This window comes from Roseomonas sp. BN140053, from assembly GCF_047690175.1.
Taxonomy (GTDB): domain Bacteria; phylum Pseudomonadota; class Alphaproteobacteria; order Acetobacterales; family Acetobacteraceae; genus Roseomonas.
The window spans coordinates 1-52,492 of the sequence record NZ_JBLLEB010000032.1; the positions used below are offsets into that span (position 1 = coordinate 1).

51 protein-coding genes and 1 pseudogene are annotated in these 52,492 nt (G+C 72.3%); 35 read left to right on the plus strand and 17 right to left on the minus strand.

The features are described 5' to 3' along the window. Window positions 1-482: 482 nt before the first annotated feature. The 4 genes and pseudogenes from ACLIBK_RS20330 to ACLIBK_RS20345 all read right to left on the minus strand — a co-directional run. Window positions 483-818 (minus strand): hypothetical protein, encoded by a 336-nt coding sequence (locus tag ACLIBK_RS20330; protein ID WP_415389130.1) that lies wholly within the window; start codon window positions 816-818, stop codon window positions 483-485. A 145-nt stretch (window positions 819-963) separates the two neighbouring features. After that, the gene (locus ACLIBK_RS20335; RefSeq protein WP_415389131.1) at window positions 964-1,605 is read right to left on the minus strand and encodes a polymorphic toxin type 4 domain-containing protein; all 642 of its coding nucleotides are present in this window, start codon (window positions 1,603-1,605) and stop codon (window positions 964-966) included. A 251-nt stretch (window positions 1,606-1,856) separates the two neighbouring features. Next, entirely contained in the window at window positions 1,857-2,786 is a 930-nt protein-coding gene (locus ACLIBK_RS20340; RefSeq protein ID WP_415389132.1) for a histone deacetylase family protein, read from the minus strand. Between the two features lie 185 nt (window positions 2,787-2,971). Continuing rightward, window positions 2,972-3,217, minus strand: a pseudogene (locus tag ACLIBK_RS20345) (sulfurtransferase TusA family protein); the annotation flags it as partial. 228 nt (window positions 3,218-3,445) lie between these two features. On the opposite strand from ACLIBK_RS20345, the gene ACLIBK_RS20350 reads away from it, so the two are divergent. The 6 genes from ACLIBK_RS20350 (at window position 3,446) to ACLIBK_RS20375 (ending at window position 9,645) form a co-directional block, all read left to right on the plus strand. Then, complete coding sequence (locus ACLIBK_RS20350) at window positions 3,446-4,342, plus strand: ROK family protein (RefSeq protein WP_415389133.1); 897 nt, start codon at window positions 3,446-3,448, stop codon at window positions 4,340-4,342. Window positions 4,343-4,501: 159 nt separating this feature from the next. Further along, window positions 4,502-6,406, plus strand: a complete 1,905-nt coding sequence (locus tag ACLIBK_RS20355; RefSeq protein WP_415389134.1) for an AI-2E family transporter — start codon at window positions 4,502-4,504, stop codon at window positions 6,404-6,406. Between the two features lie 125 nt (window positions 6,407-6,531). Beyond that, window positions 6,532-6,945: a PRC-barrel domain-containing protein gene (locus tag ACLIBK_RS20360; protein WP_415389135.1), complete on the plus strand. Its 414-nt coding sequence runs from the start codon at window positions 6,532-6,534 to the stop codon at window positions 6,943-6,945. Between the two features lie 447 nt (window positions 6,946-7,392). Continuing rightward, on the plus strand, window positions 7,393-8,166 hold the full coding sequence (dapB, locus tag ACLIBK_RS20365) for a 4-hydroxy-tetrahydrodipicolinate reductase (protein ID WP_415389136.1): 774 nt from the start codon (window positions 7,393-7,395) through the stop codon (window positions 8,164-8,166). A gap of 49 nt (window positions 8,167-8,215) precedes the next feature. After that, entirely contained in the window at window positions 8,216-8,896 is a 681-nt protein-coding gene (locus ACLIBK_RS20370) for a DUF7002 family protein (RefSeq protein WP_415389137.1), read from the plus strand. A 155-nt stretch (window positions 8,897-9,051) separates the two neighbouring features. Then, a complete protein-coding gene (locus ACLIBK_RS20375) occupies window positions 9,052-9,645 on the plus strand; it encodes a nitroreductase (RefSeq protein WP_415389138.1) in 594 nt (197 codons plus the stop codon). A 59-nt stretch (window positions 9,646-9,704) separates the two neighbouring features. On the opposite strand, the gene ACLIBK_RS20380 is transcribed toward ACLIBK_RS20375, so the two are convergent. The 8 genes from ACLIBK_RS20380 to ACLIBK_RS20415 all read right to left on the minus strand — a co-directional run bounded on the left by ACLIBK_RS20380 (window position 9,705) and on the right by ACLIBK_RS20415 (window position 18,791). Continuing rightward, window positions 9,705-10,427 carry a haloacid dehalogenase type II gene (locus tag ACLIBK_RS20380; RefSeq protein WP_415389139.1) on the minus strand — a complete coding sequence of 241 codons (723 nt, stop codon included), beginning with the start codon at window positions 10,425-10,427 and terminating at the stop codon, window positions 9,705-9,707. Window positions 10,428-10,520: 93 nt separating this feature from the next. After that, window positions 10,521-11,255 (minus strand): endonuclease/exonuclease/phosphatase family protein, encoded by a 735-nt coding sequence (locus ACLIBK_RS20385; protein WP_415389140.1) that lies wholly within the window; start codon window positions 11,253-11,255, stop codon window positions 10,521-10,523. A 93-nt stretch (window positions 11,256-11,348) separates the two neighbouring features. Beyond that, window positions 11,349-12,047, minus strand: a complete 699-nt coding sequence (locus tag ACLIBK_RS20390) for a hypothetical protein (RefSeq protein ID WP_415389141.1) — start codon at window positions 12,045-12,047, stop codon at window positions 11,349-11,351. Between the two features lie 125 nt (window positions 12,048-12,172). Then, window positions 12,173-12,793: a hypothetical protein gene (locus ACLIBK_RS20395; protein ID WP_415389142.1), complete on the minus strand. Its 621-nt coding sequence runs from the start codon at window positions 12,791-12,793 to the stop codon at window positions 12,173-12,175. Window positions 12,794-12,827: 34 nt separating this feature from the next. Further along, window positions 12,828-13,958, minus strand: a complete 1,131-nt coding sequence (gene prfB / locus ACLIBK_RS20400; RefSeq protein WP_415389143.1) for a peptide chain release factor 2 — start codon at window positions 13,956-13,958, stop codon at window positions 12,828-12,830. A gap of 10 nt (window positions 13,959-13,968) precedes the next feature. After that, window positions 13,969-16,512, minus strand: a complete 2,544-nt coding sequence (locus ACLIBK_RS20405) for a penicillin-binding protein 1A (RefSeq protein WP_415389144.1) — start codon at window positions 16,510-16,512, stop codon at window positions 13,969-13,971. 114 nt (window positions 16,513-16,626) lie between these two features. Next, complete coding sequence (locus ACLIBK_RS20410) at window positions 16,627-17,748, minus strand: N-acetylmuramoyl-L-alanine amidase family protein (RefSeq protein ID WP_415389145.1); 1,122 nt, start codon at window positions 17,746-17,748, stop codon at window positions 16,627-16,629. Window positions 17,749-17,927: 179 nt separating this feature from the next. After that, window positions 17,928-18,791: a hypothetical protein gene (locus ACLIBK_RS20415; protein WP_415389146.1), complete on the minus strand. Its 864-nt coding sequence runs from the start codon at window positions 18,789-18,791 to the stop codon at window positions 17,928-17,930. 175 nt (window positions 18,792-18,966) lie between these two features. Between ACLIBK_RS20415 and ACLIBK_RS20420 the strand changes: the two genes are divergently transcribed. The 11 genes from ACLIBK_RS20420 (at window position 18,967) to ACLIBK_RS20470 (ending at window position 29,393) form a co-directional block, all read left to right on the plus strand. Next, the gene (locus ACLIBK_RS20420) at window positions 18,967-20,256 is read left to right on the plus strand and encodes a 3-phosphoshikimate 1-carboxyvinyltransferase (RefSeq protein ID WP_415389147.1); all 1,290 of its coding nucleotides are present in this window, start codon (window positions 18,967-18,969) and stop codon (window positions 20,254-20,256) included. Then, window positions 20,253-20,909, plus strand: a complete 657-nt coding sequence (locus tag ACLIBK_RS20425; RefSeq protein ID WP_415389148.1) for a Fe2+-dependent dioxygenase — start codon at window positions 20,253-20,255, stop codon at window positions 20,907-20,909. Before ACLIBK_RS20420 ends, ACLIBK_RS20425 begins: the two co-directional genes overlap by 4 nt. A gap of 442 nt (window positions 20,910-21,351) precedes the next feature. Then, on the plus strand, window positions 21,352-21,822 hold the full coding sequence (rpsF, locus tag ACLIBK_RS20430) for a 30S ribosomal protein S6 (protein WP_415389149.1): 471 nt from the start codon (window positions 21,352-21,354) through the stop codon (window positions 21,820-21,822). Window positions 21,823-21,828: 6 nt separating this feature from the next. Continuing rightward, complete coding sequence (gene rpsR / locus ACLIBK_RS20435) at window positions 21,829-22,110, plus strand: 30S ribosomal protein S18 (protein WP_415389150.1); 282 nt, start codon at window positions 21,829-21,831, stop codon at window positions 22,108-22,110. A 26-nt stretch (window positions 22,111-22,136) separates the two neighbouring features. Continuing rightward, a complete protein-coding gene (locus ACLIBK_RS20440) occupies window positions 22,137-23,042 on the plus strand; it encodes a hypothetical protein (protein WP_415389151.1) in 906 nt (301 codons plus the stop codon). Continuing rightward, complete coding sequence (gene rplI / locus ACLIBK_RS20445) at window positions 23,039-23,605, plus strand: 50S ribosomal protein L9 (protein ID WP_415389152.1); 567 nt, start codon at window positions 23,039-23,041, stop codon at window positions 23,603-23,605. Before ACLIBK_RS20440 ends, rplI begins: the two co-directional genes overlap by 4 nt. Window positions 23,606-23,913: 308 nt before the next feature. Then, window positions 23,914-25,170, plus strand: a complete 1,257-nt coding sequence (locus ACLIBK_RS20450) for a class I SAM-dependent methyltransferase (protein ID WP_415389153.1) — start codon at window positions 23,914-23,916, stop codon at window positions 25,168-25,170. Between the two features lie 75 nt (window positions 25,171-25,245). Beyond that, complete coding sequence (locus tag ACLIBK_RS20455) at window positions 25,246-26,760, plus strand: replicative DNA helicase (RefSeq protein ID WP_415389154.1); 1,515 nt, start codon at window positions 25,246-25,248, stop codon at window positions 26,758-26,760. Next, window positions 26,738-27,838 carry an alanine racemase gene (gene alr / locus ACLIBK_RS20460; RefSeq protein ID WP_415389155.1) on the plus strand — a complete coding sequence of 367 codons (1,101 nt, stop codon included), beginning with the start codon at window positions 26,738-26,740 and terminating at the stop codon, window positions 27,836-27,838. The genes ACLIBK_RS20455 and alr overlap by 23 nt, the downstream gene beginning before the upstream one ends. Further along, window positions 27,835-28,620 (plus strand): MlaE family ABC transporter permease, encoded by a 786-nt coding sequence (locus ACLIBK_RS20465; RefSeq protein WP_415389156.1) that lies wholly within the window; start codon window positions 27,835-27,837, stop codon window positions 28,618-28,620. Before alr ends, ACLIBK_RS20465 begins: the two co-directional genes overlap by 4 nt. Further along, the gene (locus ACLIBK_RS20470) at window positions 28,617-29,393 is read left to right on the plus strand and encodes an ABC transporter ATP-binding protein (protein ID WP_415389157.1); all 777 of its coding nucleotides are present in this window, start codon (window positions 28,617-28,619) and stop codon (window positions 29,391-29,393) included. The genes ACLIBK_RS20465 and ACLIBK_RS20470 overlap by 4 nt, the downstream gene beginning before the upstream one ends. 292 nt (window positions 29,394-29,685) lie before the next feature. On the opposite strand, the gene ACLIBK_RS20475 is transcribed toward ACLIBK_RS20470, so the two are convergent. From ACLIBK_RS20475 to ACLIBK_RS20485, 3 genes are read right to left on the minus strand one after another with little or no spacing between them, the layout of a single operon-like run. Further along, entirely contained in the window at window positions 29,686-30,564 is an 879-nt protein-coding gene (locus ACLIBK_RS20475; protein ID WP_415389158.1) for an amidohydrolase family protein, read from the minus strand. Continuing rightward, window positions 30,561-31,583 carry a Bug family tripartite tricarboxylate transporter substrate binding protein gene (locus ACLIBK_RS20480; RefSeq protein WP_415389159.1) on the minus strand — a complete coding sequence of 341 codons (1,023 nt, stop codon included), beginning with the start codon at window positions 31,581-31,583 and terminating at the stop codon, window positions 30,561-30,563. Before ACLIBK_RS20480 ends, ACLIBK_RS20475 begins: the two co-directional genes overlap by 4 nt. Beyond that, complete coding sequence (locus tag ACLIBK_RS20485) at window positions 31,583-32,383, minus strand: TetR/AcrR family transcriptional regulator (RefSeq protein WP_415389160.1); 801 nt, start codon at window positions 32,381-32,383, stop codon at window positions 31,583-31,585. The genes ACLIBK_RS20480 and ACLIBK_RS20485 overlap by 1 nt, the downstream gene beginning before the upstream one ends. A gap of 147 nt (window positions 32,384-32,530) precedes the next feature. Between ACLIBK_RS20485 and ACLIBK_RS20490 the strand changes: the two genes are divergently transcribed. The 11 genes from ACLIBK_RS20490 (at window position 32,531) to ACLIBK_RS20540 (ending at window position 41,246) form a co-directional block, all read left to right on the plus strand. Continuing rightward, on the plus strand, window positions 32,531-33,460 hold the full coding sequence (locus tag ACLIBK_RS20490; protein ID WP_415389161.1) for a LysR substrate-binding domain-containing protein: 930 nt from the start codon (window positions 32,531-32,533) through the stop codon (window positions 33,458-33,460). Window positions 33,461-33,762: 302 nt separating this feature from the next. Beyond that, window positions 33,763-34,131 (plus strand): hypothetical protein, encoded by a 369-nt coding sequence (locus ACLIBK_RS20495; protein ID WP_415389162.1) that lies wholly within the window; start codon window positions 33,763-33,765, stop codon window positions 34,129-34,131. Continuing rightward, window positions 34,131-34,991, plus strand: a complete 861-nt coding sequence (locus ACLIBK_RS20500) for a class III extradiol dioxygenase family protein (protein ID WP_415389163.1) — start codon at window positions 34,131-34,133, stop codon at window positions 34,989-34,991. The genes ACLIBK_RS20495 and ACLIBK_RS20500 overlap by 1 nt, the downstream gene beginning before the upstream one ends. Beyond that, the gene (locus ACLIBK_RS20505; protein ID WP_415389164.1) at window positions 34,984-35,700 is read left to right on the plus strand and encodes an alpha/beta fold hydrolase; all 717 of its coding nucleotides are present in this window, start codon (window positions 34,984-34,986) and stop codon (window positions 35,698-35,700) included. Before ACLIBK_RS20500 ends, ACLIBK_RS20505 begins: the two co-directional genes overlap by 8 nt. After that, window positions 35,697-36,674, plus strand: a complete 978-nt coding sequence (locus ACLIBK_RS20510; protein ID WP_415389165.1) for a catechol 2,3-dioxygenase — start codon at window positions 35,697-35,699, stop codon at window positions 36,672-36,674. The genes ACLIBK_RS20505 and ACLIBK_RS20510 overlap by 4 nt, the downstream gene beginning before the upstream one ends. Beyond that, on the plus strand, window positions 36,674-37,393 hold the full coding sequence (locus tag ACLIBK_RS20515) for a PIG-L deacetylase family protein (protein WP_415389166.1): 720 nt from the start codon (window positions 36,674-36,676) through the stop codon (window positions 37,391-37,393). The genes ACLIBK_RS20510 and ACLIBK_RS20515 overlap by 1 nt, the downstream gene beginning before the upstream one ends. Beyond that, entirely contained in the window at window positions 37,390-38,079 is a 690-nt protein-coding gene (locus ACLIBK_RS20520; protein ID WP_415389167.1) for a 4-carboxy-4-hydroxy-2-oxoadipate aldolase/oxaloacetate decarboxylase, read from the plus strand. The genes ACLIBK_RS20515 and ACLIBK_RS20520 overlap by 4 nt, the downstream gene beginning before the upstream one ends. 2 nt (window positions 38,080-38,081) lie before the next feature. Beyond that, the gene (locus tag ACLIBK_RS20525) at window positions 38,082-39,170 is read left to right on the plus strand and encodes a 4-oxalomesaconate tautomerase (RefSeq protein WP_415389168.1); all 1,089 of its coding nucleotides are present in this window, start codon (window positions 38,082-38,084) and stop codon (window positions 39,168-39,170) included. After that, window positions 39,167-39,604: a nuclear transport factor 2 family protein gene (locus ACLIBK_RS20530; protein WP_415389169.1), complete on the plus strand. Its 438-nt coding sequence runs from the start codon at window positions 39,167-39,169 to the stop codon at window positions 39,602-39,604. The genes ACLIBK_RS20525 and ACLIBK_RS20530 overlap by 4 nt, the downstream gene beginning before the upstream one ends. A 56-nt stretch (window positions 39,605-39,660) precedes the next feature. Next, window positions 39,661-40,842 (plus strand): ABC transporter substrate-binding protein, encoded by a 1,182-nt coding sequence (locus tag ACLIBK_RS20535; RefSeq protein WP_415389170.1) that lies wholly within the window; start codon window positions 39,661-39,663, stop codon window positions 40,840-40,842. A 167-nt stretch (window positions 40,843-41,009) separates the two neighbouring features. Continuing rightward, a complete protein-coding gene (locus ACLIBK_RS20540; RefSeq protein ID WP_415389171.1) occupies window positions 41,010-41,246 on the plus strand; it encodes a CsbD family protein in 237 nt (78 codons plus the stop codon). A gap of 58 nt (window positions 41,247-41,304) precedes the next feature. Here the strand turns inward: ACLIBK_RS20540 and ACLIBK_RS20545 are convergent, their stop codons facing one another. Beyond that, window positions 41,305-42,393, minus strand: a complete 1,089-nt coding sequence (locus ACLIBK_RS20545; protein WP_415389172.1) for an SPL family radical SAM protein — start codon at window positions 42,391-42,393, stop codon at window positions 41,305-41,307. 183 nt (window positions 42,394-42,576) lie between these two features. Here ACLIBK_RS20545 and ACLIBK_RS20550 point away from each other — a divergent pair, with 183 nt between their 5' ends. Then, window positions 42,577-44,283 carry an HAD-IIB family hydrolase gene (locus ACLIBK_RS20550; protein ID WP_415389173.1) on the plus strand — a complete coding sequence of 569 codons (1,707 nt, stop codon included), beginning with the start codon at window positions 42,577-42,579 and terminating at the stop codon, window positions 44,281-44,283. Window positions 44,284-44,488: 205 nt separating this feature from the next. On the opposite strand, the gene ACLIBK_RS20555 is transcribed toward ACLIBK_RS20550, so the two are convergent. Further along, window positions 44,489-45,112, minus strand: coding sequence for a DUF6134 family protein (locus ACLIBK_RS20555; RefSeq protein WP_415389174.1), 624 nt, complete (start codon window positions 45,110-45,112; stop codon window positions 44,489-44,491). 310 nt (window positions 45,113-45,422) lie between these two features. On the opposite strand from ACLIBK_RS20555, the gene ACLIBK_RS20560 reads away from it, so the two are divergent. The 6 genes from ACLIBK_RS20560 to ACLIBK_RS20585 all read left to right on the plus strand — a co-directional run bounded on the left by ACLIBK_RS20560 (window position 45,423) and on the right by ACLIBK_RS20585 (window position 51,996). Beyond that, the gene (locus ACLIBK_RS20560; protein WP_415389175.1) at window positions 45,423-45,944 is read left to right on the plus strand and encodes a SixA phosphatase family protein; all 522 of its coding nucleotides are present in this window, start codon (window positions 45,423-45,425) and stop codon (window positions 45,942-45,944) included. 244 nt (window positions 45,945-46,188) lie between these two features. After that, the gene (locus ACLIBK_RS20565; RefSeq protein WP_415389176.1) at window positions 46,189-46,743 is read left to right on the plus strand and encodes a thermonuclease family protein; all 555 of its coding nucleotides are present in this window, start codon (window positions 46,189-46,191) and stop codon (window positions 46,741-46,743) included. Window positions 46,744-46,928: 185 nt separating this feature from the next. After that, window positions 46,929-48,236 (plus strand): citrate synthase, encoded by a 1,308-nt coding sequence (gene gltA, locus ACLIBK_RS20570; protein WP_415389177.1) that lies wholly within the window; start codon window positions 46,929-46,931, stop codon window positions 48,234-48,236. A 292-nt stretch (window positions 48,237-48,528) separates the two neighbouring features. Beyond that, entirely contained in the window at window positions 48,529-49,188 is a 660-nt protein-coding gene (locus tag ACLIBK_RS20575) for a hypothetical protein (RefSeq protein WP_415389178.1), read from the plus strand. A 116-nt stretch (window positions 49,189-49,304) separates the two neighbouring features. Then, on the plus strand, window positions 49,305-50,351 hold the full coding sequence (locus ACLIBK_RS20580; protein ID WP_415389179.1) for an ABC transporter substrate-binding protein: 1,047 nt from the start codon (window positions 49,305-49,307) through the stop codon (window positions 50,349-50,351). A gap of 109 nt (window positions 50,352-50,460) precedes the next feature. Continuing rightward, window positions 50,461-51,996, plus strand: coding sequence for an ABC transporter permease (locus ACLIBK_RS20585; protein WP_415389180.1), 1,536 nt, complete (start codon window positions 50,461-50,463; stop codon window positions 51,994-51,996). Window positions 51,997-52,492 lie beyond the last annotated feature (496 nt).

The window sequence follows — 52,492 nt, forward strand, 5'->3', positions numbered from 1 at the left end:
GACCCCATTCCTCATCGGATACGTCGGACGGATAAGCCTTGCGGGTCATCCCGCAAATCTGGACCTCCCCTCAGTCCACAACAGCCTCTAGGGTGTTCTGGCCTGGGCCAGAGGGGCTCTGCCTCTCTGGACACCCCAGGGCAAAGGCGAAGCCTTTGTCCCGCGCGAGGAGCCCGGGGCACCTCGTGTCTCATGAGTGCCTCCGGCGGGGGCGGGACCGGACACACCTGTCCAACTGGACAACCCCGGCCATCCCGCCCCCGCCGGAGGCACTCAACGCAGGGTCCGGGGAAGTTCAGTAACTCCCCGGCTCGGGACAAAGGCTTCGCTTTACCCAGGGGTCCAGGGGCAGAGCCCCTGGTCTAGGCCAGCACACCAAGAGACCAACCGACACCACCCGAACCTGAAACACGCTTCGGGTGGAGCGGGCCTGGCAGGTCCGCACCTCGGCGGGGCGGGCCCCCTGGGCCAGGACCGGTCCCTTACTCCTCGTCGTCGTCCAGGATGGGAACCAGGAACACGATCACGGCGACCTCGTCGTCCTCGTCCTCGGCATCCTCGTCCTCGGTATCTTCGTCCTCGTCGTCGAACTCGTCCTCGTCATCCTCGTCATCCTCGCTCGCCTCGAAGGCGGCGGTTTCGTCCTCGTTGGCGGGGCGGATGGTCAGGGGGGCGGCGCCGTCCCAGAGCGGGCCTTCGGCGGTGGCCAGCCGGCGGAGGTCGGCGCGGAACGGCTCGCTGGCCACCAGTTCCTTGGCCTCGTCCTCGGCGGCGTCGGTCACGGCGACCGGCTTGCCCGCGATCTCGATGGTGAACATGCTGCCGTTTCTCCATGGCGGCCGACGGGCCGCGCTCCGCATGGGGAGCGACCTGGAAGGGAGAGGGTTTCCTGCCACTGCCGCCCTTGCGGCAAACAGGGCCTCACCGCATGGACATGGGCAGCCTGCGTCGCTGCCGACGCGGTCAGGCAATCTGCTCCACATGGAAGCTCTTCACGCCGGGATTGCCGGGCGGCAGTACCTCGATGGTGATGCGGACCTTCTCGTAGTCGCCCCCGGGGGTCGTGCTGGTCAGCTCGTATTCCGCATGGCGGAGGAAATCCGTCACGTTGGGTGGGTCGTCCCAGGCCACTGCCGTGGCGCGCAGTCGCAGCTGCGCGCCGCTGCTTCGGGAGTCCACGAAGCGTTCGCGGATGAAGCGCTCGATGCCCATGTTCTGGAATTCCAGGTTCATGGCGATAGGCGCCCACATCATGCCGGCCGCTGCCTCGTCGCCGAAACCAGGGCCCCAGAGATGGGACATCTGGTACCGATCGATGGAAGGATACTGGGCGCGGAGGTGGCCGGCCCCTTGCTTGGCCAGGATCAGCTTGTTGAAGTTGCTGGCGCGAATGCGGCCGGGCGGCACCGGGCCATCCTCGCGGTACAAGGGCGGCAGCAAGGTGCCCTCGATGATGACGCCGAAGCGGCCATCGGGCGCCCACCCCTTGGCGATCCGCCGAATGCCGCCGGTTCCGGCCGTGCGCCGTTCGAAGTGGTTCAGCATCCGCAATGGGTCATGGAACACGACCCCTGGGGTGGGGCTGGGTGCGGCGGTATGCGACATGCGGCATTTTCCTGGGCGGCGCGGAGCCGGAACCGATAAGTTCCGATGTGGTATCTAAATAGGGATCCGTGCCGACGCCAGTTCGTGAAAACCGCTCCGTCGAACCCGACCGACGCTGACCTCGGTACCCGTATTCCGGCTGCGGCCGGCAGCAAGGCTCTTCCCCGCCGCGGGAACCGGAGCGTTGTGGATGCCTCAGACCCTGCTTGAGGGGTGGCGCTCGATCGGGCGCGCCAGTCCGAACTGCTGCTTCAGCTGTCCATCAGCGCGCGGACGTGTACCGCGGTGGAGCGGGCCAGGGCTTCCAGGTCGTAGCCGCCTTCCAGCAGGGACACCACGCGGCCCTCGCAGACCCGCCCGGCAACCTCGCAGATCGCGCCGGTGATGGCGGCGAAGTCGTCCTCGTGCAGGCGCAGCTGGGCCAGGGGGTCGCGGGCATGGGCGTCGAAGCCGGCCGAGATGATGACCAGCCCCGGGGCGAAGTCTTCCAGCGCCGGCAGCAGGGTGTCGTCCCAGGCGGCCCGGAAGGCGGCGCCATCCGCGCCGGGGCGCAGCGGGGCGTTGTGGATGTTGCCCACCCCGCGCTCGCTGGCAGCGCCCGTGCCGGGATAAAGCGGCATCTGGTGCGAAGAGGCGAAGAACAGGCTGCCGTCTCGCTCAAAGGCGGCCTGGGTGCCGTTGCCGTGGTGGACGTCGAAATCCACCACCGCCACCCGCGCGATCCCGTGCACCGCCTGCGCGTGGCGGGCGGCCACGGCGGCGTTGGAGAAGAAGCAGAAGCCCATGGCCTGGCTGGGCTCGGCATGGTGGCCGGGCGGACGGGTGGCGCAGAAGGCGCGGCGGTATTCGCCCCCCGCCACGGCATCCACCGCGGCCACGGCGGCACCGGCGGCGCGCAGCGCGGCCTCGGCGCTGCCGCTGTTCATGATCGTGTCGGCGTCCAGGGCCACGCGCGCCTCGCCCTCCGGGCGGACGGACAGGATGGCGGACACGTAGTCGGCGGGGTGGACGCGCTCGAGCTGTTCGGCGGTGGCGCGCGGCGCTTCCTCGCGCGGCAGGGAGGAGAAGGACTGGGCTTCCAGCGCCTGCATCACCGCCCGCAGCCGATCCGGGCATTCCGGATGGCCGAGCCCCATGTCGTGGCCGAGGCAGGCCCGATGGGTGAGGATCAGGGGGCTCAAGAAGGCTCGCGGTCGCGGTGGCCGGCGCTGCCCTTGCCGGCGCCGCGGGAGGACGGCTTCGCGGGTTCCGGCGGGGCGCTGCGGGCCGCGCCCGATGCCGCGGCGGTGCCGCCGCCCGGCGCGGCAGCGGTGCCGGCCGTGCCGGGATCGGCAGCGGGTTCGGTGGTGCTGGCCGCTTCCTCGGCGGCGGCCGGCTTGGCGGGGTCGTCGCGCTTGCGCAGGGTGAAGCGGAACAGGCCGGCGCCCTCGCTGAAGCCCACCAGCACATGGCCGGTTTCCCGCGAATAGGCCTGGAAATCCTTCACGCTGGCCGGGTCGGTGGCCAGCACGGTCAGTCGGGCGCCGGGCGGCAGCCCGCGCAGCGCCTTGTTGGCCTTCAGCACCGGCAAGGGGCAGGTCAGCCCCTGCACGTCGAGAACCGTCTCGCTCATTTCCCGGACTCCACCATCCGTCGGCCTTTCTGTCCACTGGCACGGGACACGCGCGCCTGGCACGCCGCGTGCCGCGGCGGCGAGGACAGCGAGGGCGGCGGCAGGGGCCACTGCGGCCGGCGGCGGGGGCTGCGGCCGGCGCGACCCGTGGCCCTGGCGCGCGTTGCAGCGGGTGGCAGCGGATGCCGGGCCGGGCCGGCCGGCGGGGAACAGGAACAGGGGCGGAGCATGCAGGTCAGGCTGGGCGTCGATCTGGGCGGAACCAAGACGGAGATCGTGGCGCTGGACGCCGCGGGCGAGGTGCTGCTGCGCCAGCGCCGCCCGACCCCGCGCGACTACGCCGCCATCCTGGACACGGTGGCCACCCTGGTGCGGGAAGTGGAGGGCGAGCTGAACAGCCGCGGAACGGTGGGCGTGGGCATCCCCGGCAGCATCAGCCCCGCCACCGGGCTGGTGCGCAACGCCAACACCCAGGCGCTGAACGGCCGTCCCTTCGATGCCGACCTGCGCGCCGCCCTGGGCCGCGAGGTACGAGTGACCAACGACGCCAACTGCCTGGTGGCCAGCGAGGCCGCGGACGGCGCCGGCGCGGGGTACGGGGTGGTGTTCGCGGTGATCCTGGGCACCGGGGTGGGCTCGGGGATCGCCGTGGGCGGGCGGCCGCTGGACGGGCCCAACCGGGTGGCGGGGGAATGGGGCCATTCCCCCCTGCCCTGGATGAAGGCGGCGGAATATCCCGGCCCGAAATGCTGGTGCGGCCGGCATGGCTGCCTGGAGACTTTCCTGTGCGGCCCGGCCCTGGCCGCCGACACGGACGGGCCGGGCCACCGCGACGCCGGCCGCCTGCCCGAACGCGCCGCGGCCGGCGATGCGGCCGCCCAGGCCGGGCTGGACCGCCATGCCGAGCGGCTGGCCCGGGCGCTGGCCAACCTGACCAACATCCTGGATCCCGACGTGATCGTGCTGGGCGGCGGGGTGTCCAACATGGCGCACCTGTACCAGCGCGTGCCGGCGCTGATGGCGCCCTGGATCTTCGGGGATTCCACGCGGGTGAACCTGGTGCGGGCGCGGCACGGGGACAGTTCGGGCGTGTTCGGCGCCGCGCGGCTCTGGGACCACGGCTGAAGGGCTGCGCGCACTGCCGGGCGGGGCGGAGGTCGCGGCGGGGACGCGGATTCTTCGCCGCGGGGCCGCCAACTCCGCCTCCCCGGCACCGTTGCGTCCCAGCAGCCTGCCGGCCACATGGCGGAGAACGGGTGCGGCCGCAGGAATGGACTCAACGACATGCCCATAACCTCCCTGGACAGGCGCCGCCCGGTCATGGCGACGGGCGGCAATCCGCCGGGGTTCACCACCTTGTTCGGGGCCGCGCTGGTGGTGGCCGCGATCTATTTCGGCCGCGACCTCTTCGTGCCGGTGGTGCTGGCGGTGCTGCTGGCCTTCGTGCTGGCCCCGGTGGTGCGGCTGCTGCGGATGCTGCGGCTGGGGCGGGCGCTGGCGGTGCTGATCGCGGTGGTGCTGGCCTTTGCCGTGCTGCTGGGCATTGGCCTGGCGGTGACCAAGCAAGCGGTGCAGCTGGTGGGCAACCTGTCGGCCTACCAGGCGGCGATCCAGCAGAAGATCGTGTCGCTGCACCTCGACGCCACGCTGGCGCAGGTGAACATGATGCTGCGCGGCATGGGCAACATGGGCAGCGGCGCCACCGAGGCCGTGCCGGTGGCGGTGGTGGTGCCCGCGCCGGCCTATGGCCCGGCCGATCCTTCCGCGCTGGACATCCTGCGCAGCGTGGCGGAGCCGCTGCTGAAGCCGCTGGCCACCACCGGCATCGTGATCGTGTTCGTGATTTTCGTGCTGCTGTACCGCGAGGACCTGCGCGACCGGCTGATCCGCTTGGCCGGCGCCCGCGACCTCCATCGCACCATGGCGGCGATGAACGACGCGGCCTACCGGCTGTCGCGCTTCTTCCTGACGCAGGTGGCGCTGAACGCCTCCTACGGGCTGGTGATCGGCGGCGGGCTGACGCTGATCGGCCTGCCCAACCCCGTGCTCTGGGGCATCGTGGCGGGGGTGATGCGCTTCGTGCCCTTCGTGGGCAACTTCTTCGCCGTGGTGCCGCCGCTGCTGCTGGCCCTGGCCGTGGACCCCGGCTGGACCACCGCCATCTCCGTGCTGCTGCTGTTCGTGCTGACCTGGCCGCTGATGGGGCAGGTGCTGGAACCGCTGCTCTACGGCCACAGCACCGGGTTGTCGCCGATCTCCGTGATCGTGGCCGCCACCTTCTGGGCCTGGATCTGGGGGCCGGTGGGGCTGCTGCTCTCCACGCCGCTGACCGTGTGCCTGGTGGTGCTGGGCCGGCACGTGGACCGGCTGGAATTCCTGGAGGTGATGCTGGGCGACCGGCCGCCGCTGCTGCCGGCGGAAACCTTCTACCAGCGCGCCCTGGAAGGCGACACGGACGGGCTGGTGGCGCAGGCCAAGCAGCACCTGCGGGAAGGCTCGCTCTCCGCCTATTACGACGAGGTGGCGATGGGCGGCCTGGCCCTGGCGCAGGGCGACCGGTCGCGCGACGTGCTGGAAGCGGACCGCCTGCAGGGGCTGCGGCAGCAGGTGCAGACGCTGATGGAGGACCTCAAGGCCGAGGACGAGCTGCTGCCGGAAGGGTCGGCCACCCCGCGCATCGCCGCCGCCACGGCCGTGGCGCTGCCGGTGCCGCCTTCCTGGGCGCGGGACGGGGCGGTGCTCTGCATCGCCGGCCGCGGCGAGTTCGACGACCTGGGCGCGGAAATGGCGGCGCAGGTGTTCCAGCGCCACGGCTTCGGCGCCCGCGCCGAGCCCGGCACGGTGCTGGAAACCGCCGGCCCCGGGGTGCTCGACCCCGAGCGCATCCGCCTGTGCTGCCTGTCGGTGCTGGAGGACGGCAACAGCGCCGCGGCGGTGCGCCACTTCCTGCGCCGGCTGCGGCGCCGCATCCCCGGCGTGAAGATCATCATCGGCCTGTGGCACGCCTCCCCCGACAGCCCGGTGCTGACGGCGCTGCGGGCGGAAGGGCCGGGCGAGACCATCATGACCTCGCTGCGCGAGGCGGTGACGCTGTGCGAGGCGCTGATGGCACTGGCGGAGCGGCAGGGCACCGACGGGCCGCTGCCGCCGCCCCCCGCCACCGGCGAGATCCGCGAAGTCACCGCCTGAGCCCTGCCCGCGGTTCCGGCCGCGGCAGCCCGGGCAACCTCCACCATCGCCCGGGCGTTGGTTTCGCAGGGGTGGCACGGCATCGCTGCCCGGCGACGGCACATCCCAGCGAGGGAGACGGCAGCATGAGCGGCACAGTGGCAGGCACCTTCGAGGCCGCGCGCGAAGGCGTCGAAACCGGCGAGAGCCGGCGGCTGATCTCGGCCGACAAGGTCGAGGGCACGGCGGTGTTCAACCGGGAGGGCGAGCGGCTCGGCACGGTGGAGGACGTCATGCTGGACAAGATCAGCGGCCGCGTCGCCTTTGCCGTGATGAGCTTCGGCGGCTTCCTGGGCATCGGCGAGCAGTACCACCCGCTGCCCTGGTCCACACTGAACTACGACGTGCAGCTGGGCGGCTACGTGGTGGACATGACGCGCGAGCAGCTCTCCGGCGCGCCTTCCTATGCCGCCGGGTCGGACGTGGACCTCAACGACGACACCTATGGCAAGCGGGTCTACGACTACTACAAGGCGCCCTACTGGAACGCCGGGATCTGAGCTTCCGGCACAGGCCGGGCAGGCAGAGGACGGGAGCGATCCCGCCCTTTTCTTTCCCTTTTCTTTGGCCGCCCCGCAGTCGTCTGTCATGCACATGATACAAAGCTTTCCCGCTGTCATGCATTCCCAGCGCGCCTGTCCCCGTGCCGCAGACCCCATCTTCCGGCTGGGCCGAATGGCCCGGTTTGAAGGAAGCACTGCGATGATCACCACCCTGTTCGCCGTTACCCTCGCCGCCCTGGTGGCGGCCAATGTCTCCGCCCGCGTCGCCCTGGACCGCGCTGCCCTGCGCCTGCCCACCGCCCCGCACGGCGCCTGACGCCTCCCCCGCCGAACCCCCTTTCCAGGGGGCCCGGCGGGTCCGTTTTCCGGCGGCGTTGCCGCCCGCCCCGGTTTCGGGGCAAGAGCCCTGGCGAAGCCCGTTTGCAGCCAGGAACACCGCCCAGCATGGCCACCCGCATCGGCATTCCCGGCATCGCCGGCCGCATGGGCCGCCTGCTGGCCGAGGAAGCCCTGGCCGCGGGTGCGGCCGTGTCCGGCGGCACGCTGCGCGACGGCAGCGCCGCCAGCACACCCTATCCCGTGCTGCCCGATGCCGCCGCGCTGATGGCGTGCAGCGACGTGGCCATCGACTTCACCCACGCCTCCACCGCCCCGCTGCATGCCGAAGCCGCCGCGGCGGCCGGCACGCCGCTGGTGCTCGGCACCTCCGGGCTGGATGCAGCGCAGGAAGCCGCCGTGGCCGCGGCGGCGAAGCGGGTGCCGATCGTCTACGCCGCCAACTTCGCCCCCGGGGTAAACCTGCTCTTCGCCCTGGCCGAGCGCATGGCCGCCGCCCTGCCGGCCGAGCAGTACGACGCCGAGATCGTGGAGATGCACCACCGCCAGAAGGTGGACGCGCCCTCCGGCACCGCCATCGCCCTGGGTCGCGCCGTGGCGCGCGGCCGCGGCACCACGCTGGAAGCCGCCGGACGGGAAAGCGGGCGCGACGGCCATACCGGCCCGCGCAGCACCGGCACGATCGGCTTCGCCGCCCTGCGCGGCGGGCAGGTGGTGGGCGACCACACGCTGCTCTTCGCCGCGGGATCGGAGCAGATCGCCCTGACCCACCGGTCCTTCGACCGCCGCGTCTACGCCACCGGAGCGGTGCGCGCCGCCCTGTGGCTGCTGGGGCGTGAGCCCGGCCTCTACGACATGGGCGACGTGCTGGGCCTGGGATGAGCGCCGCCCTTCGTCCCGCCAGCCGGGGCGCGCTTCGCCCGGATGTCCCGTGCGGGACGGCGTTGCCCCTGGCCGGCGCGACGGTGGCGTGCCCGGCATGATGGCGGCGGAGGGCGTCGCCGCCTTCGCCCGGCGCTTTCCCGTGCTGTTCCACGTCACCGATCCCGCGGCCCTGCCGGGCATCGAGCGGAACGGGCTGCTCTCGGCCGCGGCGCTGGTGGAGCTCTACGGCGTGCCGGAAGCGGAACGGGCCGCGCTGCTGGAGGAGAACCGCGGCAAGGGCCGCTTCCACCCCCTGCAACGCCCCGGCCTTCCCGGGGCCGTGCTGCGCGACCAGTGGCTGCCGGAAAAGGGGCTGCTGGCCTGCCTGGGCGGTCGCTATGCCGGCCAGCCGCGGGAATGGCGGCGGCTGATCAATGACCACGCGTATTTCTGGCTCTCGGCCGCGGATGCCACCCGCTTGGCGGGGGTGAACGCGGCGCGGGCGCAGGTGGTGCTGCGCTTCGATGCCGCCGCGCTGCTGGCCGTGCACGGCGCTGCGGCCTGGACCACGCCGATCAACGCCGGGTCGGTGATGACGCGGCGCTGGCCGCCCTCGCCGCGCGACGAGAGCACCCTGCGCCCGGTGTCGGAGTTCCCGCGCGCCGATCGCCGCAAGCCGCGCGAGCTGGCCATCCGCGGCGGCGTGCCGGATGCCTGGCGCTTCCGCCTGCCCGATCCGCCGGGCTGAAACCCGGCGGCGCGGCCCTGGCGTTCCGGCCGGGCCGCTTCCACATCCCCGGCCAGGTCGCGGGTGGCCCGCGGCAGGTTTTGCGAATGGTTCGCATCTCCACTAGGCTGCGGCCCTCGCCAGCGCCTTTCCGCTTCGCCACAGGAACTGCCTCCATGGACCTGCCCACCCAGCGCCACGATCTGTTCCCGTCCACCCTGGACGCGCTGCTGTCCCGCCGCTCCGTGGGCGCCCTGCGCGAGCCCGGTCCGAGCGGGCCGGAGCTGGAGCGCATGCTGGAAACCGCACTGCGTGCCCCCGACCACGGCTGGCTGCGGCCCTGGCGCTTCGTGCTGATCCGCGGCGAGGCGCGCGCCCGCTGGGCCGACACGGTGGAAGCGGCGATGCGCGCCCGCGACCCCGAGGTGACGCCGCCGATGATCGAGAAGCAGCGCCGCCGCATCCTGGGCGCCCCCGTCATCATCGCCCTGGGGGCGCAGATCCGCGAGGGCAAGATCCCGGAGCTGGAGCAGCTGCTGACCGTGGGCGCGGGGGCGATGAACCTGCTCAACGCCCTGCACGCCGCGGGCTATGGCGGCATCTGGCTGACGGGGGCCAATGCCTATGACCCCCGCCTGGCGGAAGCCCTGGGCCTGGCGCCGCCGAACCGCCTGCTGGGTTTCCTGTTCGCCGGCACCCCGGCCGAGGAGCTGCCCCCTGCCCCGCGCCGCCCGGCGCTGGAGGGCTTCGTGTCCGACTGGACGGGCTGACACCCGACCCATCCGGGCACCCAGATCCCGTGGGGGTTCGGAGCGGCCGCCAGGGCGCGTCAGGTGGCCAGGAGCTGGTCGGCGAGGTCGGTGAAGTCGCGCGCCACCAGGGTGAAGTCGCCGTCCGGGTGCAGGTCGCTGCGCTGCTGCGGCCCGTGCTCAGTGGGGCGCGGCACGAAGGCGGTGCGCAGGCCCAGGGCGGCGGCAGCGCGCAGGTCGCCGTTGTGCGCGGCCACCATGACCACCGCGGCCGGGTCCAGTTCCAGCGCCGCCACGCTGCGGAGATAGACCTGCGGCTGCGGCTTGAAGCCCTGGCCGATCTCGGCGCCCAGGATGGTGTCCCAGGGCAGGCCGGCATGCCGGGCCAGCCGCACGCCGGAGGCGATGTCGGCGTTGGAGTTCGGCGCCAGGATGAAGCGGCGCTTCAGCCGCCCCAGCGCCGGCACCACGTCGGGCCAGGGAGTCAGGCGGGTCCAGACGTGGTTGAAGGCGTCGCGCTCGGCGAGGGGCAGCGCGTCCAGGCCGAATGCCGGCAGCACCTCGTCCAGGGCTTCGCGGTTCAGCACGGGCAGCTTGGTCCAGGGGCGCCGGCCGCTGCGCACCGTTTCCATCTGCGGCTGGTAGCGGGCGCGCCAGGCATCGGCGAAGGCGAACCAGTCCACCGCGCCCAGCCCCAGCCGAGCGCCCAGGCGCTCGCCCTCGGCGGCGATGCTGCTGCGCCAGTCCACGCAGGTGCCGAACACGTCGAAGAGCAGGGCCTCGGGGGCGGGGTGCAGGGTCACGGGTGGGGGTGCTCCGGGCGATGGGGGTTTCGCGCTGTGGGCGCAACGCGCGAACCCGGGATGGGTCGGCGGTGCAGAATCCCCTGCGCCCGGTCAAGCCGGCGCTGCGGCCCGTGACGCAGCCGCCAGGACACGCGTGTCCAGCTGCGCCACCAGCGGCAGGTGGTCGGAGGCGCGCCGGGCCAGGGGCGTGTCGTGCACCGTCACGCCGGGCACCAGTCCCCGGGGATGGCCGAGGATGCGGTCCAGCGACAGCATCGGCAGCATGGCCGGAAAGGTGGCGGCGCGCGGCGGTTCGCCGAAGACGGGCCGCAGCACCTCCAGGGCGGAGCCGTGCGGCTTGCGCTCGTTGAGGTCGCCCAGCAGCAGGGTGGGCAGGCGTGCGCCGGCCCCGCTCTCCATGGCCCGGAGCAGCAGCTCCGCCTGCCGGCGCCGTCGCGCCGCGCCCAGGCTCAGATGCGTCGCCAGCAGCCGGAAGGGTCCCCAGCCCAGGTCCAGCTCTGCCAGTACCGCGCCGCGCGGCTCCAGCCCGCCCAGGCGCAGCCCCTCGGGGGGGCGCAGGATGCGCGCGTCCTGCCGGAGCAGCACGAGGTTGCTGCGCCAGCCCTGTTCGCCCGGCCGTTCCGTCACGAGGAGGAGGCGCAGCCCGGTTTCCCGCTCGATGCCGCGGGCGTCCAGCATGCCGGTGCCGCGGCGGAAATAGTGCTGCGCTTCCTGCAGCGCGATCAGGTCCGGGCCAATCTCGGCGATCACGGCCGCGATGCGGTCGGGACGGAACAACCCGGCCGTGCCGCGGCCGTGGTGGATGTTGTAGGTAGCGACGAGCATCGGCGGGAAAGAGCCCCGGAGGCCCGGGAAGTTGCGTGCCGCTGCGGGGCGGGGATCACGTACCCCGCCGATGCCGCTGTTCCGTGCGGCGGCTTAGCGCCAGGATTCCAGCAGCTCCATCACCGCGGCCCGGATCTCCTCCCGTTCCGGCCAGTAGTTGGCGGCGTAGACCAGCGTCACCTGCAGGCCCGGGGTCCCGTCCAGTGTGGTTCTCACCGTGCAGCCCAGCACGTCCTCGGGCGAGGTGTTGCGGGTGGTGCAGCGCACGAACTCGCTCGGCACGCCCTGGGCGTCAGTGCGGATGAAGATGCGGGAGTCGGCCGGGAAGTGCGGCGTGGTAGGCGGGTCGCGAGTGACCTCCTCCCAGGCTTCCGTGTAGTCCGGCGGCGGCGTGATCGGCTTGCGGTCGTATCGCGGGTCCGGCTGCGCCAGGGCACGCCGGAACCGCCATACCTCCCGGTTCATCCCGGAAGCCTGGCCGCTGATGAGTTCGAGCATCACGACGCCGTTGCACCAGTTGCCGCAGGGCGTACCAGCCGGCCAGGGTGTGGTGACGGGATAGCGCAATCGCGTACCCCAGGGGAGGCCGGGCTGGTAAGGGCCGGGCAGCAGGGTCAGTTCGCGCGGGGGATTCAGCGGCACGGTCGTGAGGTCATCCGGCCAGGGCGGCCGGAAGCTCGGCTGCGCGGAGGGCGGATCGGCAGCGGGCAACTGGGCCAGGGCGGGAGCGCTGCCCAGCGCGGCCAGCACGGCCATGGCGAACAGGGCAGCGCGGCGTTCCGGGGCAGCCATGGGCGTTCCTGAGAAGAGCGCCCGATTTGTTACGTTGCCGCACTACTTCCGGCAAGTGCCGCTTGCCCTTCCCGGTTCGCCCTCGGGCAGGCGATCTTCGGCCGGAAGCGGCCCGTCAGGCGCCGCTACTGCGCCGGGGCTTCCGCCTCCTCGGCAGGATCGGGCGCGATGGCGGAGCGCTCCGGGCGAGGGTGGCGCACCCCGGCCCAGGCGGCGGCCAGCGTGGCGCCACCGGCCGTCAGGGCCACGTCGGTCCAGGTGTCCGTCCAGTCGCCGATCAGCCCGGTGGCCCATTCGAAGACTTCCCAGCCGGAACCCAGCAGCAGTCCCAGCCCGGCGGTGGTGGCGGCCAGCCGCAGGGCGCCGCGCGGCGTGCCGTCGGCCTGCAGCAGCGCGGCGAAGACCAGCCCGGCCAGCAGCCCGTTCAGCAGGTGCACGGCCTCGTCATAGGGGTTGGCACCGTAGAACCAGTTCAGCCCGTAGCCGGGGCTGACCACCAGCGTGGCCAGCACCGGCACCGCGTCCAGCCCGCGCGGCAGCGCCCGGACGCGCCAAGGCAGCACCTCCATGCGTTCGCGCGGCGGCAGGATCAGCCCGAGGCAGCCGGCCAGGGAGGCCAGGGTGCCCTGGGCGGCGGCGTGCTTTTCCAGGCCCCAGAACCAGCCGGCCATGGCCAGCAGGGCCAGGATCGCCACCCAGGCGAAGGTCGATTGCCGGCCGATGTCGCTTCGCGTCAGCGGGGCCATGCGGCGGCGCGTTTCCCGGGTCCGACGGACCGCGCTACTGCGCGGAGGCGCTGGCTTCGGAGCGCGTGGCGCCGACGCGCTGGGCCAGGGCGGCGGCCATGAACTCGTCCAGCCCGCCATCCAGCACGGCGGCGGGATTGCCCTTTTCCAGCCCGGTGCGGAGGTCCTTCACCATCTGGTAGGGCTGCAGCACGTAGGACCGGATCTGGTGGCCCCAGCCGATATCGGTCTTGCCGGCCTCGATGCCGGCGGAGATCGCCTCGCGCTTGGAAAGCTCCAGCTCGTAGAGGCGGGCGCGCAGCATATCCATGGCTATGGCGCGGTTGCGGTGCTGCGAGCGGTCCTGGGTGGAGGCCACCACGATCCCGGTGGGGAGGTGGGTGAAGCGCACACCGGATTCCGTCTTGTTGACGTGCTGCCCGCCGGCGCCGGAGGCGCGGAAGGTGTCGGTCTTCAGGTCGGCCGGGTTGATCTCGATCTCGATGCGGTCGTCGATCACCGGGTACACGTAGACCGAGGCGAAGGAGGTCTGGCGCCGCGCCGCCGCGTCGAAGGGCGAGATGCGGACGAGGCGGTGCACGCCGCTCTCGGTTTTCAGCCAGCCATAGGCGTTGGGGCCGGTGATCTGCAGGGTGGCGGACTTGATGCCGGCCTGCTCGCCCTCGCTTTCTTCCGTCACCACCACCTTGTAGCCGCGCTGTTCCGCCCAGCGCGTGTACATGCGGCGCAGCATCTCGGCCCAGTCCTGGGCTTCCGTGCCGCCGGCACCGGCATTCACTTCCAGGAAGGCGTCGTTGCTGTCGGCCTCGCCGCTCAGCAGGCTCTCGATCTCGCGCCGCTTGGCCTCGGCGGCCAGGGCCTGGAGGTCGGCCACCGCGGCGTCGGCGGTGGCGGCGTCGCCCTCCTCCTCGGCCATCTCGATCAGCTCCAGCGAGTCCGTCACGGACTGCTGCAGCTTGGCCACGCCGTCGATCTGGTCGCTGAGGCGACCGCGCTCGCGCATGACGCGGCCGGCCTCGGCGGCGTCGTTCCACAGGGTCGGGTCCTCGGCGCGGCTGTCCAGCTCGGCCAGGCGGGCCACGGCCGCGTCCCAGTCCAGGTGGCGCCGCAGCAGGGCCACGGAGTCTTCGATCTGCCCTTTCAGGGCTTCGGCATCGGCGCGCATGAGGTGGGGGCTAGTAGAGCCCGCCCAGGCTGCTGTCCACGGCCGAGGCAGTGGGCGCCTCGCCGCTGCCCCTGCCGCCGCCATAGCCGGAGGAAGGCGGCCGGGCACTGTCTTCCGTGCCGGGACGGAAAGCCTCGGTGATCTGCTTACCGTCGGAGGCGGTGGTGCGCACCAGCGCCACGCCGGGCGGCGCGCGGAAGGGCACGGGCGGGCTGTCCTGCAGCGCCGCTTCCAGCACGTCGTGGAAGATCGGCGCCGCGTTGCCGCCGCCGGTCTCGCCCTCACCCAGGGAGCGCGGGTCGTCGAAGCCGACCCAGACGGCGATCACGATGTCGGGCGTGAAGCCCACGAACCAGTTGTCGTGGTAGTCGTTGGTGGTGCCGCTCTTGCCGGCGACGGGGCGGTTCAGCCCGTGCCCGGCGGCGGTGCCGGTGCCGCGCTCCACCACGCCGCGCAGCAGGTTCACCATCTGGTAGGCGGCGATCGGGTCGGTGATCTGGGTGCGGTTGTCCACCAGCGTCGGCGGGCCGGCGGACAGGTCGGCCTCGCAGCCTTCGCAGCGCACCCCGTCGGGGCGCCAGATCGCCTGGCCGCGCTGGTCCTGCACGCTGTCGATCAGGGTCGGTTCCACCCGGCGGCCGCCGTTGACGAAGGCGGCGTAGCCCGCGGCCATGCGCAGCACGGTGGTTTCGCCGGCGCCCAGGCTCATCGCCAGCACGCGCGGCATGTTGGGAATTACGCCGAAACGGGCAGCGGTTTCCGCCACCTTGTCGATGCCGACTTCCTGGGCGAGGCGGATGGTGACGAGGTTGAGCGACTTCTCGATCGCCGTGCGCATCGTCACCCAGCCGTTGGCGCGGTTGGAATAGTTCCCCGGCCGCCACAGGCCCTGCGGCGTCATGATCTCGATGGGCGCGTCCAGCAGCCGCTGGTTGGGCGGGATGCCCATCTCCAGCGCCGGCAGGTAGACGAAGGGCTTGAAGGAGGAGCCGGGCTGCCGCATCGCCTGCGTGGCCCGGTTGAACACCGACTTGTCGTAGGAGAAGCCGCCGGCCATGGCCAGCACGCGGCCGTTGGCGGGGTCCAGCGCCACGATGGCGCCTTCCACCTGCGGCACCTGGCGCAGCAGGAGGCGGTTGTTGGCGCCCGGTTCCACCAGCACCACGTCGCCGGGCTTCACCACGTCGGCCATGCGGCGGGGGGCACCACCCAGGCGCCCGTCGCGCGACACCGGCCGGGCCCAGCCCGACACGTCGGAGAAGTTCAGCGTGCCCTGGCGCGGCTGCGGCGCGCCGCGGCCGCCGGGGCGCTCGATCCAGGCCAGCCGCGCTTCGCGCTCGCCCACCGACAGGGCCACGGCCAGGCGCCATTCCGGCAGCATGCCGGGCACGCGCGGCACGGCGTCCAGCGCGGGCAGCCACTCGCTGGCGGCGCTGGAAATCTGGGCGGCGGCGCCGCGCCAGCCGCCGCGGCGGCGGTCGTAGTTCATCAGCCCGTCGCGCAGAGCCTTCTCCGTGGCTTCCTGCAGGCGGACATCCATGGAGGTGCGGACCACCAGCCCGCCCATGTTGGTCTGGTCGGGGCCGAAGCGGCCGATCAGGTCGCGGCGCACTTCCTCGGTGAAGTACTGACCGCTGCTGAGCACGTCCGGCCGGCCACGGCCGGGGGTGCGCAGCGGCTCCGCCTTGGCGGTGTCGGCCTGCGCCTGGGTGACCGCGCCGTCCTCGGCCATGCGGTCCAGCACCCAGTCGCGGCGCGCCTTGGCGGCTTCGGGAAAGCGGGCCGGGTTGTAGTTGTTGGGGGCCTTGGGCAGGGCGCCCAGGAAGGCCATCTCGCCCAGCGTCAACTCGTCGAGGCCCTTGTTGAAGTAGTTCCAGGCGGCGGCCGCCACGCCGTAGGACTGCGAGCCCAGGAAGATCTCGTTGAGGTAGATCTCCAGGATGCGGTCCTTGGGCATCGCCGCCTCGATGCGCTGGGCGAGGATGGCCTCGCGCACCTTGCGCATCATGGTCCGGTCGTTACCCACCAGCATGTTCTTGGCGACCTGCTGGGTGATGGTGGAAGCGCCGATGGCGCGGCGGCCGCTGCCCATGTGCTCCACGTTGGAAACCGCGGCGCGGGCGATGGCGAACAGGTCCACGCCGCTGTGGGTGCGGAAATTCTGGTCCTCGGCCGAGATGAAGGCCTGCTGCAGCAGCGGCGGGATGGCGCCGATGGGCACGAAAACCCGCCGTTCCAGCGCCAGCTCCGCCATCAGGCGACTGTCGGCGGCGTAGATGCGGCTCATCTGCGGCGGCTGGTAGTCGGTCAGCCAGGCGTGCTCGGGCAGGTCGGCGGTGGCGGAGCGCCAGATGCCGAAGGCGGCGACGCCGCTGCCCACCGCGCCGATCAGCACCAGCCCGCCCACGGCCCCGGCGATGCGCCGCATCCAGCGCCCGCGCGGCCGGCGGGTCGTCTTGGCGGCGGCGGCGCGGGCACGCTCGGGGCGCGCCGCCTCGGCTTCCCCGGTTTCGGCGCTCAAGGGGGCGCGGGCGCGTCGGTCGTGATCGGACATGAAGCACCCCCTCTACACCGGATGGCGGCCGCCATGCCACGCCAACCGCGCAGGGCTCCCTTCGGCATAACATCGGGAAGCCCGGGTAAGTTGCTGCGGGTGCTCAGTTTCGTATCAGGCCTCCGCCAGGAAGCTGTTGGCCGCCCCGGCCAGGGCCAGGGCCACCCGGGCGCGGTGGTCCGGCCGCTTCAGCGCCGCCTCGTCCTGGCGGTTGCTGAGAAAGCCCATCTCCACCAGCACGGACGGGATGTCGGGGGCCTTGAGCACGGCGAAGGCGGCCTGCCGGTGGGTGTTGGGCAGCAGCGGCACGTCGCCGCGCAGGTGCCGCACCACCATGGAGGCCATGCGGTCGGAGCCCTGGCGGGTTTCCTGCCGCACCAGGCTGACCAGGATGCGGGCGATCTCCGGCGACACCGGCGGGATGTCGATGCCGCCCGCGGCGTCCGCCGCGTTCTCCCGCCGCGCCAGCCCGGCCGAGAGCGCGTCCGAGGCGGTTTCGGACAGGGTGTAGACGCTGGCCCCCCGCGCGCCGGGCGCGCTGTCGGCGTGCAGCGACACGAAGAGGCTGGCATTCTGCCGCCGCGCGAAGGCCACCCGGCCGGCCAGCGGGATGAACACGTCGCGGGTGCGGGTCATGGCCACGCGCACCCGGCCCGTGGCTTCCAGCCGGCGCTTCAGTTCCAGCGCCGCGGCCAGCACCACGTGCTTTTCCCGCGTGCCGGTGACGCCGATCGTGCCGGGATCTTTGCCGCCATGGCCGGGGTCCAGCACGATCAGCGGCAGCCGTGCCGCCGCGGCCGGGGTGCTGTCGCCGCCCGAAGCCAGCACCTGCCCGCGCGCCAGCCGGGCGAAGCCGCGCGCCGGGCCGGGGCGCAGCGTCAGCACGAGGTTGCCGCCGTCACGCCCCGCGGTCGGGGCAGCCACGGGGCCGGCGAGGTCGATCAGCAGGGTGCGGCTGCGGGCGTCCCAGCGGGCGCCGCGCGCCGGGCCGGCCCCGGGCAGCCGGGACGGGCCGTTCCAGCCGCCGGGCAGGGCCAGCCGCAGCTGCGCCGGGCGGTCGCTGGCGCTGAGCTGCCAGCGGGCCGCGGGCGAGAGCGGCAGCACCAGCCGCGCGCCCGCGCCGTCGTCGCGGAAACCGGCGCCGTTCTGCGCCAGGGCGGCCCCCCCGAGCCCCCCTGCCGCCAAGCCCAGGCCGAGGCGCAGGACGCCGCGCCGGCCGCTGTGCAGAGCCTTCATCGTCCAATCCCCCTGCCCGGAAGGATAGCCGATGCGCCGCGGCGATTCGATGGCGCCGGCCGGGATGAGGCAACCGTTCCGCCCATGCCGCGCCGACGCGCCGGTGCCGGCCGGCCCGTCCCGCGTGCCCGGCAGCGGCTCGGCGGCCGCGGCCGGCGGGCCAGCCCGGCCCGCCGCGCTCAGCGCAGGTCCTGGGCTTCCAGCGCGATCAGCGAGGCGGCGGCGGAGAAGCGGCCGCCGTTGAAGCCTGCCGGCACCTCGCGCGCCGCCAGCGACGGCCAGGCGGGGTCGAGCCCGTTCAGCGCCGCCTCGATCCGCCCGATCGTGCCGGCGGAACGCGCCCGCACCGCCGGGTCCAGCCCGGCCACCCAGTTCTTCGCCGCCCGGACGAAGCCGTAGGCGTCGTGGTATTCCTTGGTGTTCACCACGCGGCGGTTCTGCACCCCCTCGTCGTATTCGCGGCCCGCCGCGGCCACGGTCTGCGACACCGCCGCCAGCGTCACGGCGGGGGAGGCGCGCAGGGCGCCGCGCACCCGCACCAGCTCGCCCTGCACCCGGTTGAAGGCATCGCGGATCTGGGCCGGCGGGGCGCCGGATTCGGCGGCATGGGCCATGGTGGTCAGGCTCGACTCGAAGCCGCGGATGTTGCGCGCCGCCAGGGCGGGGCGCAGCTGGCCGTAGATCTCGTCCTCGGGGTGCTTCACGTGCGGCGCGGCCGCCGAACGGTCGCCGCTGGCGTAGAGCTCGGTGGCGACCAGCAGGTGGCCCTCGATCATGCCCAGGGCGGACAGGAAGGCGGCGTCGTCGCGCGTCAGGTCGGCGGCGGAGGCCATGCCGGCTTCCCCGCCCTCGCCCGCCTCGCCGCGCTCGCCGCCGCGTTCGCCCCCGCGCTCGCCGCCCCGTTCCCCGGCCTCGCCGGACGCGGCGATGCCCAGGCGCGGGGCCGGGGCGTTGCGCTCCAGTACCACCTCGCCGCAGCCCGGCAGGCTGGCCGCGCTGGCGAAAAGGCCGATGCCGAGCCAGAGTCGAGTGCGCTGGACCATGAGGAAAACCTTCGGGGTTGCGTGGCGGAAGATATTGCGAGGAAGTCGCAATGGGCAACCCGCGCGGGGGAGGCTGGCGCCGCCGCGATCTGCTAGGAGCCGCCCGCGACGCCCCGCCGCCGGGCGCGGCGCAACCGCCCTCGCCGGGGCACGCTGGGATGATGAGCACGCCGGGATGAGCCACATCGCGCACGCCGCCACGGCGGCCACGGGCCTCACGATCCTGCCGCCGCGGCGGCCATTGCGCGGTCGCGTGGCGCCGCCGGGGTCCAAGTCCATCACCAACCGCGCGCTGCTGCTGGCCGCCCTGGCGGAGGGCACCAGCCGGCTGACCGGGGCGCTGAAGAGCGACGACACCCGGCACATGGCGGTGGCGCTGCGCCGGATGGGTGTAACCGTGGAGGAGCCGGACGAAACCAGCTTCACCGTGACCGGGCGAGGCCGGCTGCTGCCGCCGGACGGGCCGCTGTTCCTGGGCAATGCCGGTACCGCCACGCGCTTCCTGTGCGCCGCCGCCGCCACGGCCGAGGGGCGGGTGGTGATCGACGGCGACGCCCACATGCGCCGGCGGCCCATCGCGCCCTTGGTGGCGGCGCTGCGCGCCCTCGGCGTGGAGGCGAGCGACACGGAGGGCTGCCCGCCGGTGGTCGTGGAAGGGCGCGGCGGCTTCGCCGGCGGCCGGGTCGAGGTGGATGCCGCCCTGAGCAGCCAGTACGTGTCCGCCCTGCTGATGGCGGCCGCCTGCGGGCGCGCCCCGGTGGAGGTGGCGCTGGCGGGGCCGGAGATCGGCGCCCGCGGCTACGTGGACCTGACCCTGGCCGCCATGGCCGCCTTCGGGGCGGCGGTGGAGCCGCTGGGCGCGGCCAGCTGGCGGGTGCTGCCCACCGGCTACCGCGCCCGCGACTTCGCGGTGGAGCCGGATGCCTCCGCCGCGACCTATCTCTGGGCGGCGGAGGTGCTGACCGGCGGGGCGATCGACCTCGGCGTGGCGCCGGGCGGCTTCACCCAGCCGGATGCCCGGGCGCAGGCGACCATCGCGCGGTTTCCCGCGCTGCCGCCGGTGATCGACGGGTCGCAGATGCAGGACGCGGTGCCGACCTTGGCGGTGCTGGCCGCCTTCAACCGTGAGCCCGTCCGCTTCACCGGCATCGCCAACCTGCGGGTCAAGGAATGCGACCGGGTGGCGGCGCTGGCCGCCGGGCTGGACCGCATCGCCCCCGGGCTGGGGCGGGAAGACGGGGACGACCTCCTCGTTTCCCCCGCGCGGCTGGAAGCGGCGCGGCCGGCCCGCATCGAGACCTATGCCGACCACCGCATCGCCATGAGCTTCGCCCTGGCCGGGCTGCGGCTGGACGGCATCACGATCCTGGACCCCGACTGCGTCAACAAGACCTATCCCGGCTACTGGGACGCGCTGCGCTCCCTGGGGGTGGAACTGCGCGACGCGGCGGGAGCGGCCGCATGATCCTGTGCATCGCCGAAGTTCTGGAACCGCTGGCGCTGGAATCGGTGCGAGACAAGCTGCTCGCCCTGCCCTTCCGCGACGGCCGCGACACCGCCGGGCGGGATGCCGCCCGGGTGAAGCGCAACCTGCAGGCCGACCCGTCCGACGACCGCGCCGCCGCCCTGAAGAACTTCCTGGCCGAGCGCATCGCCGCCCACCCCCTGTTCCGGCTGGCGGCACGCCCCGCGCGCCATTCGCCGCTGCTGCTCAGCCGCTACGAGGCGGGGATGGCGTACGGCACCCACGTGGACGACGCGATCATGGGCGGGATGCGCTCGGACGTCAGCTTCACGCTGTTCCTGTGTGAGCCCGACACCTATGCCGGCGGCGCGCTGGTGATCGAGAGTGCGGCGGGGGAGCAGGAATTCCGCCTGCCGGCCGGGGCCATGGTGGTCTACCCCTCCGACACGCTGCACCGGGTGGAGCAGGTGACCGAGGGCACCCGCCTAGCCGCGGTGGGCTGGTGCCAGAGCCTGATCCGCGACCCCGCGCGCCGGGAACTGCTCTTCGATCTCGACACCGCCCGCGCCCTGCCCGACGGCGAACCGCAGCGCGACCGGCTGCTGGCCCGCTGCTCGGCCAACCTGCTGCGGCAATGGGGCGAACCGGGGTGAGGCACGGGTGCCGCGCGGCGCAGGATCGGGTGGCTTCGGGGGCTCTGTTGTTCCGGCCTGGGCCAGAGGGGCGCCGCCCCTCTGGACACCCCGCGAGGAGCTTAGGCTCCTCGTGTCTCATGAGTGCCTCCGGCGGGGGCGGGTTGGCCGACAGTGCCCGCCATGACCAACGTGGATCATCCCGCCCCCGCCGGAGGCACTCAAGTGGGGTCCGGGGAGCCTAAGCTCCCCGGCGGGGTCCAGGGGCAGCGCCCCTGGCCAACGCCGAAACAGCAGAGAACCTCCGAACCCACTCGAACCACGACGCTTGCCACCGCGCCCTCGGCTGGGCTACACGCCGCCTCCCCTGCCGCGCGCGAGGCATCGTGCGCGGCTATGCCCATTCGTGCCCGCGGCATCCCGCCGCGTGGGCTCCGGGCTGACACATCCACAGGGATAAAAGATGCCGCTCTACGAGACCGTGCTGATCGCACGGAATGACCTGACGCAGCAGCAGGTCGAAGCGGTGGCCGACCAGGTCGCCACCATCCTCACCGAAGCCGGCGGCGAGGTGAAGAAGCGGGAATACTGGGGCCTGCGCGGCCTCGCCTACCGCATCAAGAAGAACCGCAAGGGGCACTACATGCTCCTCGGCCTCGACTGCCCGCCGGCGGCGGAAAAGGAGGTCGCGCGCCAGCTCGGCCTGAACGAGGACGTGCTGCGCCACATGACGCTGCGCGTCGAGGAAATCACCGAAGAGCCCTCCGCCATCCTGGCCCGCCGCGGCGAGGACCGCGAGCGTGACCGCGGCTTCCGCGGCCCGCGTCCGGCCGGCCGCTTCTCCTCGGGCCGCCGCGAGCGCGGCGACGACCGCGAGGAGTTCCGGGCCCGTCCGCGCGACGAGATGGACCCCCCTGGCATGGGCGAGGAGTAAGCACCGATGTCCGACAGCAACACCGACATGACCCCCGCCGCGCGCCGTCCGGCCGTCGGCGCCCGCCGGCCCTTCTATCGCCGCCGCAAGTCCTGCCCCTTCTCCGGCCCCAACGCGCCGAAGATCGACTACAAGGACGTGCGCCTGCTGAGCCGCTTCCTGAGCGAGCGCGGCAAGATCGTGCCGAGCCGCATCACCGCGGTGTCCGGCAAGAAGCAGCGTGAGCTGGCCAACGCCATCAAGCGCGCCCGCTTCCTGGCACTGCTGCCCTACGTCATCAACGACTGAGGACGCGCGCCGAACGGGACCGGTTCATGGCTGGGGCGGCCTCCACGCGGCAGCTGCTGAACGACCCCCGCATCCTCGCGGGGGCGGCGGCCGGGCTCGCCTGCGCCGCGCTGGCGACCTGGGGTTTCCGCGGCTTGCCGCTGGGGACGCTGCTGTTCTGGCTGTGCTCCCTGCCGCTGTTCCTGGCCGGGCTCAGCCTGGGCGGCTTCGCGGCGGGGCTCGGGCTGGCGGTGGCCAGCGCGGCGCTGCTGCTGGTGGCCGGGCTGCGCGGGGTGCTGGTGTTCGCGCTGGCGCCCGGGCTGCCGGCGGTGACGATCGTGGCGGCCTTCCTGAGCCGCGGCCGCGGCGACCTGATGCTGCCCTTCGCCCTGCTGGGCATCTGGCCGGCGGTGGCCAGCGCGGCGTCGCTGCTGCTGGGCCCCGATGGGCTGGAAGCGGCGCTCGCGGCTTCGGTGGCGGAAACGCTGTCGGGCTCGGGCGTGGCGGCGGATCCCGGTCTGGTGGCGGGGCTGGTGCGGGTGGGCATGGCCATGGCGGGGGCGACGCTGTCGTTGCCGCTGCTGGTATGCGGCGTGGCGGCGCAGCGCTGGCTGGTTCGTCGCGGCCTCGCGCTGCGGCCCGGCCCGGCCTGGCGGGATGCGCGGCTGCCGCGCTTCTACCTCGTCCTGCCCGTGCTCGCCGCGCTGCTGGCCTGGGTGGTGCCCGAAGGGGACACCGGCCTGCTGCTGCTGACCGTCACCGCGGCGCTGCTGATGCCGGTGTTCCTGCAGGGGCTGGCGGTGATTCACCGCCGGCTGCGCGGGGCGCCGCTGGTCCTGTTCTACGTCTGCCTCGTCGTGTTCTTCCTTCCGGTCCTGGCCCTGGTGGTGGGCCTCGGCCTTTTCGAGCAGTTCGGGCGCAAGCCCACCAAACCTGAAGGTCAACCCCGATGATCGATGTCATCCTGATGCAGCGGGTCGAGAAGCTCGGCCAGATGGGCGAGAAGGTGCGGGTCCGCCCCGGCTACGCCCGCAACTTCCTGCTGCCCACCGGCAAGGCGATCCGCGCCAACGCCGCCAACATGGCCCGCTTCGAGTCCGAGCGCGCCCAGCTGGAAGCGCAGAACCTCAAGCGCCGCGAGGAGGCCGAGCGGGTCGCCGAGCGCATGGACGGCCTGTCCGTGGTGCTGATCCGCCAGGCCGGCGAGGGCGGTAACCTGTATGGTTCCGTCAGCCCGCGCGACATCGCCGAGGCCTGCAAGGAAGCCGGCCTGACGCTGGACCGCTCGCAGGTGCAGCTGGACCAGCCGATCAAGACGCTGGGCCTGCACACCGTGCGTGTGGCGCTGCACCCCGAGGTCGACCTGCCGGTGGTGGTGAACATCGCCCGCACCCCCGAGGAGGCCGACAAGCAGGCCCGCGGCGAGGACCTGCGCGCCGAGCAGGACGCCGAGGAGGAGAGCCTGGAGGCCGAGCTGGCCGCCGAGCTGAGCGAGCTGGGCGCCGCCCGCGACTGATCCGGCGGGGGCCGGGCGCGAGCGTCCCGGCCCCCTTTCCTGCCCGGCCGGCGCGGCCGGTTGTCGCGTCATCGTGTAGTCGCTGCAGCCCTTCCTCTTGCCCGGCGAGCCCCCACGCCGTCCGGCGCCGAAATCTGCGACGGGGACAGGGTTTTCGCCATTTCCTCGCGCGGCCGCCCCACCGGCGGTGCCGCTTTCCTGCATTTTGCGCAGGGCTGGTCGTCGTTGGCCGACGGGCAGATCCCTGGACAGCCACCGTTTCCGCTCCCCAGCATGTCAAAGAGTGACGATGCGGAGGTCCGGCACGAATGCTGCTACACGCGGTTTTGTCCCGCATGATCCGGCACGGCAGCCTGACCGTGCTTTACCCCGACGGTACGCGGCGGCTGATCCAGGGCGCCTCGCCCGGCCCCGATGCGGGCATGGCCATCCGGACCCGGCGCGCGGCCCGGCGGCTGATCACCAACCCCACCCTGTCCATGGGCGAGTCCTACATGGAGGGCGAGATCGAGCCGATCGACGGCTCCCTGTATGATCTGCTGGACGTGATCGCGCTCAACACCGCCGACTACAACCCGCCGGGCGAGGCGCTGATGGCGCGGGTGCGCTGGGCGCGGCGGCATCTCGACCAGCTCAATCCCGCCAGCCGGTCGCGGCGCAACGTGGCGCACCACTACGACCTGAACGGCCGCCTCTACAGCCTCTTCCTGGATCGCGACCGGCAGTATTCCTGCGCCTATTTCCCCACCGGCGAGGAAACGCTGGACGAGGCGCAGGTGCTGAAGAAGCGCCACATCGCCAGCAAGCTGAAGCTGGACCGCCCCGACCTGGAGGTGCTGGACATCGGCTGCGGCTGGGGCGGCCTGGCGCTGACGCTCGCGCGCGACTGGGGCGCCCGCGTCACCGGCCTGACCCTGTCCACCGAGCAGTTGGCCGAGGCGCAGCGGCGGGCCGCGGAGGCCGGCCTGTCCGACCGGGTGCGCTTCGAACTGATGGACTACCGCGACTGGCGGCGGCCGGTGGACCGCGTCGTCTCGGTCGGCATGTTCGAGCATGTCGGCATCGACCATTACCGCACCTTCTTCCGCACCGTGCGCAACGCGCTGCGGGAGGACGGGGTGGCGCTGATCCATTCCATCGGGCGCTCGGAGGGGCCCTATTCCACCAATCCCTGGCTGGCCAAATACATCTTCCCCGGCGGCTATTCCCCGGCGCTGAGCGAGGTGCTGCCGGTGGTGGAGAAGTCCGGCCTCTGGGCCACGGACATCGAGATCCTTCGGCTGCACTACGCCCTGACCATCGCCCACTGGCGGCGCCGCTTCGCCGCCAACCGGGACACCATCCAGAGCCTGTATGACGAGCGCTTCTGCCGGATGTTCGAGTTCTACCTGGCGGGCTCGGAACTGGCCTTCCGCCGCTACGGGCACATGAACTGGCAGCTCCAGCTGACCCGCAAGGTGGACACCCTGCCGCTGACACGGGACTGGATGTGGCAGGCGGAGGCCGGGGCGGCGACGCGCGAGGCCGCGGCGGCGGACAGTTCCGGGGGCGTGTTATCCACATGATCCCCGCTGCTCACAGCCCCTCGGGGCTGTGGATGGAGGGGACGCCGGAGGTGCATCCGGGATAGACTGTTCCCGATGAACGCCATGGACCAGAGCGGCGCCCTTCTGGGCCTGTCGCAGCGCCTGCCGCCGCAGAACATGGAGGCCGAGCAGGCGCTGCTGGGCGCCTTGCTGGCCAACAACAAGGCCTATGAGCGGGTTTCCGAGTTCCTGGCGGCCGAGCATTTCGTGGACCCCATCCACGGCCGCATCTACCAGTCCATCCAGCGCCGCCTGGAAGCCGGGCAGCTGGCCGACGTCGTCACCCTGCGCGCCGAGTTCGAGCATTCCGGCGTGCTGAACGAGGTCGGCGGCGCCGCCTACCTGACGCAGCTGCTGACCGCCATGGTCGGCATCATCAATGCTGGCGAGTATGCCCGCGTCATCCACGACGCCTGGCTGCGGCGGCAGCTGATCGACCTGGGCGAGGTGGTGGTGAACCGCGCCTTCGGGGCCGAGTCCGAGGAGGACGCGCTCGAGGCCAAGGAGCAGTTGGAAGCGGCCGAGCAGGCGCTGTTCAACCTGGCCAAGGACGGCGGCAACGAGGGCGGCATCATCACCTTCGACCGCGCCCTGCTGCGCGCGGTGGAGATGGCCGAGAAGGCCTTCACCAACGGCTCCGGCGTGTCCGGCCTGAGCTGCGGGCTGCGCGACGTGGACGCCAAGATGGGCGGCTTCCACCCCTCCGACCTGGTGATCCTCGCGGGGCGCCCGGCCATGGGCAAGACGGCGCTGGCCACCAAGATGGCCTTCGGCGCGGCGCGCTCGATCCTGCGCGAAGCCCAGGCGGAGAACCCCAACGCCGTGCCCAAGGGCGGCGTCGCGATCTTCTCCCTGGAAATGAGCGCCGACCAGCTGGCCACCCGACTGCTCAGCGAGAACGCCCGCATTTCCGGCGACCGCATCCGGCGCGGCGAGATTTCCCAGCGCGACTTCGACAACTTCGTGGAAACCTCGCGCGAGCTGGCCGCGCTGCCGATCTTCATCGACGACACCCCCGCCATCACCATCTCGGCGCTGCGCACGCGCTGCCGGCGGCTGAAGCGGACGCGCGGGCTGGACATGGTGGTGGTGGACTACCTGCAGCTGATGCGCCCCGCCGCCGGCTCCCGCCCGGAGAACCGGGTGATGGAGATTTCCCAGATCACCCAGGGGCTGAAGGCCATCGCCAAGGAATTGTCAGTGCCGGTGATCGCCCTGTCCCAGCTGTCGCGGCAGGTCGAGTCGCGCGAGGACAAGCGGCCGCAGCTGAGCGACCTGCGCGAGTCCGGCTCCATCGAGCAGGACGCCGACGTGGTGATGTTCGTCTACCGCGACGAGTACTACCTGGCGCAGCGGCAGCCCAAGGAGCTGAACTTCGACAACCTCGACAAGTTCTCCGAGGCCACCGAGAAGTGGCAGCAGGACATGGAGCGGGCGCACAACAAGGCGGAGCTGATCATCTCCAAGCAGCGCCACGGCCCCACCGGTTCCATCCCGCTGTTCTTCGAGGGCGAGTTCACCCGCTTCGGCGACCTCGACCACGTGCATGACGGTGGCCACCACGACTGAGGCCACCCGGGCGCGGCTGACCGTCGACCTCGGCGCGGTCGTCGCGAACTGGCGCTCGCTGTGTGCCCTGCACCCCTCCGGCGCGGTGGCGGGGGTGGTCAAGGCGGACGGCTACGGCCTGGGCGCAGCCTCGGTGGGGCGGGCGCTGCTGGCGGCCGGCTGCGAGCACTTCTTCGTGGCGCATCTGGAGGAAGGGCTGGCCCTGCGGGACGCGCTGGGGCTGGGGCCGATGATTGCCGTGCTGAACGGCTTTCCCCCCGGGGCGGAGGCGGATGCGGCGCTGCTGCCGGTGCTGAACGGGCTGGGAAACGTGCGGGCCTGGACCGCCGCGGCCCGGGCCGACGGGCGAGTGCGGGACGTGCTGCTGCACCTCGACACCGGCATGGCGCGGCTGGGGCTGCCGCCGGAGGAGCTGGTGCAGGTGGCAGCGGAGCCCGGGCTGCTGGACGGGCTGCAGCTGCGCTACCTCATGACCCACCTCGCCTGCGCCGAGGACCCTGCCAATCCCCTGAACGCCGCCCAGGCCGCGCGCTTCGCCGCCGCCTGCGCCGCCCTGCCTGCGGCGCCGCGTTCCTTCAGCAACTCCTCCGGCCTGTTCCTGGGGGGGCTGGCCGCCTCCGATCTCGCCCGCCCCGGCTGCGCCCTTTACGGCATCAACCCCACCCCGGGGCGGCCCAACCCGATGCGTCCGGTGGTCCGCCTCGACGCGCCGGTGCTGCAGGTCCGGGAGGTTCCGGCCGGCGCGACGGTGGGCTACGGCGCCAGCTGGACCGCGCCGCGGCCCTCGCGGATCGCCACGGTTGCGGTGGGCTATGCTGACGGCTATCTCAGGTCCCTCTCCGGCCGGGGAATGGCGCGCGATGGCGCGGGCCGCCCGGTGCCCCTGGTGGGCCGGATCTCCATGGACCTGATCACCTTCGACGTGACCGACCACCCCGCCATCCGCACCGGCGACTTCCTCGAGCTGATCGGCCCCGGCAACACGCCGGACGAGGTGGCCGCCCGGGCAGGCACCATCGGCTACGAGGTCCTGACCTCGCTCGGCCACCGCTACGCGCGGCACTGGCTGCCGGCTTGAACTGGATCCTCGACGCGATCGCCAGGGTCGGCCGGGCCGCCCTGGGGGCCTGCCGCACGGCCGGCGCGGTGGTGCTCTTCGCGCTGGAAGCGGTGTCGCACCTCGTGCGGCCGCCCTTCTATTTCCGCCAGTTCGGCCATGCCTTCGCCGAGACGGCCTATTTCTCCCTGCCCGTGGTGGCGCTGACGGCGGTGTTCACCGGCATGGTGCTGGCGCTGCAATCCTACACGGGCTTCGCGCGCTTCAACGCCGAGGGTGCCATTGCCTCGGTGGTGGTGCTCTCGGTGGTGCGGGAACTCGGGCCGGTGCTGGCCGGGCTGATGGTGGCCGGGCGCATCGGCGCCGCCTTCGCGGCCGAGATCGGCACCATGCGCGTCACCGACCAGATCGATGCGCTCACCACCCTGTCCACCGATCCCGTGAAGTACCTCGTCACCCCCCGGGTGCTGGCGGGCGCGCTGGCCTTGCCGCTGCTGGTGATCGTGGCCGACGTGCTGGGCGTGATGGGCGGCTGGCTGATCGCCACCCTGAAGCTGGGCTTCGCCTCCGGCGCCTACCTGAAGGCGACGATGGACGTGCTGCGGGTGGCGGACGTGGTGTCGGGGCTGGTGAAGGCCGCGGTGTTCGGCTTCGTGATCACGCTGATGGGCACCTGGTGCGGCTATACCTCCCGCGGCGGGGCGCAGGGCGTGGGCGCCGCCACCACGGCGGCGGTGGTCTCCTCTTCCATCCTGGTGCTGGCGCTGGACTACGTCATCACCGAGGCCTTCTTCGCGCGATGACGGGGATGGTGCCCAAGCTGCGGCTGCGCGGTTTGCGCAAGAGCTTCGGCGGCAAGCAGGTGCTGGACGGGGTGGACCTGGACGTGCTGGCGGGCCGCTCCACCGTGATCCTGGGCGGCTCGGGCTCGGGCAAGTCCGTTACCATCAAATGCATCCTGGGGCTGATCCAGCCCGATAGCGGCACCATCGAGCTGGACGGGCGCGACCTTTTGCGCATGCCCCGCGCCGAGCGCCGCGACGTGCTGGACCGCACGGGGATGCTGTTCCAGAACGCCGCGCTGTTCGACAGCCTGCCGGTCTGGGAAAACGTCTGCTTCAAGCTGCTGGCGCAGAAGCGCATCACCCGCGCCAAGGCCCGCGACCGCGCGGCCGAGGTGCTGGCGCAGGTCGGGCTGGCCGCCAGCGTCGGCGAGCTGTCGCCGGCGGAACTCTCGGGCGGCATGCAGAAACGCGTCGGCCTGGCCCGCGCCATCGCCTCGGAGCCCGAAATCCTGTTCTTCGACGAGCCCACCACCGGGCTGGACCCGATCATGGGCGCGGTGATCGACGGGCTGATTGTGGACTGCGTGCAGCGCCTGGGCGCCACCGCCGTGTCCATCACCCACGACATCCCCTCCGCCCGCCGCATCGGCAACGAGGCGGCGATGATCCACCACGGCCAGATCGTCTGGACCGGCCCCGCCGCCGTGCTGGGCGAGAGCGGCAACGCCATGGTGGACCAGTTCGCCCGCGGCGAACGCGATGGCCCGATCGCCATGGAACTGCGGCGGTAGAGATCGGCCCGGGTGGGGCCGGTTGGTCTGTGGTGTTCGGGCCGGGGCCAGAGGGGCGCCGCCCCTCTGGACACCCCGCGAGGAGCTTAGGCTCCTCGACCTCATGAGTGCCTCCGGCGGGGGCGGGATGGCCGAGGGCAGTCATCCGGGACGACGTGTGACATCCCGCCCCCGCCGGAGGCACTCAACGCGGGGTCCGGGGAGTTCGTAACTCCCCGGCGGAGGTCCAGGAGGCAGAGCCTCCTGGCCACGGTCAGACCATCCAGGTCCAACCGCTCCACCCAGGGCCGAATCAGTCCGCCCAGTACAGCCGCGTCGGGTTGTCCACCAGGATGCGATGGCGGGCCGCCTCGTCCGGCACGGCGGCAGCGAGCAGGTCCACGAGGTCGCCGTCATTGGGCATGTCGCCGGCGATGTTGGGGTGCGGGAAGTCCGTGCCCCAGAGGGTGCGGTCCGGCGCCGCCTCGGCCAGGGCGGCCGCGAAGGGGGCGGCGTCGCGGAAGGGCGCGCCGGCGGAGGACACGCGCTCCGGCCCGCAGATCTTCACCCAGGCCAGCGGGTTGCGCATCAGGTCCAGCAGGCGGCGGAAGGGTTCCTGTTCCACGCCGTTCTTGGCCTGCACGCGACCCATGTGATCGATCACGAAGGGCACGCGGATGCGCTCGATGCGCGCGGCGTGTTCCAGGATGTCGCCGGCGTCGAGGTGCAGCACCACGTGCCAGCCCAGCCGCTCGATGCGGCCGAGCACGCTGTCGAACACGTCCAGGTCGGGGGTGCCGCCGAGGTGCTTCACGAAGTTGAAGCGCACGCCGCGGATGCCGCCCGCGTTCAGCGCGTCCAGCTCGCGGTCGGTGACATTGCCGTCCACGATCGCCACGCCGCGATAGGCGCCGTTGCTGGAGGCGATGGCGTCCAGCGCCGCGGCGTTGTCGGTGCCGTGGCAGCTGGCCTGCACGATCACCGCGCGCTCGACGCCGAGGATGCCGTGCAGGCGCCGCAGGTCCGCCACCGGCGCGTCGGGCGGGGTGTAGGAACGGTCCGGCGCGTAGGGGAAGACGTTTGCCGGGCCGAAGACGTGGCAATGCGCGTCGCAGGCGCCCGGCGGCAGCTTCGTCGCCGGGGTGCGCGGGTTCGGGTCCGGCGGCTGGCAGGTCTTGATGGCGGCGCTCACTGCTTCTCGATCCCAGCTTGTTCGATCACCCGGCCCCAGCGCTCAGCGTCATTGGTGGCCAGCGTCATCAGGGCTTCCGGCGTGCTGGGCTTGGCTTCCACGCCGACGTCCAGCAGGTGCTGGCGCACGTCAGGCATGGCGAGCACCGCGTTCAGCTCGCGGTTCAGGTGGGCGCGGATCGGCTCGGGCGTGTCCTTGGGCGCCACCAGCGCGTTCCAGGAGGACACGTCGAAGCCGGCCAGCCCGGCTTCCTGCAGGGTCGGCACGTCGGGCAGGTTGGCCGAGCGCGCGGCCGAGGTGACGGCCAGCGGCCGCAGCGAACCGGACTTCACCTGCCCCATGATCGGGCTGACGATCTCAAAGGCGATGTCCACGTCCTTGCGCAGCAGCGCCGTCACCAGCGGCGGGGTGCCGTTGAAGGGCACGGTGACGGCCTTGATGCCGGCGGTGCTCTGGAACAGCTCGGCCGAAAGGTTCTGCGTGCTGCCCACGGCGATGGTGCCGATGGTGATGCTGCCCGGCTCGCGCTTCGCCTTGGCCAGCACGTCCGCGATGGTGCGGTAGGGGCTGTCGGGCGCGGTGATCACGGTGATGGCGAAGGTACCCATCAGGCCCACGGGGGCGAAATCCGCCACGGGGTCGAAGGGCAGCGTGCGGAACAGGCCCTTGGTGATGGAATTGGCGTTGGTGGACACCAGCAGCGTGTAGCCGTCGGCCGGCGCGGACACCGTCGCCTGGCCCGCGACGATGCCGCCGGCGCTGGGGCGATTGTCCACCACCATCGACTGGCCGAGGCGCTCGGCCAGCTTCTGCGTCACGGTGCGGGCGGTCAGGTCGGCCACGCCGCCGGCGGCGTTGGGCACGATCACGCGGATCGGCTTGTTGGGGAAGCCGCTGGGCCCCTGCGCGCGGGCGGTCCAGGGCGCGGCCAGGGTCGCGGCCGCGCCGCCCAGCAGGGTGCGTCGCGTCGTGGTGCCCAGGGCCGGCTGGCGCGGGTCTCGGCGAGGGGTGTCGTGCATCAGGGCTGTTCCTCGGGATTGTTGGTCGGGTCGGGGGGCGGGACGTCGGCGGCCCCGGGACGTGCAGCGTGGCTGCCGACGGTTAACGCCGCGTCGCCACCCGTCGGCGATGCGGCCTTGCCGTCCGTGGGCGATGCGGCGTCGCCCAGCGGCGACGCGCCGCCATCCGGCGGCGCCCGGAAGCCCGCAGCCGCGAAGCGGATCAGCTGCGGCAGCATGGCAGCGGTGTCGGCGGGGTCGCAGCCGCCGCCGGACAGGGCCTCGACGCGGTGCGGGCCGGCGGCGGTGTAGTAGATGGCGCCCAGCAGGAAGTGGAAGCGCCAGTAGACCTCGTCGCGCGACAGGTCCGGCAGGCAGGCGTGGATCGCGTCCACGAAGCGCTGGCTGCTGCGGTCGAAGCTTTCGGCCACCACGGTGTCGAGCAGCCGGGAATGGCGGCCCGCCAGCATGGCGCGCAGCCGGGTGAAAAGCTGGCCTTCCGGCCCCACCGTGGCATCCAACGCCGGGCGCAGGAAGGCGTCGAGCACCGCCTCCAACCGCGGCGGCTGCCCACCGGCCGTGCAGGCTTCCAGCAGCCGCAGCCGCTGTTCCGTCAGCGGTGCCGAGAGCGACCGGTACACGGCCGAGAGCAGGCCTTCCTTGCCGCGGAAATAATACCCGACCAGGGCGGAGTTGGCCCCCGCCGCCGCGGCGACCTGGCGCACCGAAACGCCATCGAAGCCATGCGCGGCGAAGAGCCGGGCGGCAGCGCGCACCAGCCGGTCGCGCGAGCCGGGATCGGCCTCCGGCACCGCGAGCACGGTTTCCGCGGTGTCCTCCGGCCTGGTTGTACGGGCGTGTAACACGCTGGGATAAAGCGCTGCCCGGGGCCGTCCGTCAATGCCGTCGGGCTTCCCGTGGCCCGCCCCTGGCTGTGGTCCCGCTGCCCCCGGGCGTATGATCCACGCATGCGCCGCCACCTCGATCGCCGGATGAAGCTGCGCCTGCTGCGCGCGGCCGAGGCCATCGCCGCCCAGGGCAGCATCCTCGGTGCCTCGCGCACGCTGGGGATCACCCAACCGGCGGTGACGCGGTCCCTGCAGGAGTTGGAAGCGACGCTGGAACTGCCGCTCTTCGAGCGCGGCGGCCGCGGCGTGCAGCCCACCGCGGCCGGCGAGGCGGTGGCGCAGGCCGCGAGCCGCATCTTCGGCGAGTTACGCCGGCTGGAGAGCGTGCTGGACGGGCTGGCCGGCGAGGCGGAGGAGCACGTGATTCTGGGCGCCCTGCCCGTGGCCGCCGCGGGCGTGCTGCCGGGGGTGCTGGGCCGACTGCGCACGGAACGCCCGGCACTGGCGGTGCAGCTGGTGCAAGGGCGGACGGAGGAGTTGCTGCCGCGCCTCGCGGCAGGTGAGCTGGACCTGGTGGTCGGCCAGCTCTACCCGCCGGAGCGGCCGGACGGACTGGTGCGGGAAGCGCTCTATGAGGAACCCATCGCCGTGCTCGCCCGCGCCGGCCACCCGATCTTCGCCAGGCCGGTAACGGCGGCGGCGCTGCGCGGGCATGAGCTGGTGCTGCCCAGCATCAGCCAGCGCGTGGGGCAGGAGATCGACCGGCTGCTGGCGATCCTGGGGCTGACCGCCGCGACCTCCGTACGCTCCACCTCCTACGGCTTCATCCGGGAGATGCTGCTGAGCACGGATTTCGTGTCCGTGATGCCGGACATGCTGATGGCCGGCGACCTCCTTCGCGGCACGATCCGCGCCGCCCCCCTGCCCGTGCCCGCCGAGCCGCGGCGGGCCGGGCTGATCTGGCGCGAGGCGGCCCCACCCTCCCGCGCGGCGCAGCGGCTGGTGGAGGTGCTGCGCCGCTACGTGGCCGAGATCGCGGCGCGGGATTGAAGGCAGCAAGCCGGGGGGAAGTATCCCCCCGGACCCCCTTCTATTTTCGGGAGTTTGCGGGTGCGCCCGCGGCCACCGACGCACTTTTCTCCCGAAAGAAGGAGGGGGACCGGGGGAGTTCACTCCCCCGGCCTTCCTGCCGCGGCCCGGTAACGCCGACCATCCTATGCCGATCCGGCATAGTTCTTCCCGAAGAAGCGATAAGACGCTGGCGCGGCGCCGGTCTAGGCTCCGCCCCGCCCCGGGACACCGGGCGGCACGAACAGGCGCGGCAACAGCGCGCCCCGGAGGACGTCCCCACCATGCGGAGCCGGCAGCTCGACCCGGACAACCTGCCCGCGGGCACCTACCTGAACACCGGCAAGGCGGCGACCGACGCACTGCGGGTCAACCGCTTCTGCTACGACCTGCGCCACCCCGAGAACCGCACCGCCTTCCAGACCGACCCCGAGGCGCTGATGGAGCGCTACAAGCTGGACGAGGAGGACCGCGCCCTGGTGCGCGCCCGCGACTGGCTGGGCATGGTGAAGCGCGGCGCCAACGTGTTTCCGCTGCTGCGGCTGTCGCATCTCTGCGGCGACGGGTTGCCCGCCACCGGCGCGCAGATGCGCGGCGAAACGCTGGAACAATACCTGGCCACCAGGAACATCGGGAAGAAGGGGGAAGGCTGATGGGCCGCATCATCGGCGGGCTGGGCTCGCCGCACGCACCGTCCATCGGCGCGCTGATCGACAAGGGCGCCTGGCGCGAGCCGGGCTGGGAAAAGCTGCTGGCCGGCTACGAGCCGATGCAGGAATGGCTCGCGAAGCGCAAGCCGGACGCGGCGATCCTGATCTACAACGACCACGTCACCACCTTCTTCTTCGACCTCTACCCCACCTTCGCGCTGTCGGTGGCGGCCGAGCACCCGATCGCCGACGAGGGCTTCGGCCCGCGCCCGATGCCGCCCGTGCGCGGCGATGCGGAATTCGCCTGGCACGTCGCGCATTCCCTGGTGGACGACGAGTTCGACCTGACGGTGTGCCAGGACATGCCGCTGGACCACGGGGCGCTGACGCCGATCTCCGGGCTGTGGCCGGACACCTCCAACGGCTGGCCCTGCGCGATCCTGCCGCTGGCGGTGAACGTGCTGCAGTTCCCCGTGCCCGGCCCGCGCCGCCTCTACAAGCTGGGCCAGGCATTGCGCCGCGCGGTGGAAAGCTATCCCAAGGACTACGACGTGGTGGTGCTCGGCACCGGCGGCCTGTCGCACCAGCTGCACGGCGAGCGCTTCGGCTACCAGAACTACGAATGGGATATGGAGTTCCTGGACACGCTGGAAGCCGATCCGGAGAAGCTCGCGGCGCTGCGGCTGCAGGATTACATCGACCGCGGCGGTGCCGAAGGGTCGGAGGTGATCATGTGGCTCGCCATGCGCGGGGCGCTGTCGCCGCAGGTGAAATGCGTGCACCGCAACTATCACGCGCCGCTGCAGACCGGCTTCGCCCAGGTGATCTACGAGGAAGTGCCGGAGGCCGCGCCCCGTGGCTGAGCGCCCCGCGGTCATGCTGGTGCCGGGCCTGCTCTGCGACGCCTCGATCTGGGCACCGCAGCGGGCGGCGCTGGCGGCGGAGTACGAGGTGATCATCCCCGATCTCTGGGGCTTGTCATCGATCCCCGGCATGGCGGAAGCGGTGCTGGCCGCGGCGCCCGCGCGCTTCTCGCTGGCCGGGCATTCCATGGGCGCCCGCGTCGCGATCGAGGTGATCCGCCGCGCCCCCGACCGGGTGGAGCGGCTGGCGCTGCTGGACACCGGCACGCACATGCAGCGCCCCGGCGAGGCGGAGAAGCGCCAGGAACTGGTGGACCTCGCGGCGCGCGAGGGCATGGCGGCACTGGCGGCGCGCTGGCTACCGCCGATGGTGCATCCGGACCGCGCCAACGACGCGGCGCTGATGCGGCCGCTGACGGAGATGGTGTGCCGCGCCACCCCGGCGATCTTCGCCGGCCAGGTGCGGGCGCTGCTGGACCGGCCGGACGCGGCGGCGGTGCTGCCCGGCGTGCGCTGCCCGACGCTGATCGCCTGCGGCCGCCAGGATGCCTGGAGCCCGCTGATCCAGCACGAGGAAATGGCCGCGCTGATCCCGGGCTCCGAGCTCGCGGTGATCGAGGAGAGCGGGCACATGAGCCCGGTGGAAGCGCCGGCGGCCGTGAACGGCGTGCTGCGGGCCTGGCTGCGCATGGGGAGCGACGCGCGATGACGGAACCGGTGACGGACCTCGCCCATCTCGGGCACCTCGAACTGCTGACGCCCAAGCTGGAAGAGTCGCGGCGCTTCTTCATCGACGTGCTCGGCATGACCGAGAGCGGCCGGCAGGGGGATTCCGTGTTCCTGCGCGGCTGGGACGATTACGAGCGCTACTGCGTCAAACTGACCGGCGCGCGGCATTCCGGCATGGGCCACATGGCTTTCCGGGTGCGCTCGCCGGAAGCGCTGGAACGCCGCGCCGCCGCGCTGAAACAGGCGGGGCATGAAACCCGCTGGACTGAAGGCGACCTCGGCCACGGCCGCACGCTGGAGTTCAAGGACCCCGACGGCCACACGGTGGAACTGTACTACGAGACGGAATGGTACGAGGCCCCGCCCGAGTTGCGCCCTGCGCTGAAGAACCAGGCGCAGCGCTTTCCCGGGCGCGGCGTCAACGTGCGGCGGCTGGACCACCTCAACTGCCTCGCCGCCGATATCCAGGCGAACCGCGAGTTCTTCGAGCGCTGCCTGGGCATGCGGCTGACCGAGCAGATCGTGCTCGACAGCGGCGTCGAGGCAGGCATGTGGATGACCTGCACCAACAAGAGCTACGACATCGCCTATTCGCGCGAGAACCACGGCAAGCGCGGCCGCTTCCACCACCTGACCTTCGCGCTGGACAGCCGCGAGGAGATCCTGCGCGCCGCCGACATCTTCCTGGAAAACGGCGTGCACATCGAGACCGGGCCGCACAAGCACGCCATCCAGCAGACGTTCTTCCTCTACGTCTACGAGCCCGGCGGCAACCGGGTGGAGCTGGCCAATGCCGGCGCCCGGCTGATCCTGGCGCCGGACTGGAAGCCGATCCGCTGGACGGAGGCGGAGCGGCGCAAGGGACAGGCCTGGGGCCTGAAGACCATCGAGAGCTTCCACACGCACGGCACGCCGACGCTGGAAGAAATGGACGAAGAAGGGATCGTGTACTGATGGCTGCCAACACCGCGCTGGTCGTTTCCGCGCATTCGGCCGATTTCGTGTGGCGCGCCGGCGGCGCCATCGCGCTGCACGCCAGCAAGGGCTGGGAGGTCACGGTGGTGTGCCTCTCCTACGGCGAGCGCGGCGAGAGCGCCAAGCTGTGGCGGCAGCCCGGCATGACGCTGGACCGCGTCAAGACCGACCGCCAGGGCGAGGCCGAGCGCGCGGCCTCCGCGCTGGGCGTGCACGACATCCAGTTCTGGGACCTGGGCGACTACCCGCTGACGCTGTCGCAGGACAGCCTGTTCCGGCTGGTGGACCTGTACCGCGCCATCCACCCCAAATTCGTGCTGACGCATTCCACGCGGGACCCGTACAACCACGACCACCCCGCCACGACCGACTTCGCGCAGCACGCCCGCATCGTCGCCCAGGCGCATGGCCACAACCCCGAGCAGAAGGTGCTCGGCGCCCCGCCGGTCTTCCTGTTCGAGCCGCACCAGCCCGAGCAGTGCGCCTGGACCCCGAACGTGATCCTCGACATCACGCCGGTCTGGGACAAGAAGTTCGCCGCCATCCAGTGCATGGCCGGGCAGGAACACCTGTGGGAATACTACACCCGGGTGGGGCTGCAGCGCGGCGTGCAGGGCGCGCGCAATTCCGAGCGCAAGATGACCTACGGCGAGGCCTACGAGGCCGTCTTCCCGCATGTGGTGGAGACGCTGGCATGAACGTCGTCCTCCGCAACCCGCCGCGCGTCGATCCGGCGCTGGCGGCGCAGTTCAAGCCCTTCGGCGTGGCCACGATCCACGAGGCGCAGGGACGCCGCGGCGTGCTGGCCTCCTATATGCGGCCGATCTATCCGCGCGCGCAGGCGGTGGGCACGGCGGTGACCGTGTCGCTGGCGCCCTGCGACAACTGGATGATCCACGTCGCGGTGGAGCAGTGCCAGGAGGGCGACATCCTGGTGGTGGTGCCGACCTCACCCTCCGATGCCGGCTATTTCGGCGAGCTGCTGGCCACCTCGCTCAAGGCGCGCGGCGTGGTGGGGCTGGTGATCGAGGGCGGCTGCCGCGACATCGCGGCGTTGCAGGAGATCAACTTCCCCGTCTGGAGCAAGGCCGTCTCCGCCCAGGGCACGGTGAAGGAAACGCTGGGCTCGGTGAACGTGCCGGTGGTCTGCGCCGGGCAGCTGATCCGCCCGGGCGATCTCGTCGTGGCCGACGATGACGGCGTGGTGGTGGTGGCGCGGGCCGAGGCCGAGACGGTGCTGCGCGCCAGCGCCGAGCGCGAGGAGAAGGAGGCGAAGACCCGCGCCGAGCTGCAGCGCGGCGTGATCGGCCTCGACTACTACAAGATGCGCGAGAAGCTGGAAAAGAAGGGCCTGGTCTACCGCGACTGGACCCCGGAGGACTGATCATGGTGCAGCGCGCGGTTCCCTGCGTCGCCATGCGCGGCGGCACATCCAAGGGCCTCTACTTCCTGGCCAGCGACCTGCCGTCCGACGTGACGGCGCGCGACCGCGTGCTGCTGGCGGCGATGGGCTCGCCCGACCCGCGGCAGATCGACGGCATGGGCGGCGCCGATCCGCTGACCAGCAAGGTCGCCGTGGTCGGGCCCTCCACCCGCGACGACGCGGACGTGGACTACCTGTTCCTGCAGGTCGTCGTGGACGAGGCGCGGGTGGACCCGTCGCAGAACTGCGGCAACATCCTGGCCGGCATCGGCCCCTTCGCGATCGAGCGCGGGCTGGTGCCGGCGACCGAGGGCACGACCAAGGTGCGCATCCACATGGTCAACACCGCCAGCCTGGCGGTGGCCACGGTGCAAACGCCGGGCGGGGTCGTGGAATACCAGGGGGAGGCGCGGATCGACGGCGTGCCCGGCACGGCGGCTCCCGTCACGCTGGACTTCCTGGACGTCGCCGGCTCCTCCTGCGGCGCGCTGCTGCCCACGGGCCACGTGCGCGACACGGTGGAAGGGGTGGAGGTCACCTGCATCGACAACGGCATGCCCGTGGTGCTGATGCGTGCTTCCGACCTCGGCCGCACCGGGACCGAGAGCCCGGAGGCGCTGGAGAATGACGCGGAGTTGAAGGCGCGGGTGGAGAAGATCCGCCTCGCCGTGGGGCCGCTGATGAACCTCGGCGACGTGACCAAGAAGACGGTGCCGAAGATGTGCCTCATCGCGCCGCCGCAGGCCGGCGGGGCGGTGAACACGCGCAACTTCATCCCCCACCGCGTGCACAAGGCGATCGGCGTGCTGGGCGCGGTCAGCGTCGCCACGGCCTGCGCCATTCCCGGCAGCGTGGCCGAGGGCATCGCCAGGATGGACAGCTCCTCCGGCGCCATGCGGGTGGAGGTGGAGCACCCCACGGGCTTCTTCACCGTGGAAATGGAGGTCGCGGCCGAGGGCGGTAGCGTCCGGGTGGAACGCTCGGCCCTGCTGCGCACGGCGCGCAAGCTGATGGCCGGCGAGGTCTACGTGCCTGCAGGAGCCTGGGGATGAGCGACGCCTTGACGGAAGCCGAGCGCTTCGCGGTGGAATGGGCCTGCACGCGGCTGATCCACCGCTTCGCGCTGCTCAACGACGCCGGCGACTACGCGGCGGTGGCGGCGCTGTTCACGGAGGATGGGTCCTTCGCCCGCCCCGCCGCCCCGGACAGCCCGGTGCAGGGGCGGGACGCCATCCTGCGCTTCTTCCGCGACCGCCCCGCGCGGGTCACGCGGCACCTGATGAACAACGTGGTGGTGACGGCCGAAGCGCCGGACCGCGCCAGCGCCAGCAGCTACGTCACCCTGTTCACCGCCCCCGGCGGCAGCACCCTGCCCGCCAAGGCCGACCCGGGCATCGCGATCGGCCGCTACGACGACCAGTTGGTGCGCGAGGATGCCGAATGGCGCTTCGTATGCCGCCGGGGTTCGATGTCGCTCAATTTCTGATACGCTGTTCGGAACGGCGGCCGTTGGCCGCATTCCGCATTTCGGGAGAGAACGCGATGAACAGGCGCAACCTGCTGGCCCTCGGCGCCGCCACGGCGACCGGGGCGGTGCTCGGCCCGGTGCGGATCGCCCGGGCGGCGGACCCGCTCAAGGTCGGGCTGATCGTGCCGCTGACCGGCCCCTTCACCTCCACGGGCAAGCAGATCGAGGCCGCGATGCGGCTCTACCTGCAGCACAACGGGGTCACCGTCGCCGGCCGCACGGTGGAGCTGGTGGTGCGCGACGACGGCAACGTCGCCGACGCCACGCGCCGCCTGGCGCAGGAGCTGGTGGTGAACGAGAAGGTGGCCGTGCTGGCGGGCTTCGGCCTGACGCCGCTGGCCCTGGCCGCGGCCCCCATCGCCACCCGCGCCAAGGTGCCGATGGTGGTGACGGCGGCGGCGACCTCCTCCATCACCGAGGCCTCGCCCTTCGTCGCCCGCACCGCGCTGGCCATCCCGCAGGCCGCCGTGACCATGGCGGACTGGGCCTTTGACAACAACCTGCGCAAGGTCGTCACCATCGTGTCCGACTACGGCCCCGGCCTGGACACCGAGAAGTGGTTCGCCGACCGGCTGAAGGCCAAGGGCGGCCAGATCGCCGAGGCGATGCGCGTGCCGCTGGCCAACCCGGACTTCGCGCCTTTCCTGCAGCGCGCCAAGGACGCGGCGCCGCAGGCGGTGTTCATCTTCGTGCCCTCCGGCGCCGGCTCGGTGTTCATGAAGCAGTTCGCCGAGCGTGGGCTGGACCAGTCCGGCATCAAGCTGATCGGCACCGGCGACGTGACGGACGACGATATCCTCAACGCCATGGGCGACCCGGCGCTGGGCTGCGTCACCGCGCACCACTACTCGGCCTCGCATGACAGCGCGCTGAACAAGCGCTTCGTGGAGGGCATGAAGCAGACCGCCAACCTGCGCGCCAACTTCATGGGCGTGTCGGGCTATGACGGCCTGGCGCTGATCTGCAAGGCGGTGGAGAAGACCGGCGGCGACACGGACGGCACCAAGCTGGTGGAGGCCATGAAGGGCCAGAGCTGGGAAAGCCCGCGCGGCCCGATCTCCATCGACCCGCAGACCCGCGACATCGTGCAGAACATCTATATCCGCCGCGTCGAACGGGTGAACGGTGAGCTGTTCAACACCGAGTTCGCCACCTACGCCAACGTCAAGGACCCGGCCAAGGCCGGCGGTCGCTGAGGCACGGCCCCCGGGGCCGCCGGCCAAGTGCCGGCGGCCCCGGGAAAACGACTCTTTCCCGGCCGCCGCGATGTCATCACGCGATGGCGAAGCCAACCGCCATTGGCTGCGTTCCCTCGGCAGGACCCCGGCTTTCCCAGGCCGGCGGCATGACGAGGAGAGCTTCCATGGACGAGAATCGCGTGACCGGCGCTGCCCGGGACTTCGGCGGCAAGGTGCAGGATGCCGTGGGCGGCCTGACCGGCGACACCGACCTGCAGGCCAGCGGCAAGGCCAACCAGATCCAGGGCCAGGCCGAGAACGCGCTGGGCCAGCTGGCCGACAGCATCCGCGAACAGCCCCTGACCTCCATCCTGATCGGCGTCGGCATCGGCTGGCTGCTGGGTCGCCTGCGGATCATCTGATCCGCCGCGGCCGGCCCGTTTCCGACCCTCGGGCAGGAACGGGCCGGCCTTTGTTCCCTCAGGTCCAGTACAGCACCCGCGCCGCGGGCAGGCGCCGCGTCACGGCGTCCTCCAGCGCGGCCCGCAGTTCCGCCATGGTGTGGCGGGGAAAGACCCACTTGGTCGACCCGAACTTGGTCAGCTTCCGCGTCCGGCTCGCTTCCTCCATGTCCAGCGAGGAACCGGGATACCAGCCCTGCAGCACCTCCCGCGATCCGGGGGTGAAGCGGTGGGTGATCAACTCCACCGTCAGGTCGGGATCGGGGATGTCGGCCAGGGCCTCGGCCGCATCGGCCAGCAACCGGTCATATTGTTCGCGCCAGTCCGGCACAGGGATGATCGGCGCCACTGTCAGCCCGATGCGGTAGCCCGCCAGCGCCATCTTCCGCATCGCCGCCAACCGCCTGGGCATCCGGGGTGCGCCACCCTCGAAGCGTTCCGCCCCGGCGGCATTGACGGAAAAGCGGATGCGCGTGCGCCGCTCGTGCGGCAGCGCCAGCAGCGGCTCCACCGCGTCGAACTTGGTGGTGAAGCGCAGCTGCGCCTCCTGCCCCGCCGGCAGTTCCAGCGCGCCGAAGAAGCGGATTGCCCGGTCCAGCGATCCGGTGATGTGCTCGATCCCCAGCGGGTCGGTGTAGCAGGAGGCCTCGAAGGTGGTGCCCTCCCCGGCCCGCGCGGCATTGGCGGAGGTGACGCTGCCCTGGCCCAGCAGCGGCGGCAGCTCGGCCAGGATGTCCTCGATATTGGCATAGGCGCGGATGATCGGCGGCCCGGCCAGCGAGCCCGCGAGGTAGCAGTACTGGCAATGCGCCGGGCAGCCCTCGGCCAGGTCGAAGCGCCAGTCGGCCGAGGGCGGGATCGGCTGCGGCCGTCGGCGGGAGGGCGAGGCCATCACCACTGCCATCGTGGTCTTGGCGTCGCGATAGGTGTCGGGCAGGCCGCTGAGCCGGTCGGCCTTCAGCCGCACCACCTCCGCGCCCAGCGCCGCGGCGCGCTCCACCGCGGCGGCGCCGTGCGGCTGCGCCAGGGCGGAGGGCGTCACCAGCACGCGCCGGGGCACCCAGAGGGGAAAAGCCCGCTGGGCGGGTGCTGGGGAGATGGCGTTCACGCCGGGATATCTGGGCCTGCCGCGCGGGAAGGCGAGCGGGCGAAGGCTTCACGAGCCGGCGCGCGGCAACCCCGGCCGGGCGCCCAGGTTACGGAACTGTCATCTATGCGGCGTAGGGTTCCGCACAGCGCTTGTCACGAGAGCGCCACGGGCGCTGGCCGCGGGAAGGAGTAAGGGAGGCCGATGCACTACGTCGCGCTCGCCACGGATTTCGACGGCACGGTCGCCCATCACGGGGAGGTGGATGCGGATACCCGCGCCGCGCTGGAACGGCTACGCGCCAGGGCCCGCAAGCTGATCCTGGTGACCGGGCGGGAGTTGCCCTCCCTGTGCCGGCACATGCCGGATCTGGAACTGTTCGACTTGGTGGTGGCCGAGAACGGCGCCCTGCTCTTCGATCCCCGCACCAAGGAGGAGCGCCCGCTGGCCGCGCCGCCGCCGGAGCGCTTCGCGGCGCGGCTGCGCGAATTGGGGGTGGAGCCGCTCTCGGTCGGCCGGGTGATCACCGCCACCTGGGAGCCCAACGAGACGCTGGTGCTGCAGGCGATCCGCGAGCTCGGGCTGGAGCTCCAGATCACCTTCAACAAGGGCGCCGTGATGGTGCTGCCCGGCGGCGTCACCAAGGCCTCCGGCCTGCGCGCGGCGCTGGACGCGCTGGAACTGGCGCCGCTGAACTGCGTGGGCATCGGCGATGCCGAGAACGACATGGCCATGCTGGACATGTGCGGGCTGGGCGTCGCGGTGGCCAACGCCATTCCCTCGCTGAAGGAACGCGCCGCGCTGGTGACGCGGGGCGAGCGCGGCGCGGGAGTGGCGGAGCTGATCGACCAGTTGCTGGCCGACGACCTCGCCGCGGCCGATCGCGACGCGCCGCGGGCCCAGGTGGCGCTGGTCATGCCGGAGGACGGGCGCGAGCCCATCCCCTTCACCGCGGCGCGGGAAAGCCTGCTGCTCACCGGCCATTCCGGCGGCGGCAAGTCCTCCCTGACCCTGGGGGTGATCGAGCGGCTGCTGGAGCGCGACTTCCAGTGCTGCATCCTCGACCCCGAGGGCGACTACGAGGAGCTGGAAGGTGCTGTGGTGGAAGGCTCAGCCAAGGAGCCGCCCAAGCCCGACCGCGTGGTGGACCTGCTGCGCAAGACCGACGGGCACGTGGTGGTCAACCTGCTGGGCGTGAAGCTGGCCGACCGCCCAGCCTTTCTGGGCGGGCTGCTGCCGGAGCTGATGGCGCTGCGCGCCCGCATCGGCCGGCCGCATTTCATCGTGGTGGACGAGGCGCACCACATGCTGCCGGCGGAATGGGACCCCGGCGGGGCCGCCGTGCCGGCCGAGTTGAAGGGCATCCTGTTCATCACCCTGCGTCCGGAATGCCTGTCGCCGCGGGTGCTGGACGGGGTGGACCGGATGCTGGTGGTGGGCGATGCGCCGGGCGAATCCCTGGCGCGTTTCTGCGCCGCCCGCAGCCTGCCCGCCCCCGGCGAGGTGCCGGAGATCGAGAAGGGCCAGGCGCTGCTGCTGGACGCGCGCGACGGTGCGGTGCAGCGGGTCGCGGTGATCCCCGGGGTCGGGGCGCGCCGACGTCACCAGCGCAAATACGCCGAAGGCCGGCTGCGCGACGACCTCAGCTTCTATTTCCGGGGCCCCGACGCGAAGCTGAACCTGCGCGCCCACAACCTCACGCTCTTCGTGCATCTCGGCGAGGGCGTGGACGAGGAAACCTGGGAGTTCCACCGGCGCCAGGGCGACTATTCCCGCTGGATGCAGGACTGCGTGAAGGACGCGGAACTGGCCAACGAGGTCGCCCAGGTGGAGGACAGCGAAGCCTCCTTCACCGAAGCCCGCGCCGCCATCCACGCCGCGGTGGAGCGCCGTTACACCGCCCCGGGCTGAGCGCCCCGCCGCGGTTCGCGCCTCATGCCGGAGGCAGAGAAGGCCGGGGGAGTGAACTCCCCCGGCCCCCCTCCTTTTCTCGGGAATTTAAAGAGCCCCCGCGGCCACCGGCGCTCCCCCAAACTCCCGAAAAGAGAAGGGGGTCCGGGGGGATGCCTCCCCCCGGCTCGCTGGTCCACCGGCGCAGAATAAGGGCCCGGCGGTATCAGGCCGCCTCGTAGTGCACGGCCGTGCCGTCGTCGCCGCGCGAGGTGTAGCCGGTCCAGTTGCCGGCCGCGTCGTAGCTCGCCTCGGTGAAGGGCGCGTCGAGCAAGCGCCACACGTTGCCGCTGTGCAGCGGCTTCGGCTCCACCAGCTTGCCCGTGGTGGTGTCGAACACGGGGCGCGACAGAACGGCCGGGTCCCACCAGGACAGCGGCGCCGCGTCGCGCGGCAGGCGCGCCGCCCCCGCCGTCGCCGCCACCAGCAGGCCGCCGCCATCCGGCCGCACGGTGCAGTCCACCGCCCGTCCCTGCCGCTCGGAATGCGAGCGGTAGTCCACGAGCCGGTCGCCCTCCCAGGTCTCGGTGTAGTCGTGCCCGTAGCGGAACACGGTGAAGCCCGCGAGGCGGATGGCGATCTCCACCTGCGACCGCGCCGAGCGCCTGGCACCGTCGGCCGAAAAGGTGACGCGGTGGCTGCCGATCTGGCTGCCCTCGCGGATGATCTTCCAGTTGTAGCCGCGCGCCGGCACGGCGCCGGCCGGCCGCGGCAGCAGGGGCAGCGCCGCCAGCAGGCCGAGCATGCCCCGCCGCAGCACGGGCGCAACGGCCCCCCGATGGTCCGGCATGGTTCGTGTCATCTCTCGCTCCGCCTCACTGCGTGCTTCGCGGCACCGCGCGCGCCCCAGGCCGGCCGGTCAACGGCCCGATGGACCCGGCCGATCCGAAACGCGCGGCGTCGCGGAACGGGCCGGGTGCCCGGGCCCGGCCCGGCCCGGCCGGGGGCGGTGCCGCCGGGCCATGGCCTCCGCCATCCGGGGGGCAGGCGTCAAGGGCCGCGTGGCGGGCCCGCGACGATTCGGAGCCCTGCCCGGGGGAAGGCAGCACCGCGCGCCACCCCGGGCGACAGCCCCGCCCCGCCGTGGCATGCTGCGGGCCATGCGACAGTTGCTGCTGCTGCGTCACGCCAAGTCTTCCTGGGACGATCCCGCCCTGTCCGACCACGCGCGGCCGTTGAACGCGCGGGGCAAGCGCGCGGCGGCGCTGCTGGCCGCGACCTTCCGGGACCTGTCGCTGCGGCCGGAGCTGGTGCTGGTGTCCTCCGCCCGCCGCACGCTGCAAACGCTGGAAGCGTTGGGCCCGCTGGGCGGGGCGCCGCGGATCGAGGCCACGGACGACCTCTACCTCGCGACCTGGACCTCGCTGCTGGACGCGGTGCGCCGCGTGCCGACGGAGGTGCGCAGCCTGCTGCTGGTGGCGCATAACCCCGGCCTGCACGACCTGGCCACCGCGCTGGCCGGGCCGGCGGCGGCAACCGGCTCCCGCCGGCTGGCGGAAGCCTATCCCACCGGCGCGCTGGCCGAGTTCACCGTGGAGGAGCCCTGGAACCGGCTGGAACCGGGCGCGGCACGGCTGGCACGTTTCCTGGTTCCCGGCGACCTGGCCGAACCCGCGGCCTGATCCGCCGCCGGCCCGCGGGATGGCCGGGAGCCAAGCCGTCCGGCCCCGCCCGGAGCGGCACCCTGCCGGGGTGCCCTGCCCGCGCCTGCGTCCGACCGGTGAATGCACCCGACCGGCAGCGGCGCCCCACCGGGGCCGGCGCGGCCGGCGCCTCGCCCCTCTTCCCCGGTGCAGGGGGTCGGCAATCGGCGGCGCTGCGTTTCTCGCCTTGTCCTGCGCGCCGCTGCTTTGGTAGGTCGTGCCCGTGCTGCAGCGTCGACGCATCTTCCGCCCCGCCCAGTCACCCCGCCGCTGGGGCGGCGTGACCCTGCTTGCCGGCGCCGCGGTGCTCGGCCTGCTGCTGGCCACGGTCAGCCTGCCCTCCGACCTGTTCGGCTCCGCGCCCCGGGAACAATCCTGGTCGGTGGCCGCCGCGGAGGTCCGGGTGGTGGACGGGGAAACGCTGCGCCTGGGCAACCGCGTCGTGCGCCTGGAAGGGCTGCGCGCCCCGGCCCGCGGCGAGCCCTGCGCCGACCGCGCCGGCCGCCCGCTGGACTGCGGCGCCGCCGCCGCCGAGGGCTTGGCCCGGCTGGTGGCGGACCGGGCCGTGTCCTGCCGCCTGCACGGCAGCGATGCGTTCCGCCGGGCCCTGGGCACCTGCGAGGCAGGGGGCGTGGCGGTCAACGCCGCCCTGGTGTCCGCCGGCTGGGCGGTGGACGGCTCGGGCGACCTGTCCGAGCAGGAACGGGCGGCCCATGATGCCGGCCGCGGCCTCTGGGCCAGCCGGGAACTGCGCCCCGCGGGCTGGTCGCGCCGCTGAACCGCCCGGGCCGACACCGGCCCGGCTTCGCCGCCCGCGAACGCCGTTCACGTCTCGCGGCGCAACAGCCTGCCCGGCCCGGCCGCGCGCCACCGGATGGACAAGCCTCCGAGGCGGTCGCATATCTCGCACCGCACCATAAGGCAGCCTCTCCCCCCGGGGGTGCCAGCATGAGGAAGCACGCGATGAGCAGCGACGAGCAGAGTTCGGTCACCATCACGCTCGACGGCACGAACCGAACCAGCAAGGCGCCGCTGGTCCAGGGCACGATCGGCCCGGCCGTCGCCGACATCCGCAAGCTCTACGCCGACCTGGGCGTTTTCACCTTCGACCCCGGCTTCGGCATGACCGCGGCCTGCGACAGCAAGATCACCTATATCGACGGCGATGAGGGCGTGCTGCTGTACCGCGGCTACCCGATCGAGCAGCTGGCCGAGAAGTCCGACTTCGTCGAGGTGTCCTACCTGCTGCTGAACGGCGAGCTGCCGAACGCCAAGCAGCTGGAAGAGTTCACCCGCGGCATCACCATGCACACCATGGTGCACGAGCAGCTGCGTCGCTTCTTCGACGGCTTCCGCCGCGATGCCCACCCGATGGCGATCCTGTGCGGCGTCGTCGGCGCCCTGTCCGCCTTTTACCACGACAGCCTGGACATCAACGACGCCAAGCAGCGCGAGATCGCGGCCTTCCGCCTCCTCGCCAAGGTGCCGACCATCGCGGCGATGGCCTACAAGTACTCCATCGGCCAGCCCTTCATGTACCCGCGCAACGACCTGACCTACGCGCAGAACTTCCTGTACATGCTCAACGGCGTGCCGTCCGAAGAGTACAAGGACAACCCGATCCTCAGCCGCGCCATGGACCGCATCCTGGTGCTGCACGCCGACCACGAGCAGAACGCCTCCACCTCCACGGTGCGGCTGGCCGGCTCCACCGGCGCCAACCCCTTCGCCTGCATCGCCGCCGGCATCGCCGCGCTGTGGGGCCCCGCCCATGGCGGCGCCAACGAGGCGGTGCTGAAGATGCTGGGCGAGATCGGCACCCCCGAGAACATCCCCGCCTTTATCGAGAAGGTGAAGGACAAGAACTCGGGCGTGAAGCTGATGGGCTTCGGCCACCGCGTGTACAAGAACTTCGACCCGCGGGCGAAGATCATGCAGGCCACCTGCCACGAGGTGCTGCAGGAGCTCGGCATCAAAGACGAGCCGCTGCTCGACATGGCCGTCGAGATGGAGCGGATCGCGCTGTCGGACGACTACTTCATCCAGCGCAAGCTCTACCCGAACGTCGATTTCTATTCGGGCATCATCCTCAAGGCGATGGGCATCCCGACCCACATGTTCACCGTGCTCTTCGCGGTGGCGCGCACCGTGGGCTGGATCAGCCAGTGGAAGGAAATGATCGAGGACCCGACGCAGCGCATCGGCCGGCCCCGGCAGGTCTATACGGGTGCCGCGCAACGCGATTTCATTCCGGTGTCCCAGCGCAGCTGAACCGGAGTCGCCATTTCCGGTGCGTTTCAGCCCGCCGCGGACACCGCGGCGGGTTTTTCTTTGCGGAATCGCTCTCTTCACGTGAGACGACAAGAAAACTTCCGAGATCGTTGATTTCTGCTAGAATAGATTTCATCCGCTATTTGCATCGACTTGTTGGGCAGCAAATATCACGGAAACGTGATTGCCTTATTCACGCGAATGTTATGTTGATGCTTCGCGCCACCTTGTGGCAGTAGTTGCGATGGGCTTCCGTTTCCTCCGCAGGTTGCATTCGAGAGGGGACCCGGCGTTGACCACGGAAGCAGAATGGGCCGGCAGCAGGAGCCATGTCGCACTGGACGACCTGGTCCGTCGCCGGCTGCGGAACTGGCCGCAGCGGCCGCCCGGCACCACGCCCACCCCCAAACAGCCCGGGACCTGGATGCGCGGCCGCCCCGGCGACCTCGCCACCACCAACCAGCCCTTTCTGAAGCTGCCCGGCAGCAACCGGCTGCGCACCCTGCCCGACGGGCTGTGGCTGCACATCTCCCCCGACCCCAACGACGGCTACGCCGACATCCTGTGCATCGAGGCCTGCTCGTCGCTGCAGAACCTGCTCGACAAGCGGTCCCGCTTCGCGCCCTCCACCACCTCGCTGCTGGTGGTCTGCCCGGTTCCCTGGCTGCTGGCCCCCGTGCAGCCTGGCGACCCCACGCCCCGATGGAAGCTGATGCGCCTGCTCAAGGCCGAGCCGACGGAAGCGCTGGTGCTGCCGGTGCGCGACGTCCGCGTGCTGTACGGCCTGAAGTCGCGCCACTACGACGGCTTCGCGCGCACCCAGACGCCCCAGGCGCACGAATACTTCTGCCCCATGGACGCGCTGACGGCCGAGAATGGCCAGGACAACCCGGCGATGCGGGCGCTGATCGCCCGGGCCAGCGCCAGCGCCAACTTCATGGAAATGCCCTGACCCGCGCCGGCCCGCCCCCTCCCCCGGGGCGAGCCGTCACGCAGGTTTCACACTCCCCCCCTTCCCAGGACGCCCTTCCCGCTTCATCAACCGCGCGTGTTTCCGTGGGAGAGATCATGCGCCGCGCGCTGCTGATGCTGGGTGCCCTGGGCTGCCTCGCGGGCTGGGGCATGTCCCCCGCCGCCCGGGCCCAGACGCCGCAAGGCCCGGCGGGCCAGCCCGGCCCCGCCGCCGTCGGCGGGTCGGCCCTGTCCGGCAACCTCGTGCTCTACACCAGCCAGCTGGAAGCCGACGCGGCGCAAACGGTGGAAGCCTTCCGCCGCCTGCATCCCGGGGTGCAGGTGGAATGGCTGCGCGGCGGCACCGGGCAGATCCTGCCCCGGCTGCGGGCCGAGATTGCCGCCGGCCGTCCCCGCGCCGACGTGCTGCTGCTGGCCGATGCCCTGACCTTCGAGGCATTGGGCGCCGAGGGCCGGCTGCGAGAAAGCCCCGAGGTGCAGCTGGGCCAGGTGCCGGCGGAGCTGCAGGACAGCCGCCGCCGCTACTTCGCCACCAAGCTGATCACCACGGGCATCGTCTACAACACCCGCGCGCCCTTCGTGCCGGCGCGCTGGACCGACCTGCTGCGGCCCGAGGCGCGCAACCTGGTCGCCATGCCCTCCCCCACCGTGTCGGGCGCCGCGGCGCTGCACGTGCAGGCCTGGGCGCAGAACAACGCGCTGGGCTGGGACTATGTGGGCAAGCTGGCCTCGGCCGGGCTGCAGCCGCGCGGCGGCAACGGCCAGGTGCTGCAGGCCGTGGCCTCCGGCGAGCGGGCCTACGGCGTCGCGGTGGACTACCTGGCGATCCGCGAAACCGCGCGCGGCGCCCCGGTGAAGTTCGTCTTCCCCGAGGAAGGCGTCAGCGCCGTCACCGAGCCCGCCGCCATCCTGAGCACGGCGCAGAACGTCCCCGCCGCGGTGGCCTTCGTGTCCTTCCTGTTGTCGCGGGAAGGGCAGGAACTGGCCTCGCGCCAGGGCTTCCTGCCGGCCGATCCCGGGGTGCAGCCGCCGCCGGGCTTCCCCGACGCCAACTCGATCCGCCTCCTGCCGCTGGACGCCGCCCGCGCCGCCCGGGAAGGCGAGGAGAACCTCCGTCGTTTCAACGCTCTCGTCGGCCAGTAGCGCCCGCTTCCCCGGGCGGCTGCCCGGGGGTGCCCTCCTTGCACTGGGCTGGCTGCTGCTGGTCGGCGCCGCGCCGCTGCTGCGCCTCCTGCTCGAGGCCTCCGCGCCCGTGCTCGCCCAGTTGCCGGGCGACGCCTCCGTGTGGCGGGCCACGGGGCGCACCCTGACCGTGGCGGCCGGGGCCACGCTGCTGGCCGTGGCCCTGGGCACGGCGCTCTGCGCCCTGCTGCTGCTGCGCGACACCCCGGCCCGGCGCAGCCTACTGTTTCTCTCGATCCTGCCCGTGCTGGTGCCGCCGCAGGTGCTGGCGCTGGCCTTCGCGCAGGCCGCGGGCCCGTCCTCGCCGCTGCTGCTGGCCCTGGGGGTGGCGCCGCCGCTGGGCACGCCCAACCCGCTCTACGGCCCCGGCGGCATCATCGCGCTGCTGGGGCTGCAAGGGGCGCCGCTGGTGCTGCTGTCGCTGGCCGCGGTGCTGCGCCGCATCCCCGGCGAGGTGCTGACCGCCGCGCGCGGCATGGGCGCCCGGCCCGGCTACGCGCTGCGGCAGGTGGTGTGGCCGCTGCTGCTGCCGGGGCTGCTGGCCGGGGCGGGGCTGGCCTGGGTGGCGGCGCTGGGCAATTTCGGCGTGGCCGCCCTGCTGGGCATCCCCGGACGCTTCCAGACCCTGCCCGTGCTGATCTTCCAGCGCCTGTCCGGCACCGGCACGGCGGCGCTGGCCCAGGCCGCGGCGCTGTCACTGCTGCTGGCCGCGCTGGCGGCACCGGGGCTGCTGGCGCAGCATTGGGCCGGGCGCGGGACCGGCGGCGGCTCCGGCCGTCCCTTCATGCCGCTGCCGGCGGGGCGCGGCGCGCGCTGGGGCGCCGCGCTACTGTGGGCGGGGCTCTTCACCGTGCTGGCGGTGCCGGCGGCGGCGCTGCTCGCCTCCTCCGTGGTGCCGGCGCTGGGGGTGCCGGTGTCCGCCACCACCGCCACGCTGCGGCACTGGAGTGCTGCCTTCGCCCCCGGCTCGCAAACCCTGGCGGCGCTGCGCAACTCGCTGGGGCTGGCGGCGGGGGCAGCGGTGATCCTGTGCCTCGCTTCCCTGCCCATCGCGCTCGCGCTGCGGCAGCGCAGCGTGCGCTGGGGGGCGGCCAGCGCCGACCTGTCCTATGCCCTGCCCGGCACCTGCACCGGCGTGGCGGCGCTGCTGCTGGCGCTGTCCGTGCCGGGCGGGGCCTGGTTCTACGGCTCGCTGGCGCTGATCCTGTTCGCCTACCTCGCGCGCTTCCAGGCGCTGGCCCTGCGCCCCGTGGCCGCGGCCGCCGCCCGGCTGGACCCGATGCTGGATGCCGCCGCGCGCGGCATGGGCGCCGGTGCCGCGCTGCGCCTGCGGGCGGTGCAGCTGCCGCTGCTGGCCCCTGCCCTGGCCGCGGGCGGCATCCTGGTGGCGCTGCTGGCGGTGAACGAGGTGATGATCTCCTCCCTGCTGCACGGCCCGGGCACGCAGACCCTGGGCGTGCTGGTGTTCAACCTCCAGGACGGCGGCGAAGGCCCCCAGGCCGCCGCCGTGTCCCTGGTCGCCCTGCTGCTGGTCGCCGCCCTGATGGCCCTCGCCACCCTCGCCGGCCGCCGCCTGCCGCCCGGCACCCTGCCCTGGCGGCCCTGACGGATCACCGTCGGCACTCCGGACGCCAGTTTGGCGGGGCTGGGTGGCTGTCGGGTGGTCCTTGGTGTTCAGGCCGAGGACAAGGGGGCTCTGCCCCCTTGGAGCCCCCGCGAGGAGCTTAGGCTCCTCGACCTCATGAGTGCCTCCGGCGGGGGCGGGCTCGGACAGGGCGGTCCACTCGGACGACGTCGGCCATCCCGCCCCCGCCGGAGGCACTCAACGCGGGGTCCGGGGAGTTCGTAACCCCCCGGCGGGGGTCCAGGGGGCGGCGCCCCCTGGCCAACGTCAGAACACCGAAGAACAACCGGCAGCCATCCAGCCCCGCCGAACCCGCGCCCGGCGCACCGCCGTGTTCATCGGGCCAGGGCTGCGGGGCCTAGAGGCTGTTGTGGACCTGCTCCAGGTTGAGGAGGTTCTTGAGCATGAGGCAGGCGAAGGCGACGAGATGCAGGCCCGCGAGGGTTTCGGGGAGGCGCTCGTAGTCACGGACGAGGCG

Excerpts from the sequence above, each read along its gene's own strand:
- ACLIBK_RS20515 (WP_415389166.1), top strand. The coding sequence starts at position 36,674 with ATGGCTGCCAACACCGCGCTGGTCGTTTCCGCGCATTCGGCCGATTTC.
- ACLIBK_RS20355 (WP_415389134.1), top strand. The coding sequence starts at position 4,502 with ATGCCCATAACCTCCCTGGACAGGCGCCGCCCGGTCATGGCGACGGGC.
- ACLIBK_RS20540 (WP_415389171.1), top strand. The coding sequence starts at position 41,010 with ATGGACGAGAATCGCGTGACCGGCGCTGCCCGGGACTTCGGCGGCAAG.
- ACLIBK_RS20555 (WP_415389174.1), bottom strand. The coding sequence starts at position 45,112 with ATGCCGGACCATCGGGGGGCCGTTGCGCCCGTGCTGCGGCGGGGCATG.
- ACLIBK_RS20350 (WP_415389133.1), top strand. The coding sequence starts at position 3,446 with ATGCAGGTCAGGCTGGGCGTCGATCTGGGCGGAACCAAGACGGAGATC.
- prfB (WP_415389143.1), bottom strand. The coding sequence starts at position 13,958 with ATGCGCGCCGATGCCGAAGCCCTGAAAGGGCAGATCGAAGACTCCGTG.
- ACLIBK_RS20530 (WP_415389169.1), top strand. The coding sequence starts at position 39,167 with ATGAGCGACGCCTTGACGGAAGCCGAGCGCTTCGCGGTGGAATGGGCC.
- ACLIBK_RS20525 (WP_415389168.1), top strand. The coding sequence starts at position 38,082 with ATGGTGCAGCGCGCGGTTCCCTGCGTCGCCATGCGCGGCGGCACATCC.
- ACLIBK_RS20330 (WP_415389130.1), bottom strand. The coding sequence starts at position 818 with ATGTTCACCATCGAGATCGCGGGCAAGCCGGTCGCCGTGACCGACGCC.
- dapB (WP_415389136.1), top strand. The coding sequence starts at position 7,393 with ATGGCCACCCGCATCGGCATTCCCGGCATCGCCGGCCGCATGGGCCGC.
- ACLIBK_RS20425 (WP_415389148.1), top strand. The coding sequence starts at position 20,253 with ATGATCCTGTGCATCGCCGAAGTTCTGGAACCGCTGGCGCTGGAATCG.
- ACLIBK_RS20560 (WP_415389175.1), top strand. The coding sequence starts at position 45,423 with ATGCGACAGTTGCTGCTGCTGCGTCACGCCAAGTCTTCCTGGGACGAT.
- ACLIBK_RS20455 (WP_415389154.1), top strand. The coding sequence starts at position 25,246 with ATGAACGCCATGGACCAGAGCGGCGCCCTTCTGGGCCTGTCGCAGCGC.
- ACLIBK_RS20500 (WP_415389163.1), top strand. The coding sequence starts at position 34,131 with ATGGGCCGCATCATCGGCGGGCTGGGCTCGCCGCACGCACCGTCCATC.
- rplI (WP_415389152.1), top strand. The coding sequence starts at position 23,039 with ATGATCGATGTCATCCTGATGCAGCGGGTCGAGAAGCTCGGCCAGATG.
- alr (WP_415389155.1), top strand. The coding sequence starts at position 26,738 with ATGACGGTGGCCACCACGACTGAGGCCACCCGGGCGCGGCTGACCGTC.
- ACLIBK_RS20510 (WP_415389165.1), top strand. The coding sequence starts at position 35,697 with ATGACGGAACCGGTGACGGACCTCGCCCATCTCGGGCACCTCGAACTG.
- ACLIBK_RS20395 (WP_415389142.1), bottom strand. The coding sequence starts at position 12,793 with ATGGCCCCGCTGACGCGAAGCGACATCGGCCGGCAATCGACCTTCGCC.
- rpsR (WP_415389150.1), top strand. The coding sequence starts at position 21,829 with ATGTCCGACAGCAACACCGACATGACCCCCGCCGCGCGCCGTCCGGCC.
- ACLIBK_RS20420 (WP_415389147.1), top strand. The coding sequence starts at position 18,967 with ATGAGCCACATCGCGCACGCCGCCACGGCGGCCACGGGCCTCACGATC.
- ACLIBK_RS20375 (WP_415389138.1), top strand. The coding sequence starts at position 9,052 with ATGGACCTGCCCACCCAGCGCCACGATCTGTTCCCGTCCACCCTGGAC.
- ACLIBK_RS20415 (WP_415389146.1), bottom strand. The coding sequence starts at position 18,791 with ATGGTCCAGCGCACTCGACTCTGGCTCGGCATCGGCCTTTTCGCCAGC.
- ACLIBK_RS20335 (WP_415389131.1), bottom strand. The coding sequence starts at position 1,605 with ATGTCGCATACCGCCGCACCCAGCCCCACCCCAGGGGTCGTGTTCCAT.
- ACLIBK_RS20390 (WP_415389141.1), bottom strand. The coding sequence starts at position 12,047 with ATGGCTGCCCCGGAACGCCGCGCTGCCCTGTTCGCCATGGCCGTGCTG.
- ACLIBK_RS20490 (WP_415389161.1), top strand. The coding sequence starts at position 32,531 with ATGCGCCGCCACCTCGATCGCCGGATGAAGCTGCGCCTGCTGCGCGCG.
- ACLIBK_RS20360 (WP_415389135.1), top strand. The coding sequence starts at position 6,532 with ATGAGCGGCACAGTGGCAGGCACCTTCGAGGCCGCGCGCGAAGGCGTC.
- ACLIBK_RS20450 (WP_415389153.1), top strand. The coding sequence starts at position 23,914 with ATGCTGCTACACGCGGTTTTGTCCCGCATGATCCGGCACGGCAGCCTG.
- ACLIBK_RS20535 (WP_415389170.1), top strand. The coding sequence starts at position 39,661 with ATGAACAGGCGCAACCTGCTGGCCCTCGGCGCCGCCACGGCGACCGGG.
- ACLIBK_RS20480 (WP_415389159.1), bottom strand. The coding sequence starts at position 31,583 with ATGCACGACACCCCTCGCCGAGACCCGCGCCAGCCGGCCCTGGGCACC.
- ACLIBK_RS20440 (WP_415389151.1), top strand. The coding sequence starts at position 22,137 with ATGGCTGGGGCGGCCTCCACGCGGCAGCTGCTGAACGACCCCCGCATC.
- ACLIBK_RS20550 (WP_415389173.1), top strand. The coding sequence starts at position 42,577 with ATGCACTACGTCGCGCTCGCCACGGATTTCGACGGCACGGTCGCCCAT.
- ACLIBK_RS20495 (WP_415389162.1), top strand. The coding sequence starts at position 33,763 with ATGCGGAGCCGGCAGCTCGACCCGGACAACCTGCCCGCGGGCACCTAC.
- ACLIBK_RS20385 (WP_415389140.1), bottom strand. The coding sequence starts at position 11,255 with ATGCTCGTCGCTACCTACAACATCCACCACGGCCGCGGCACGGCCGGG.
- ACLIBK_RS20405 (WP_415389144.1), bottom strand. The coding sequence starts at position 16,512 with ATGTCCGATCACGACCGACGCGCCCGCGCCCCCTTGAGCGCCGAAACC.
- ACLIBK_RS20470 (WP_415389157.1), top strand. The coding sequence starts at position 28,617 with ATGACGGGGATGGTGCCCAAGCTGCGGCTGCGCGGTTTGCGCAAGAGC.
- rpsF (WP_415389149.1), top strand. The coding sequence starts at position 21,352 with ATGCCGCTCTACGAGACCGTGCTGATCGCACGGAATGACCTGACGCAG.
- ACLIBK_RS20410 (WP_415389145.1), bottom strand. The coding sequence starts at position 17,748 with ATGAAGGCTCTGCACAGCGGCCGGCGCGGCGTCCTGCGCCTCGGCCTG.
- ACLIBK_RS20580 (WP_415389179.1), top strand. The coding sequence starts at position 49,305 with ATGCGCCGCGCGCTGCTGATGCTGGGTGCCCTGGGCTGCCTCGCGGGC.
- ACLIBK_RS20520 (WP_415389167.1), top strand. The coding sequence starts at position 37,390 with ATGAACGTCGTCCTCCGCAACCCGCCGCGCGTCGATCCGGCGCTGGCG.
- gltA (WP_415389177.1), top strand. The coding sequence starts at position 46,929 with ATGAGCAGCGACGAGCAGAGTTCGGTCACCATCACGCTCGACGGCACG.